Genomic DNA, 57,671 nt, shown 5'->3' with positions numbered 1-57,671 from the left:
TACTACTATTAAAACAAAAAAATTTGTTTGCAATGTTATGAATTTCTTTTCCTAGAGAGAGTTTATCGGCTTTTTGCTTAAAGATAGAATTGTAATCTTTAACTAGCATATCTGCTACTGTATCTTTTCCAGATCCAGCAAAACTCGCCATGATAATTGCTCCATTCATCTTCCACACCTCCTGAACAAAGCATAGTATATCAAATTATCGACCTCGTGTAAACAAAATACTCGGTTTAAATCAAAAAAATAAGGCTATTATTCATAACCTTATTCTTATCAATCATATTAAAATTTTTGTGTTTTTGTGTGCCTTTAATCTACTTAAAAATTTTAACAGCATTCTACTTGTTGATATTACACCAAAGCGATAACAGTTTTTAAGTTCAGAATGAATGAAGTTAGAGATATGTTCATTGGACATTAGAGAGGTCAGTTCTTTAATTTCACTAGCAGTTATTTGTAAAAATGGATTGGGAAACTGTTGAGTTCCAAAGCACCATTCAAAATCATGGATATTCTCTACAACCATGTTTTCGATATCATATAATTCACATTTAGATATACATTCTACAACTGCTTCTAGTTCACATTTTTTATAGCAATTTAGAATATAATACATTGTAATGATATCTCTTTCACTATTCATTAGAATATCATTTTCACTAATATCTACCGCAATATTATTATTTTTAAGATAATTCAATATTTCCAATGAAAATTCATCTTCTATCAAATTCTCTAATAAATCGTCCATTCTGTTTTGCATTCCCTAATCTCCCCCAAAAATTAACTGTTGTCTTTACTTTTATTATACGTCTTTCTGATCTTGTAGGCCATGTAATATTCACTCTCAGTCTTTTCTCTTTGAAGTATATCCACGTCAGATTTGATATCACCAAATCTTTCCAAACTGAGGTATGCTGCTTCCTCTAATGTATATCCAAGATCCACTAGTCCATCTATGAACCTATTTCTTCCAGCAGTCCTGATGGATGAATAAGTGAATATGCGCTCAACAATATAATCACTAAATTTACTTGCAATATTACTTATTCTTTTTTGAATCCCCACTTCAGTTAAATTAGCTGTTGTTTTATTTTCTCCATAGGGTCTTAGAACATAGCCAGTTCTTGGAATGGTACTAAGCCAATTTCGTTTTGTATCATAATACTCTTCTTCTATCGCATCCTGTACTATGGAAAATTCTCTGGGTGTTAATTTAATATCTCTAGGGAATTTACCATGAACATGAATCACCCCATCTTTAACATCTGACTCTTTAAGAAATCTAATTTCATCATTCTCGTCAATTCTAGACAGTCTTAAACCATTCAATAACAGAATTAACACGACTCCATTTTGTGCCACATCAGAACGTTCTGCCAGTCGAGCAATCTCATTTCCATCTAAAAATGGAGATGGTTTTTCACTATCTGGGATAATTTTTATTAATTTTTTGTAATTCCACTTAACTTCATATTCAATGCCAACACTCTTATATTCCTTAGCTATGAATTTTATAAAATTACTAAGTTCGAGCAATGTCGTTCTATATGTCATAAAATTAATAAATTTGTGTCTGAAAAAGTCTACAACTTTATTCATGTCCTCTAAATCGAAATTAATAATTGATTTATTATTTTCTACTTCGATCTCTTCAATATTTGTAAATATTTTATTGATATTCTTTAAAGAACTTAAACTTAAATATTCTTTCGAGTAATTAGATAAATATAAATACTTAACGTTATTATCATACAAAAATTGTTTGTTTGAAAAAAGCTCCCCTTTACCATCTTTTAATCTATATTTTACTAAACTATTAAAATTACTACTTTTTGCGTTCAACATAATCGTTGCTTTCTTCAATTTTGTGAAAGGCATTTTTGCAGAATTTATTTCTTTAGCATTGAATAATCTGTCAATAAATTTATTATCGAGTTTCGCTTGTAGAAGTTCATCCTTATAAGTATCTTTTAAGTCATGAAATTCATATGGTAAAGGTTCACTAATTATGTCTAACATAAAACTTACCTCCTAGTTAATATAAACAGTATAAACAATTGATGTCCGCAAATCAACATTTTGATATTTATGTTAATATTTAAAACTACTCCTTAATATAACCAAGCTGTATACCTTCTGTATAAATAATATTTTTTAATTCATCTCGTCTGCTAATAATCGAAAGCAATTGTTCATTTGATAATTCTTTCAGTTTAGAATAATCATTGTTACGACTTGCAATTACACTTCCTGATTCATTGGGATTCCCATTATCACGAATATACTTCATCGTTGTTTCAACGCTCTCGTGGTCAAGAAATCTTGATGTCTTCACGATATCCTTTGTAATAGAATAAACGTAAGTACCAGCACCTACTTTCAATGAATGAGGTGTAATCTTCTTGTCGAACTCTACACTAAACTGATCCATGTAATGAACTAAGTTATTTTTATTCAAATCTCCAAAAATATATTCATTATCATCGCCCTTATATAGAACATTGACCATCTTTTGATAGTATTGATATGGCAAGAATTTAACGTTTTTCTTAACACCCTTATCTACCACAATTAATTTTGCAAATTTAGAACCATTCCATTCTATTACTTGGAACTGATCCCACTTAATCTTAAATGTGGCTGTACTACGAATTGCAGTAACAAACATAAAATCTACCAACATAGCATACTTCTCACCAATTCTATTATTGTCAGATTTGTACTGCCTATCAGTCAACCACTTTTTAAGATTCTCTAAGTCTTTCTTGCTCATAGGATTAATATGTTCAATGTCGTCTATTAATACATTAGTGTTCAAATAGTCTTTTTTAATCTTAACAATGTTGACATCGGGATAAACGTTCTCTTTACCTAAATGATCAAAGAATGATGAAACAATATGAAGATTTGTCGCAATAGTCGAATCCTTGACTCCTTTTTCTCTTTCTGCTTTAATGAAGTCTTTAAACACCATACCATAGCTCATTGTGAGAATAAGTTCTTTTTTGATGTGCTTTGTATCTACTCCGAATAAGTCAATGAAGAACTTGTCAACACAGAATTTATATTTTTTCTTCGTGCTTGCCGTCCTTCGAGTTTCAATAAAGCTATCAAAAGCATTGGATATTTTGGACTCTTCCATTGTTTTTATCATTTCAATTCCTCCTGAGATTAATTTAACCCTCTATCACATAAATGTCAATATGTTTCTTTCAAGAACTCACGTTTTAGGTTCTAACGTGAACTTATATTATTACCATTCATCATTTCTTTGATGTCTTTTAGAGCAATTTTATGGTGATATAACGTAGCAATAGAAGGTAACTCACTCTGTTCTTGTAATATCTTGCCTAAGCTAAATTGATTGATTGATTCTGTATCATATTTCTCTTTTGTCAAAAAATATACTACTTGCTCTAACATTTTACTTCGTTTATCCTCTTCGCCAACTTTCAATATGTTTTCTTTGATATAACTCCAATTGTACCCATAATTGTAAATCTTACCAAATGAAGGCATATTCTTATCTTGTTTCAGCAGCTCTTTAAATTCCTTTTGAGTCTTAACGTTTCTGTTTACCTTAAAAAACTCTTCCAACTGTTGCCTAACAACATTTTTCTCAATGTCATATACCTTCTCTGGTCTTCCCATGTTGCTAGTATCTCTAACTTTGACCCTCTTGAAATCTTTTATACCTATCAGCTCTAAGATCTCTTTCCATGTCTTACCTGTTCTGTTCAACAAGGTAGTTGGAGATGGAGCTGCTCCTCTCGTATATTTTTCTTGATACAATGTTTTTGATGGTGTTTTTTCTAAGCCTAGCTTGTAAATTTCTTTTTAAATTCAATTAGTAATTCCAATGTGTCGCTTTTATCAGAACTCATGCTATATACCTCATTCCCCTTGATTTATTTTAATTATAATTCAATTTAGTATTTTAGTCAAGTATTAAATTGAATTATAATTAAAATAAAAAAGCCACTATAAAGTGGTTTAATATATTATTCTTTTGTACTTTCAACAATGAAGGTAACTAATTGTGCTAATGTCATTCCAGTTTTGATAAAATTGTCATTCTTATTGTCGTAAACATCATAGGAATATACGGCTTTACCATAGTTTGTTTCTACTTTCTTATTCTCATCTGCCATGTTTGGAATCTCACAGATTAACGCTGGTACATTATCAAAGTAATCACTAGGAATTTCTTTTAGAGATCGTAAGTCAACTCTCTCTTCAATGTTCTTTGTGACTTCTACTACCTCAAATCTTTCAGCAAAATCAATTGGACTCATATTTTACCCCCTAAAATTCTTTTATTCTTAGCATTCTCTTACAATCCTTTTCGTCTTCCCCATCAAAGAAATTAAGATATATACCGTTCCTACCTCTAACAAATACAGGACACCAATACCAACGTCCGTCATATTCATTTTTCATTCTAATCTGTAACGTTAGCAACTGTTCGATTGTTAAGGTTCTGTAACCATTTTCGTCACTCAATCTTATCCTTAGAGGGCAATACTCGTCACAATTGTCTTTCTCATCAAAGAATTGTGCGCAAACTCCATTACCAAATAACTTTGTAAAAACTGGGAACCAATCATCGGGTTCTCCTGTATCAAGAAGAATATTTATTGAAAGTAATTCTTTCTGTCCAAGTTTTCTATATTCACTCAAAGTTATCACTCCTTTATATTGTCTGCCAACCATATATACATTTCTTCGAGCGTATTAAATGAAGCCTGATAACAGTCCAAATAAGAGCCTTCATATGGATTCATTTCTGGCGATTCCACATAAGATGAGACTGTGTAATCGACACCTGTAATATCCTTAGTACCATTCTCTTTTTGATCAACTATCTCATAGGTTATATTCCAACCTTTCTCTATGAGCGAATCTATCTTTCGCATAGCTCTTATATAATTAATAAATCTTTTTATCCCCATACGTTCTCAACCTCCGATGAACCATGTTCCGATATCACATCTAGCGCTCCATTCTCCCAATTTTTAACTTTTTCACTAATAGTTCTTTCCCCATATTGGTTTGTAATAAGATTAAGATCATGCTTAAATTGTGTCTCTGCACTACTTAAAACATCATCAGCTTCTTCTCTTAAATTCTGCTTAATATATGGAATTGTGGAAGATAGAAAATTATCAAAGTCAGCATACAATGCTCCTAATTTTTCTCTATCTGCTTTTCCAATACTTTTTTTTTCAAGAATTTCTTCTATGACTTCTTGTTTTTCAGAAAAATCTTTTAATTTTTCATTTAAAACATGGTTAATAGTATGTTCACTTCGCTCTAATGAATTAGGTGTAACATATTTATTTTCAATCTTACGACCAGTAGCACTTCTAATTGTGCAAGTAGTACCACAGCCAACACCAAAAGAACTCACAAATTCTCCCCACTGTCTCGGAGAAAGCTCTAGCTCCACTATTCTATCCGACAAATTGTTAAAGATTTCATCACGACCTGTGATTCCGTCTTTAACAACGTTGCCACCATAAAGTGTAATAGATACAAAAGAATTAGCGTCAAATTCTTCTCCTACTAAACGCTCACGTCCTGTTACTCTATTTACAACTATCTTACCTACATTGTCATATCTCATACTTTTCCTCCTAAAAATTCTTTTTCATGTTGCTAATTTTTTGTAATACTATGTTCATTTTTTAGATGCTTAACATACTGCTCACTAGACCAAGAATATAAATTATCATGGTAAAATTCCTTATCACATAATTTACATACACAAGTGTGTTTGTCCCGTTTGAAATAGTCTTTATACCATTGATTACAATTTCTGCCTATCGGATTATTGTGAGTCGATAAGTGACGATCAAACACCGCATTTCCACTAGTGATATTGATTTCTTTACCACACAATTTGCACTTTGTGTAATACTTTTTCGTTATCATTTTATTCCTCCATGTCAATATTACTACTATAAGATATATTGATAATTACCTTGATCACTTTTACGCATTCTTCTTTCCTCATAAGAGAAGGTATATTCTACAGAATGATAAAAATTACTAAATTTTTTCCAATAATTATCTCCATATATTATATCTGATAACTTATCGCCCTCTTCACTAGATACCCCATAAAAGAATAATTCCATGTCGGGACTCGCATTCTTTTCTACTTTGATACCAACTTCCGAAGCACCGACACACTTCTTTGCTTCAATAATATTGTCAATAATTTTATTGAAATTATTAATATCTTCTGTACTACGGCCAAGAATTTCTTTTTTATCTTCCAGATAATGAAGTAACATATAGTCCTTGATAGTTGCGATATCGTATTTGAGATGGTTTGGTTCAAAAACGCCCTCAATAGTCAACAGGCTCTCATCATATCTTGTAAAATCTGCTGCATCAAGAGTGTCTAAATAGAGGCGATACGTGATATTGTCTTGTTCATCTCTTCCGACAAACAGACCAATCTTATACACGTCATTAAAATTTCTTGGCTTAATAGTACAAGAAATTTGCCTTATGTACATGTTGATCCTGAACAGTTTTTCATAATTATCGTAATCGTGTGGTCGCCAAACTGGATTATCAAAGTAGTGTGTGAGTACAATGTCTCCCAATTCATGTATAAACTTCAGATAATCATTTTTCTTTTCTACTGAATATTTTTTCTTTGCAATTCTTTTTTTCACTCGACTTCACTCCTAAATTTTATGTCAATATTACTACTATTACAATAAAAAAATAAGGTTTTTGGTAACCCTATTTTTAAATTACTAGCATAAAGGCTGGAAATTTTTTATTTTATCGTAATCCTCGCTATTGTCATTTTTTGCATTTCTTAGATCAATATCATTCTGTATATTTAAAAAATATTGATCAGACGTACCCAAAAATCTTCCTAATCTTACGGAAGTATCTACCGTAATCTTTCTACGGTCATGTACTATATCCTGAATCCTAGATACAGGAACATTTATATTTTTTGCTAAAGAATATGCGGTCAGATTTAATGGTTGCATAAATTCTTCTTTTAAAATTTCACTCATTTTTGGTGTTGGAATTTTCTCCATAATATATCTCTCCTTTAATGATAATCTACTATCTCTACATCATAGAAATCATTCATATCTTCAAGTGTAAAACAAATTCTATATTGATCATTAATTGCTATGCTGTATTGCCCCTCTCTATCTCCCACCAGTTTTTCTAAGTGGTTCGATGGTGGCACACGTAAATCATTAATGTTCATTGAGCTTTCGATCATCATAAGTTTGGTCAAAGCTCTTTTCTGAATATTTTGAGGCAGCTTTTTTGAAAAATTACCATTGTATATTTTCTCTGTTTCCTTGTCAGCAAAATTCTTTATCATAGTCTTACTTACCTTACCTTATCTTAATATGTATTATACACGGGACACGTGTATAGTCAAGTATTTAAAATATGTCCTATTGCCAATGATAAAATAGTTATTTTATCGCCCATATCGTACTAAGCAATCTGCAAAAATTCTTTTTTGCAGATATCATACACATACATAGCCTTGATTAGCTTTTCGATTTGAATGTTAATATTCATACTATTACTATAACCTAATTTGTTGCAAAGAACAATCATTCTGTTAAGTAATTCTTTCTTACTAGAATTATTAAACCCACGTACATTCTTTGTAGCAACATATTTAATGTTTCCTGACTTGAATAATTCATTCATTGTGTACATTGTTGGATCAATTTGCAAATAGAAATTATCTTCGCTAACCTCATAGTAGATAGCGCATGAATCATGTTTCTGCATTGCAGCAAAGATTTCTTCAATATTGTTTTTCATTATGTATCACTCCTCATTTTATTTTGTACTAATGCACAAGTAGGAATCGAACCCACAATAATTTCTTATGCCACCAGACTATGCAGAAATTCTTTTTACTCGATACTATACTAAAAAGTTATTTTCTATATACTGGATATTGTTGAACTTAGTGTCTGAATCTTCTGTTTCTTCAATTTCATCAATCAAAGACTTAAATGAATCTAGGTCTTTGTCTGAAATGAAGAATGTTCTTTCAACTCCCTGTGTGTTTGAATGAAATACTTTCTTAAATTCATTATCGTTAACCTGAATTAAATCATAATCCCCAAAATTTGCATTAATCATATTTATTATCCCCTTTATTTTTTTGATTATTTTTACTTAGTAACATTATACATTATACTTCTGCTTTAATTCCTTTAATGTATCAAAATATTCTTCTGACTTTGGTATATAGTGAATCTCTTCTTTCACTGGACTTTCTGTCTCCCACCAATTTCCTCTTTCATCAATAAACTCTATATCTCGCATATCATGAACTGTTAAAATTCCTTTTATTGGATCATTATTCATAATATATCTAATATGTGATACGTTGCCCGTCTTCTTTCCCATAGCTAAACCCTCCTCTATTTAAACCAAAATGTAGTTACAATAAATTCTTCGTGAGGTTCTACATCTCCCACTCTGTAACCTAATCTTGATAATTCGTCTTGAATAACATCCATTGGAGTTTCCATTCTTTTAGATACTATTCTGAACCAGTATTGCCCTTCTTCTGAACATGAAGTAATTATTTCATTAATTTTTTTCATGTCTTCTTCCTCAATCTTAGGAGCTTTATTAACTTTATCTGCTACATTTCTCGCAACAACGGGTGAAATTATTTTCATAATTAAGCTCTCCTTTTATCAAAATCTTCTTTTGTCTCGTAAAATTTAAAACTAACTACTTGATTAGCATCAATCTTATGTCGCTTACCATTTTCATCGGTCAGCCAATTCCCCTTAACTTTACCTTCAAAAATTTTTTGTACCAACAAACTCTGGTCGTTCATTTAAGCTGCTAATGTTTGACCAATCACCTAAAAATTGATTAACCTCTAAGCTGCCAAAACTAGTCCGATTTTTAATTTTTTTCTTTTTCTATCTGTTCAGTTTTTTCTTTTTCTCTGATATCTTTTAAAACATCGTCCCACTCTTCAGTAGTCAACAAGTCTTTAATATGTTCTCCAACTCGTGTATCGCTTGGGTTGTCGAGATCAACAAGAACGTGTATAGGCAGAAAATTTTCTTCATGTCTAAACAACACTTTTCTCGTATTTTTGATCTTATCAGGCAAGATTATTCTCAAATAATTTTCACGATATTCTTTCATAAAAATTACCACCCTATCTATAACTTAACTAAAAATTCTTTTTCATTAAACAGATACTATCTTTCAACAGGATAAAATCCTTGTTTGGGATCTCCGTAGCTAGGTTTATCCAAATCTTCGTAAGAACCTTTAAAGCCGACACTCACTAATTTTAATGGATATTTGAGTTTGTCGATCTGATTGTCATAACAACCAATATCAATACCTAAACCTCTGTTTCTGTCTGTGTATTCATCTACAGATTTTAGTTTAGGAAAATCTCCATTAAACCTTAATTCACCACCCATTGATAATTGGTCTTTATTCCAAAAGGCAAGTAATTCATACATATCATAATCTAAACCAGTTTTATGGTCTGTGATAATACCATAATCTTGGTAGTGGTCTCTGATAAAACCACCACCAAATTCCTTTGGTATTAATAACTTAAAGGGCGCACCATAATATACATTCTTGATACGTGTAAGACTATCTGCCTTGTTCCAACTAAAACTTCCCATAATTAATTCCTCCTAATTTTTACTGTAATTTCAATCCGTTGTCTATAAATTTCTCAATGTCCTGTACATTGCATACCACCAATGCTAATTCAGCAAAGAGGTATACGTTATATTCATTGACTTCAAGATTATTTCTCACCAAAAATTCTTTTACCTTTTCCATTAGTGATTGTTTATCCTCATATTCTGGTGTTCCCGTAAATTCTTCATAATCGTTTACACCTGAATATACTGGAGTATCATCAGACAAGTCTTTTAAATTGTGTCTGCTAAGATCAATTTTGTACATTGTCTGTCCGTCAGTACCGTTAGGTATTTTTTCTTTTTGAACGTACCAACAACCAACACTGTCAAGCTCAGCATAACTTCCGTTTACACCATGAATTGTTTTTTCAACTAACAAATACATATATTATTCCCCTCCTATTAAAACTATTTTTGCAATTGTCTTTACAAAATAAATGTAGTCTTTGCAATTTGCATTTATTTCATAACCATCCACAACATCCTTATCCAAATTCAATAATGCTTCTGCGGGATAATGATAATTTGCTTCCTCTAATTCATGGAAAAGATAGTCGTAAAATTTTCTTGAATTGTATAGTTTCTTATCAACGTCAGCCTCTTTCATTAATTCTTTTATTGCTAGACGGTCAAGTCTATGCGACAATTCTTGTCTAGTTTTCTTAACTAAATTAATAGAGTATTGTTCGGAGTTTGTGTCTTGAATAATATTTGTTAATTTTTTAATCAATTTTACTGATTCAAGTAATTTTTCTTTTTTCATAATATGTACCTCCTAATTTTTATGTAATAAAAACATATAGCGGAATCGAACCACTAACAAAAATTTCTTTTTGCACCAACCATGGTTATGCTAAAAATTCTTTATACTGTTAATCTTGACTCGTAAAAACTGTTAATCCTGCTCCGTCAAAAAAGTCAAAAGTTACGATTGAATATTCATCATTTCTTTTGATTAAAGCACTACACCAAATATACGGTGAATCTTCGGGGGAATCTTCGCCAGATATTGCTGTTTCCATAACTTCTTTTGGATCGTTATAACAACAATACAAGCCGTAATCGTCCAATGCCTCTTCATATCTTCTATCAGAAATTTTCTGTTCTGTAATATCTATAATTTCAATCTTTGTATCGTGTACTGTGATACTTTCTTTTACTACACCTTCAATTTTCATAAAGAACGACTTTTTAAATTTTGCAACAACTAAACCATTTTCCTTTTCATATCCCATTACTGCTTTTGTCATAATTAATTCCACCTTTTATTTTATTTTTTGACTAAAAATTCTTTTCTACCAACCAAAACCAGTTTCAACGACCGAACCATTTTCAGATAGAAAGTGGCTGCTAATATCCCAACGTTCACTTAAATCTCTACCCAATGATTTTGTATCAATATAATCCATCAAATCGGGCGCTCCATTGTAATCTCTATCTAGATTATTATTTTCATACCAACCGTCAGTCAGTTCATATTCAGCAAATTCAGAAAGACTATCGTGAACATACAATTGATCTTGTTGCCAATCTCCTTCTCCAAAATTTTCCAGTAATTCTTGTGCCAAACTCTTGTTACTTTCTTCTAACTCCTTAAAATTCTCAAATATTCTCATGATATTTACCTCCATTTATTTTTGACTAAAAATTCTTTATTTTACGACTTCTGCTACACAGTCAAACCAAAAATTCTTTTCTAATTCAAAATGCTTATCTGCCATATCTAACAAATCGTCATCACTATCTTCTAAGTGGTTTATCCAATCTTCACCGTAAACTGATTGAACCAAATCTTCATTATCTTGGAAAAATACTTCTTTGACTTGATCCTCCTTTTTGAAACGTACCATATAACAACCGTGTTCTAAGTCTTCTTTTATACCTAGATATTTTACTTTTGTTACTTCCTCCTCTACTAAAGCAATATCGGTAGGTTGTGTTTCAATGCCTTCATTTTCATCAACATACTCAAAGTTAAATTCTACATGTAATTCCATGCCCCACACTTTAACTACGCCCGTCTCTGAATCGCCAACATTACCCTCACTAGGATATTCACTTGCGACTTGGTCTATAAAGGCTTGGTAGAATGCTACATTAAAATCATTGTAATTTTCAGGTGTAACTTTACCCTCGCTTGCCTTGTAAATTTCTTCTTCCCACGTCATAATATGCAACCTCCATTTATTTTTTTTATGTACTTTGAATGAAAAAATCCTTCAAAAATTGACTAAACCATTTTGAAAAACCCTTCACGTTTACGTTGTCCGTAATATCTCATAATTTGGTCTGCTTGTTGTCCAATTGATTTTGTCGTATCAATGTCCACCTCTTCATCATCACAACCGTCAACTTCTGCAACAACTGCAATAGACAAACCAACCTCAGACAACTTTTTATCTGAAAGTGGTAAATTCTCTTCAATTGAATCTCCCATTGAGGTATCATATCTAATCGAACAATTCTCTGGTATTAATACAAGTCGCAAACTTGCGTCAACTTCTGGAATCTCAATGTTCTCCGTAATTACTTGCCCCTCTTTGTCTTCAAATTCTACTGCTGAATTATTCAGCTTTCTCATCTTTCCTACTAAAATCATTAATGAATTATAAACATCTTTCCTAATTGCAATTGATTTTGTTGTTGGCATAATTAATTCCTCCAAAAATTTATTTTTTGTTTACATTGTCCATGTAACAAGAACGTGTATGAGAATCGAACTCATATTTTGCACCATGCCACGTTGCCAATTGACTAAAAATTCTTTTTCTTGCTAACATATAATGTTGATATTACTACTATTAATCAATATTTATTTTTGACCAAAAATTCTTTTTAGTTTTCAATTATTCTTAGTCCGTAACTACCGACCCAATCTTCGACAAGGTCAAAAATTCTTTCTACTTCTGCTTTTTCATAAAACACGGTCGGTTTTCTCATGGACTCTAATCTGATTTTAGATTTCACTTTTCTTAACACAACATTCTGATTACCTACGATTGAATAAGTAGGTACTTTGATTTTTTCTTTACCCACCATAATGTTATACGCTTTTTCATTACGAACTACATAATGCCATACAAGTCCATATTTATCTTTGCGACTTTCAATCAGATTTTCTTGTTGTAACATACGAACACGTTTAACAAAAGTAGATGAATTGGAAAATCTAAGTGTGCCATCAAAATATCCATCAACAAAACCTAGCAAACTATCTTTGAAATCTTGTAAATCCTTATATTTTTTCTCAAATTTGTCAGTTACTCTCCGTCCATATGCGTCAGTCACGTTACTTGATGAATAAGTACCTCTAATTATTAATTCTTTTTCTTTTGCTGAAAAACTTTTTACTGTTTCATAACTCATAATTATGTACCACCCTTATTTTATTTTATGTAACAATAGCGTGTTAGTGAATCGGACACCAACATAGCAACCATGCCACGCTTTTAATCATGTAAAAATTCTTTTTTAGCTAACTACATTTTTTCATTGCTAACGTATTGATCAAAAGCTCTTCTATATTTTTCATAACAGAATCTTTGAACTCTTTGTTAGTAGGGTTGTCGTTGTTATCTAAATAGTAGTCGTCAATATATGTTGAATTAGTGAACCAACTAAATTGAACATTTCTATATTCTTTGATTGTAAGAATTTTGATACCGACTATCCATTGAATACCTTCCATATCATTAAAACCATTCTTGTTTAAACTAGTGCATTTAACACCAGTTATTATTTCTCCATTTCCCTCAATGAAATTTAAAATTCTTTCTAGCTTAGTTGTTTCTCTACTCATATAATTTTTCCTCCTAAAAATTCTTTTTTATTTTACTTATTATTTTTTAACATATCGTACATTTCACTCCAATTATCAGTTAGATAATCATTACTCTCATCACTAAATGTATCTTCATCAACATTTGTCTCTTTTCTAGCAATTTCAGCAACTTTCTTATTGGCTTCCAAAAATATTTCAATATTATCAAAAATATCTTCAACAGTACCAATACCATAGTTGATAGGTTGATTATCCCCACATAAGTCCCACGCCATATCCGCAATTAAACATCTTTCATATTCATTACCTCTGCTATCTGCAATTTCATACAATTTGTCAAACATATGTTGTTTAACAGCATCTTCCTCAATAGCAATATTATTTTTCTTTGCATACTTAGTGCAATGATTGTAATAGTATTCTGCTTCATAGAAATCTTTCGTCCATTCGACAAAACTCTCTCTAAAATCTTTTGCCACCTTTAATTTTTCTGCTAATTGTTCGTAAGTCATTGTCATAATTAATTCCTCCTAAAAATTCTTTTCTTATTACACTAATCGTTGATAACTACTTCATAATCTTCATTAATTCTTGCATTAGGATAGCTACCAAAAAGTGTTTCCCAATATTCCTCTTCTTCTAATCCAGTCAATTGACAACCTAATTGTGAAATATACCCTCGACTTAATTCGCTAATACAATCCTTTAAATTCTTACCTACCTCATAAATTTCTTCGATTGACTCACAATACACAGCATCGTTATCAAAGATAGCCATACCATTATCAGCCAAAAATGTTTCCATCATTGAATCCATTGGACGACTATTTAATTCCTTGCCACTGATTAAACAACCCTCTTCACAAGTTGTTGCTAATCTTTTTTCCAACGTTGTTACCTCAACAAGTTTATTTTCAAATTCCATATTGGAAACAAGTGTAACTGTTTGATTGTTAAGCGTTTCGATTAACTTTTCTACGTTCATAATATGTACCTACCCTTGTTTTATTTTTGAATCAACAACACAAGTGAGAATCGAACTCACTAGCAAAAATTTTTTGCCACAACCATATTATGCTAACCAAAATTTCTTTTTTACGCTACTGGATATGGTAACTTACTTAAATTATTTCTTGTAATATTAATACTATCATCAAGGCTCATATCATTCTCTTCAATAATTCTTTGCAGCATTTCTATATCTTCATTTTGCATAGTGTATTTCCATTCATATGTTGCATTGCCCTCATTATCAAAATTGATTACGCCAATTGTTGCGGTTAAAATATCAATCGCAAAACGTATATCAAAAGTATCATATGCAAAACCTAATATATAATTCCCTTTTTTGTCCTTGTATAACTTATCGCACAATCCGTCAAAAGTAGATAACTCATTGTTGACTACCCACAATTCATTTTCATTTTCAACTTGTACGCCCTCAATTTCTTCACTGTAAATATAGGCATAACCGATACCCTCGTTCATTAATGTTTCTGCGTTATCCTTATCAATTCCGTATGAATCAAGAATTTTTTCTAACTCACGTTCTGTATTAAATTTTCCGCCTAATTCAAAACATAAACCGTGACCCCACGACTTGTCCGCAATTCTCTCCAATATATCTTTGCTTTTTTCCATAATAATACAACCCCTAAAATTTATTTTATGTATCAACAACACGTGTAAGAATCGAACTTACATTAAATAACCATATCGTGTTTATTTTTGACTAAAAATTCTTTTTCTCGCTAACTCAATTTAATGTAGAAAAACATCTTCTAAATAGAACAGCGCACTTTCTGCTGTTTCAGGATTGTCTCCATTGATTTGTTCATCAAGATATTTGATTGTCTCAATATCTGAGTCATCAAAATAATATTTTTTAGTCTTGCCTTGGCAATTCTGATGGAACACTTTTTTGAACTCGTTTTCTGATACCTGAATTAAATCATAATCCCCAAAATTAAATTTTAATAACATGATATTATCTCCTCTGTTTTATAAAAAATTCTTTTTTCTGCCTACATTATGCAATTTTCTCTTTATAAATTACACGGTCAACTATTGCCTCTTTCCAGTCACTCGGTTTACCACAATTGGTTAATTCTGCAACTGTTTCCAGTAAGCCCGATCTTACTGCCTCGTCCAAATCTGTGTCTTGACACAAACCATAAAACCCACTGCAACTATCGACTAATTCGCCTTTACTGTCGGTAACTGTAAAACCATAAACATCTCCATTACACCATTGTGTATAGGTTTCCAGTTCGCCCTCAAAACGTTGTTTAACTAATTTACGGACTTTAGTAGTGACTTTTTTAACGCCATATTCTGCACAAACTGTTTCTTTTGCCACAAAAGCTACGCCAACCGTACCACAATCCCACCCGTTTGCCGTACCTAATGAATAAACTACATTGCTATGCTCGAACTTACTAATCGGAAACATGATATAACCTAACTTATTCGCACGTTCAAAAACGTCATTCAAAAAATCTTCTGTATTATTATTTCTTACATGTAATTTTTCAACTAATTCGTCACCGATAATGCTGCCCAAAAATTCCATAGCGTCACTGTAATTGTGTTCGCTAGGTGAGTATGCCCTACCTTCAAAAGTATAGTAAGTACCTAACATATCCCAATCACGTACGGGATTTTCTGAGCAGTCGTCTGGCTCGATAGATAAAACTTGTCCTTTTTTATTTATGTACTTTGTCATATTAATACGCCCCTTTTTATTTTTTTATGTATCAACAACATAGGTGGAAATCGAATCCACCAAAATGCAACCATGCCATGTTTTTTATTGACAAAAAATTCTTTTTTACCCTACATTAAAAATGTTAATATTACTACTATTTATCAACAATAGTAGTTAAACCAGTATCAAGGTATGATACACTATCTAATTCAAGACCCTTTGCCCCTTCGCCTTGTTGACCTAATAAACGTGAGTTTTTATCTGTTGGCACAATTACGGCACTCCACTTTTTACCGTTAGCAACGTATTGAATTTCAAATTTATCTGTCTTAATAGTTTGACCATTTTCGAGTTTTAATGCACGTTTACCAGTTGCAAATTCATAGTTTTTCTGTTTCATTGTTGCAACGCTTTGGTTAGCTGAATTGATATCGCCCGCTTGCTTAGAAATGATAAATTGTTGACCACCAAACACGCCTAACGCTACAGCTACAGTTGCTACTAAACTTGTCTTTTTCATAATAAAATTCCACCTTTTTGTTTTTGATTTTTGTCTAATACAATAAGTCAATTCTTGATACATAATACCCTGCTTGTTGCAATTCGTTGATTGCTTCAAAAGTCGAACTAATCAAACTAAACGGGCAAACACTTTTAGCAAGCTCAATAAGTCTGTTCTTACTTAACTGCTCTGGATAACCACCAAAGTTATCGTACACTTGATACATGATAACTACCTCCATTTTTTGAATAATATATGTAACAATAGCGTGTTAGTGAATCGAACACTAACATAGCAACCATGCCACGCTTTTAACCAACTTTCATAGCAGTACATAACCTTATTCTAGTTGTCCCACACATGAAATACGGGTTATTAGTAAGATACAATTTAACAACGTGCGTTTTACCATTGTTGATACGATATATTACTTTTTCGTTGTCTGTATCAATATCAAGTATATTAATACTATGATTATTAGTTAAACCAATTACAGCGACTACTTTACCCATTATTAAAACCACCTTTATATATTGCAAGATTACTACTATTAAAGTGCGATTACTGTATAGCCTTGCATATCCAATTGAATATCAATACCACGTTGTTCGTCACGATTACTTAGGTAGTAAGTTGTATTGCCTTTGGTTGCCTTAGTTACGGAACTACTATTTTTGATTGTTGTCATTTTAATACACCCCTTATTATTGGTATGCTTATTTAAAGCATTCTATAAAATAGACTAACCATTAAAACGTTGCTAGTCTATTTGAACACTGCTTTAAAACTTTAAAACTTTGACATATTTTTATACTTGGTGCTGCCTAAGTCGTCAATCAAGTACGCTCTGATATAATCGCTTATATCGTTGTTGCGTTGACCTATTTTATTCAATCGTAAGATTAAAGGCAAGTAGTTTTTCGCCCGTTGTATATTGTATGCTTTATTTATCTCCATACTGTTTAAGCAAGTGCCTTGTTGTATTCAAGTGCTTAAAAATATACTTGTTTGATTATTAAGACTCGCAATCTTAACTTAACAATTCATTAGGTATTCAAGTGTTATGATAGCTTGCTATGCTATCAAGGTTATTCATTTTTCAAAGGACTAGATACATTTATTTAACTAACTGTCGTATAGAATACTATTAAAGTCGATATACATTGTAGTCAAGTCCGTGTATCTGATTGGTAAGGCGTTGTCCCGCCGTTTCCTTAACTCTATGATACCAATTATAAACTTGATATCTTTTTTGTCAAGAACTTTTTTAAACTTTTTTGAAACTGGCAATCTATAAAACCTTGTTACCTGATTGCCATGTTGCAAGTATATCAGGTTCATTATAACTTGTCAACTACTTTTTTAAACTCTTTTTACTCTTTATTGATAGGCTTGTACGTTTAACTGATAATACCGCACTTAGTCGGTTATCTATCAAGTAATCACGTTCTTACTTATCAACAACACAAGTATAATCGTTTGTTATTAAGTTGTCAAGTATTAAATTAAATTGATATTAGATTGTTGATATTGATTGTTATCGTTCTTGCTTATTGATATCAATCAACAAACACAAGTATAGTCGAATAATGTTAAACTGTCAAGTGTTAAATTAAATTGAATTAATAATATGAATATCGCAAGTTATGTTTAACGTTGCTTTAATAGAAGGAAAAATCAAAAATGAAAAATAAAAAGTGAGTGCGGTCGTTGATATGAATAGTATTAAGCTATGTTTTTGCGTGTGTATATATTGTATGTTTTTGTGTGTGTGATTGATTGTGTCGTATGATTGAATGCTGATATATTGATTGTGTGTGTCGTGTGTGAATGTGTTAGTGTGATTGATTGTGTGATTGATTGTGTGATTGAGTGATTGAATGCTGATTGAGTATGATAGTGTGATAGTTAATTAAGTTGTGAAGTGTGATAGTGTGCATAAGTAATTATATCATTGTGATATTGTTGTGATATGTTTATGATATCGTGTTTAATTGTGTGATTTTTTGATATGAAAGTATAGTGATAAATTTATGTAAGCTGATAGAGATAAACACTATTGAAATTTTTCAAAACGATTTTAAATTTTTGAAATGGAATATCAAGAAAAAAATTGTGTGACATGATTGAGTAAAATTTTTACACTAACCGCCCCTATTAAAATAAAAATAAATAATTTTAAATATATGCTATGCGATTATTAAGAACTATTATTCTTTATAACAAGTCGGGGGCTATTTTACTCGAATGAATGGAAATTTTTTGAACGTTTTGAAATCAGTAGCTACACCCACACACCATTTTTCGACCCAACTTACCCTCATTTCACTCTTAATCTTCCCCAAATTTACCCTCAATATTCCTAACCTACACTCAAATATTCACCAATATATGCAAATATTCGTTCCATATGCCCCCTGTTTTACTCAAAGCTGCCCCATAATTTATCTTCACTATCTCCATAATTTATTCAGCCTAATCAAATCTGCTGCCAAATATTCTATAATCACCTTCCATTCCACTCTCAATCTTCCTCAAACTCTCCCTCAAATTTCATTCCAGCATTACTCAATAGATCAATTCAGCACAACAAAAAAATCATAACAATTGCGTTATGATTTCCTTTAATCTAATTTATGTAAATGTAAATGTCGATTTTCAACAATATTAATAACAGTTAAAACTATATAACAATTTTGCTGCCAATTAATCTAGCTGCCAAAGTGATCCAATTTATTCTTTATTCACATTTTACAAATATTTTATTGTAATTTTATTTGCCCTCAATTTATGCTCATTTCTACCCTTAATCTATCAAACTCCTCAAATTAAACAATATTGGTTAAACAAGGTCAAATCGAGCTATTTTACCGTGCATACTTTTTGACCCTTAAATCAAGCATATCAACTCGCTTACATTATCCATTTTCACACTCGCCATTTACAGCAACTCCGTTGCCTTATTCAACAATAGCACTATAATAGCAATCTAATCGCCTTAATTCATTATATAAACCATTGCATTTACCCAATTGTTTATCATTAGCTAATTCATTATATAGTACATTATATAATTTATTTTAATACTCATTATAAATACATAATACAAGTACATTACATAATACATTAACATTATCATTATAACGTGTGCATACTATTTAATTACATAATTATAATGAATTACATAATGAATTAACATTACAAAATATAATTTATAACAGATTAGCATTACAAAATACATTACCTAATCAACTTACATTATGTATTTATAATACATTTTGATTTTATAACATATTTAGTAATACATTATAATTAAGTAGTTTAAATAGATTATGTAATTATAATACATTAAGTAAAACACTCGTCACATGATCTTTCAGAAGAGACTAGGATAAAGTAAAATCAGCGTGCATACTTATGTTAAAATATATTATATAATTATAATACACTTTATATTCAAAATGAATTACTAAATATATTAACATTTCATAATCATAATGTATTATATAATGAATTAAAATTTAGAGCAAAAAGAAAAAGACCATCTTATTCAGATAGTCTCAAATTTTTATCATTTATTCATATGGTTCTAATTCATGCATCATATCTTCCTTGCTAATCTTACCCATACTGTACAACTCTTTTATGATCGCATTGTTCAATATCGATGCTTTAACCCCTCGTGCATAGCTCCCAGAGCCGTCAGGTTTTAGTGAAACTTCATCTAAAATTTTTGCTATATCTTCTCTAATACTAATCGTACGTGGTAATTTCTTGACTTTATGATAGATCGTATTCTGTTTCAATACATATTTACCATCAGAAGACTTTAGCAGACCGTTACTAGAATTGACTACTGTACTACTAGTTTTCTTTGGTAGATCACTGAATATATCAGCAGCCTTCTCTTCAGTAGGCTTTTCTACAACAGGAGCTTTTTCCTCTTTAACTTCTTCATTAGTAGGGGCGGGACTAGTAGTGGGGGTAGTTTCCTCTTTATCGGGTTCAAATACACTAGCAAGAGGGGAGTTCTTAAAGTCCTTAGATTTCTTTCTACGTCTATTGCTATTAGTCAACTCGTTCATAAGTCATGCCTCCTATAACGTAATTACTTTCTTATCTAACATTTCGTCTAATAATTGGTAGTAAGTATCAATCAGACTATTACTCTTACTTGATAGTGTTGCTGGTAAACCACGATATGCAGTAGAAGATGCAAACCTAATTGTATTCGGGATCTTAGTAGAAAAGAAGGGAATATTATTAGTGTTCGCATATTCAGTAATCGAAAGAGTCACATCAGCATGTAGCTTAGTAGACTTCTTGTACTTGGTAGCTAACAAACCACCAATCTTTAAATCTGGATTATATTGCTCCTTAATTACTCGTACTCTTTCTAGAATGTTTTTCACACCATCAATTGAGTACATATCTGGTTCATAAGGAATAATGACAGTGTCAGTAGTAGCAATAATAGAACTAGTTACAGCTTTCAATTCAGGTGGCGTATCAAATAGGATATAATCATATTGTTTATCAAGATTATCTAGTTTGCCATCTAACATATTGAAATAATCTTTAGTAGGGGAAGCAATCGTATTGATCACTCTCAATAGCTGCTCATCAGTAGTTTGTTCTATATTAATGTCACGTTTGTTTAATTCACGAATAGCTCTAATATTATTAGATCCAAAATCGTCTTCAAACTGTTTCATCTTATCAAACTCAATAAAGTTCATGTCGCTATTAGCTGGAATTATATCAATGTTCTTATAAGCATCTTTATAGATAGCTTCTTCAGCATCAGCATAGTCCATAAATAAATCGTATATGGTAGTTTCAATCTTCTTACTATTTGGATCTATTCCGAAACTGCGTGTAGCATTACCTTGACCATCACCTTCGATAATCAGAATCTTACATTCAGGTTGCCTAGTGTGAATACACCCAGCAATATTAACACAAGTTGTAGTCTTAGCACTTCCACCCTTATTATTGATGAATGCTATTTTTTGAGCCATAAACTAATCCTCCCATTTGTCAAGCAAAAAATATTTACAATGATAAACATATGATATAAACCTAATGGTTTACTATTAACATTATATAATATTAAAACATTGCATAAACACAATGTACTAATCTATAAAAAGATTATAGTATTACTTGGTGTGTTTTTCAACCCAAAGATATCGAAATAACTAAAAAACTGTTAAAATAAGCGATTCAAAAATAAATATGCTATGCTAAAAGCCTAAAAGAGTATAACCATTAACATTATATAATGTATTTCATAATGTTAATTATAATGTAAGTATATATTTTAATTCTAATGTATTATGTAATATATAGATATTAACTATTATGTATGGATATATGAGTGTTGTCTCTATAATTTAATATTTGCATTAAAAAACGATGTATGTTTTAATTTAGATTGTAAATATTTGTGTGAAAACCACACTAGAAAGTTGTGATATTTATGATTGATACGAGACGTTACGATAAAAAACTACGCAATATATATTTAGGTTATTTAGTGAGACTCTTACACAAGAAGTATTTCGTAGCAATGTCGCCACTAGCTAAGAAACTAGGGTTGAATGCTAACTACTTCAGAGACTTTACGAAAGGGGATAAAAGAATCTCGGAAGAGAGACTTGACCTTCTAGAGGAATTATTAAACGATTTATATGGTTCGTTACTAGTGGACGAAGTGCCACAAAACAGAATAGAGTTCAACGACTTCATCAACACATTATCAGATTCTCTTATATATAAAGAGATTATTAGATAACAAAAAAGATTGGACGGGAATCCAATCTAGTTAATACGTTTCTGTATAATATCATGTACCATAGACAAGTACATAATAGCATATGGAGCGTAAAAAGTAAATAATGGAGGTTTATTTATTATGCTCAAAAACGAAATAAACGAAAAGAACCTACCCCAAACTGCTTATTTGCAAGTCAACTCCGATTTAATCAACAACGATAAGTATAAAAAACTTGACATGACGACAATAATGTTGTATGCAGTCTACTCCAATCGCACGATGTGCAGCATATATAATTCAAAAGACGGTTCATGGAAAGATGGACAGCGTATTTATATTCTGTTCTCAAATGAAGAGGCTGCCAAAATATTAAGGGTATCTCCACGAAAAATATCTGATTCAAGAAATAAACTAATAAAACATAAATTAATCGAAATAAAAAAGGTTGGTCTAAAGCAAAACAGAATATTTGTAGCTAACCCAGAACATACTGAGGCAGACAATCTTGTTATGCCTTACAAGAACAGCAAGATCAACTATACAATTACTTTAAAACCCGATGTAGCAAAAAATGCGTCTTCGACTTCGCAAAAAAGTAATACAAGTACACCTTACGAGGAGTTACCGTCTACAAGTGGTACAAGTGTAACTACGAAATCAGGCAGTGACGACTTCTTGATTGACGCTTTAGCTGTCAGATACAAAGATACGCTCACAGATCGAGTAATGTTACGTCTAAAACAAGCTGCTAATCACAGCTATACTAAGACAAAAGCCATGATTGATATAATATTCAAGGCAAGTTATTCTGCAAGAAACAAGTTCATCAAGAGCGGAATACCAGTAGAATACAGCGAGTTTATGACTTTTGACGGCAATAAATACTTCAAAGACAGGCTAGAAGGGGCTATTTTAGTCGTTTCAGAGTTAGCTTATCGCTACAAGAAGATTAGTAACCCAGCAGCGTTCATGTTCTCGTTCCTACGTGGTTTCTTTATCGAGCAAACTAAACAATTCATTTCGGATCATTACGAAATAGACAATGTTCTAGCAGCAGTCTTAAATTCTGTGAACAATAAAAAAACCAAAGGGCTACCTCTGGCTTAAACTTCGACAACATCTGTGCCTTGATATAACAATTTTTGTTTCTTTTTCAAATCTGGATAGATACAATTCAAGAATCGTGAGGGCTTACGATAAGCGCCTTTACCATTAGTCTTGTTGGCCGAATAAGAGAGATCAAGATTATACTTCGCACGAGTTATCGCAACATAGAGCAATCTAGCTTCCTCTTCATAGTTGCCATTACACATATCGTGTGGATAATAGTCGTCACTAACCGCTGGAATAAAGACGTGGTCAAACTCCAAACCTTTTGAAGAGTGTACTGTCATTAAATTTACGGCTTCTTTTTGAGATTTCTTATTATTATCCTTGATCATGTCGATATGTTTCAGAAATTTCTCAACATTCTCAAAATTTGACGAAATACCTATCAAACTAGAGATTGATTCCATCTTTGCTTGTCTTTCTACTTCTGTTCTAGCTGTACTCATGATGTGTTGGCTGTATTTCGTACTATTAAGCACATACTGCAAAACGTCTTTTGCTGGAGTAATGTCCAACGAGTCTTCAAAATGAGACAGGATTTCTGATAAATATTGTATCGGTTTTCTGTCAGAAAGTGCAGAAAATGACCTCATACCCTCAAAAATAGATATTTTTTGAGCAAAAGCATATTTATCAAGAGCAGCCTGTACATTATTACTGATGAATCTGTTTGGAACGTTGATAATTCTTGCCATTGATTGATTATCTGAATGATCTAGCATGACTTTTAAGTAACTTAGCAAGACATCAATTTCAGACCTCTCAAAGAATGAATGACCGCCAGATATGTTGACTGGTATTTCTTCTTCAGCAAAAAGTGACTCATAAACACTCATTTGAGAGTTGGTTCTAAGCAAAATAGCAAAATCTTGATAATCATTGTAATCTTCTGATACAAGTTCTTTGATTTTACTTACAATAGCGTCTGCTTCGTCTTCGTCAGTCTGGAATATTTTGAACTGAATATCATTTCCCTCTATTCCAATTGCTGATTTTGCATTATCAAACTGTTTGTACTTCTCAATATTACGCCCATCAATCAATTCGTTTGACAAGTCAACGATTTTTTCTGTTGATCTAAAGTTCTCACGCAACTCAACTACATGAGCGTCTTTGAAATTATCCTTAAATTCAAGAATATTGTTGATATCTGCATTTATGAATGAGTAGATACTTTGTCTAAAATCACCGACTACAAAAAGGTTGTCTTTCACAATCATTTTGAGAATTTCAAAGTTAATCTTAGATGTATCTTGGAACTCATCGACCATGATATAGTCGTATTTGTCTGCGACTTCCATTCTAAATTCAGGACTAGAATACAACCTATAATATAAATGCAATAATAAGTCGTCATATTCTATTAAACGAGCATTTTTCTGCCGTTCAAGGAACATTTCATAGGCTTTTTGCAATGATTCTCTCAAATCCTCACTTACATATCCAGTCTTTTCGTCAATTACGACTGGCATACCCTTTAAGATCATGTTCGATTTTTGATAAGACACAAACATACTCAATTCTGGCGCTGTAACTGGAATATTTAAGCCGTCAGGGTTCATGTTTGTTGGTCTCCCCACAATTCCAGATAATGTCTTTAATTTCCACCAACTCTTCATCATTTGTATGTGATTATAGTATTTCGGAAAATTACTATGCAAAAGTTTGTAAGCAAATGAATGAAAAGTGGATAATTCAACGTCATTTCCGACATTTCCAATGTATTTTATTACTCGTTTTCTCATATTGTTAGCTCCATCTTTGGAGAATGTTAAACCGAGTATTCTTTTTGGATTTACTTTTTCATTTTCTATCAAATTTACTATTCTTGCTGCAAACACACTAGTTTTACCAGACCCAGCAGAGGCATTAACCAATATCTTACTGCTGTCTGAATAAATTGCTTCTTTTTGAGATTCTGTTAATTCCACATTCATTCCTCCTTTTATAACTACATTTTAGCATTTATAAAATATTATTGCAATATGTATACTATTAAAATATGTTATTTGCCAATATTTGTCAATATTTGAGTATTATATTTACAAATATTATTGTGATATGTATACTATTACTATGTTCAATTCAAAGGAGATAACATAAACGAGAGGAATGGTAACAATGGAGAAGGAAAAGATCAATAGGCTAGATACGAAGTTTATTGATGTACTCAACAAAACACATTTGAGCAAAGAAGAGAAACGTGAGCAGTATAAGATATTGCATCGTGCTAAAAAACAAGAAGGAATAAAATTCTCAGGAAAATTTGGCAAAGTTCCCACCAGTATGTTCGATGACAAAAGTATAAGGAGTCAATCATTGGCACTTTATACCTATTTATCCGCCAACGCTCATGGTTGGAAATATCTTGATTTTAATTCAAAAATCATTGCTGGTAGATTTGGACTAAGTAAATTTATGAAGAAGGAAATTGATGGGTACTTTCAAGAACTAATAGACAATGGATATATAAAAATTGTCAAAAAATGGATGAGCGGTAAAAGTGAATTTTATGATCTTTCTTTTGAAGATTATTCAAAAGACTTTTCAAAAGTATATACAGAAGATATATACAAAATAACAGGAGACTTAAATTCTCCAAAAGTATTTTCTGTTATATCAGCATATGCAGCAATTAAATCAACATTGTACGAAGACAAGAGTAATCTAAATGAAGACTCTGGAATAGTTTATGCAAGTGCCTCTTTATTGGAAGATAGAAGTAAACTTAGCACTGGTACATTCTTTACAGCTAGAAGATGGCTCACAGATAATTGCATAATCTCGACTATAAAAGCCAATTTGAGTCATAGACAAGGTGTTAAGAAAAATTATTACAGTTTATATAGCGAAGCATATGGATTAGAACGATTTATGATTAGAGCATGGATAGATAATCGAATTAATTATGTTTCAGAGGGAGTGGTAGTCGATAACCCAGAGAAAATTAATCAGGAAATATTAAAAATGCTGGTATAATATAAAAATATTTACTTTTTTTATGTAAATAATAAGAAAAGCAACATTCAAATATCTGCCAAAAAAGTAAACAAACATATGGTATAACATTCAAATATCTGCCAAAAAAGTAAACAAATCTATTCAGAACACTCAAATAGTTACCAAAAAAGTGAAAAATATGGGCAATACTAAGAAGAGTTAGTATATATAAGAGTTTTAGTAATAGAAGATATATTGACGTTTCTCATCGAAACGAAAATATTCTCTCTCTTTTGTTCTAACTTTTTAACTTTTTCAATCTCACGACAGATATTCAAAATTACGAAATTTTAAAATGGGGGAATCAATTAAAATATGGCTGAAATTTTTAACAAGAATAAAAAGACGATTATTGAACGAGGTAAACATATCAAGAATACGATTGATCAAATCGAGATAAACAAGAATGTTAGAAAAATGATTGATAATGGGAATAGTTTAGAAGGTACTCCGCTAGGGGAACACTTAGACAACATTACAAATTACTTTCTCGAAAGCCAAGATATCAAAAGTGGACGGAGAATAGAGGAAACCTATTACAGAAGTGAACGTGATTACAGAAATAACTTTGCAATAGGTCGAAACGCAGTAAATATGACTAACAATGAATTAGAAACTATTGAGAGTAATTCTAAATTTGATAGTAGTAATATTGACATTAATTACATTAAGCGTTTATTCAATCCTGAGAAGCTATCAGAGGACGATATTAGACGTTTTATTGTCTCTGGGTGTAATTATACTCGAACGGTGTCAGACGACATCAGAGGTGGAATTTCTTGGCTCTGGGGAGAGATTATGAGCAACTGTACGGATAGAGAAAAGGAAATAGTCAAAATGTTCGATGGAAAGACGAGTGCAAAAGAAGTTGCTATCAAATCTCAGACTTCATTTCAAAATGTGTATAAAATTTTGAAAAATGTTTGTAAAAAGTCGATAAAATGGTTGAATAATCAAAAGTAACACTGCATAACAAGTGAAGGGGTATTAACCTCGTACATAGTTTTCGGGCTATGAGATTTAAAAATAAATAACTTTGCGTTACACCTGTTGTTCGATATGATGAATATCGAACTTATGTGGATAAGAAAGGGACATCTCTTTTATTTTTTCGCACCAATAGTAGTAATATTAACATTTTAGAAAGTGAGAGTGAGTGAGAAATGGCAAAAGAAAGAGCAACAAAGAAAGATTTAGTCGATATCATCGCAGAACAGAATGGTATCACAAAGGTTGAGGCAGAAAAACAATTAGATCATGTTGTTGAAGGTATCACAACGGTTCTGTCAGAACATAAAGACCTAAGTATTCGTAACTTTGCTACATTCGGAGTTAAGTTCAAGAAAGCACACAAACGAGTAAGTAACCTTACAGGTGAAACAGTTGATGTGCCAGATAAATACACAGTTAAAGCAAAATTCAGCAAATTATTAGTCTAATAAGACGCGTTACTAGGGTCGCATAACCCATTATTCTATTAATTTAGACAACGGAGTTTATGACTCCACAAACTAGCTTAATGTCCATTGATTAATTTCAAGAAAAATCCCCGTATACATTGGATTGGTTTAAGGGTATACGTCTAATTGCATGTGTTTTTAACGAAGTTTAATGCAATTAGAACAGCAGTCAATCAAAATAGACCACATTCGTTTATGTAGACAATCGCCTCCTTTAAATAAACAAAGATTGTCAATACATTATTTTTATTATTTAAAGATTGACTGTTGTTTTAATTGTATTAAACGAACAAAGTAGGTGAGAGAGTGAGAATTTCAGATAGAATTTACAATCAAATTGTGTTTGTCGAGGGGCAAATTGAGAAAATTACAGAAAATGGGAAAGCTCAGAAAAACAAACTTGACATTCACGATATGGCGGATCTAGAGAGATATTCAAGCTCTCTAAGAAACCTAGCAAATGCTTTAGAAAGAATTGAATCACTCGAAAGAAGTGGGGTGGTACAAAGTGGCTAAAACATTGCAATGTGTTATATGTGGGAAAATTAAAAGAGTACGACAAATCGTCAAGCATAAGAATCTTTTGTTAAATGATGATGCTGTAATCTGTACAGATTGTGCAAACGACATAGGAAAGCCAGAGCATAAAGATGAATTAATTTCTCTTTGTCAACTGATGAATATTCCCTATGTCGATTCTATGGTTAAAGAAGTATTTGACGATGGAAAACTGTTTACAGATTATCTTAAAAAGATTGCCCCTTCCAAAAAATACGTTACGTTCCTTGATTCAGAATTTGAAGTAGTAAATCAGGTCGATAAACAAAACGACTTTCAGGTTACGGATGAAATAGAACAAAAGTGGGGCGCTGGATATCAACAAGATGAGTATTATAATTTTGAATTGTCATTAAAGAGATTGACTAATATCAAGACTCCTAATACACAGTTTGAGTTAATGAGATATATCCAAAATGTCAAATTACAAACTGCATTAGACCAAAGTCTTAAACTAGGTGATTCTAATGCAATTCAAAAATTAAGAAAATCATATTCTGAAGACTTGAAAGATTTAGGTCTTGATTCTGTCTTAAATGCAGCAGATGACGGAATGAAAACTCTTGGTCAGAGAATTAAGGATTGGGAAAATAACGAACCAATTCCAGAAAAGAAGAGCTTGGAAGACGTAGACAATATTAAGGAATATATATCAAAATGGTTTGTTATACCAATGAAACGAGTATTCGGACTTGCCGATGAAAGTGAGGTAAATGAATTATATGACGATGGAGCTTAATAAGAAAAAGAACGAAACCAAGCAAGATGGGTATTTTCGTGTAAGAGAAGCAAATCTCATGAAATGGGTTGGTTATTGGCGTAAGAACCCACACAAATTCGCAGAGAATTATTTAGGACTGAAACTATTCTTCTTCCAGAAAGTTTTATTATTCATGATGGAGAGAGTAGACAATTTTATGTATATTGCGAGTCGTGGTCAGGGTAAATCATTCATTATTGCAATATATTGCATTATCAGATGTATTTTATACCCCGGCACAAGAATTGTTCTAGCTTCTGGAACAAGAGGGCAAGCAAAGAAAATTATAACTGAAAAAATACAGACTCTTTATAACGACCATCCAGAAATAAGATTTGAGATTGGTGATCCTAGAAACATTAAATCTTCATTGAATGTTACGGAAGTAACGTTCTTGAATGGTTCAAGAATATCTGCTGAAACAAGTACAGATAATTCTCGTGGATTGCGTTGTAATATCCTAATCGTTGATGAGTTCAGAATGGTTAAAAAAGACATAATAGACAAGGTTTTAAAGCCTATGTTACAGGTTAATAGACAGCCAGCTTATATGTCTCTTCCAGAATATAAAGACTCTAAAGCAGAGGAAAATAAAGAAATTTATATCTCTTCTGCATGGTATAAATCTCATTGGATATGGGACAGTTTTAATAATTCATTGAAGAAAATGTTAAAAGGGCAGAGCTTTTTCGTAGTAGATTTACCTTATCAATTGTCAACACACCATAAAATCAATTCAAAAGAAAGAATTATGCAAATTAGAACTGATGACAATATGGATCAGACAGGTTTCAACATGGAATATGAAGCTATGTTTGTAGGTGAAAATGATAAAGCGTACTACAAACTCACACCTTTAAACAACATAAGAACGATCAACAAAACATTTATTCCTCCTACTGATACGGAATATTTGGAAAATAAGCAAAAATCTAACCCAAAGCATTTAGGAAATATTAAAAGAGCTGATAAGTCAGAATTAAGATTAATTTCCCTAGATATAGCTTTAATGGGTGGTAACAAAAATGTTAAGAATGATACCTCTGCTTTTACATTAATAAGATTAATTAAAGACGGAGATAGTTACAGACGTGATGTTGTCTATCTTGAAAGCATTCAGAAATCAATTGCTACGGAAGAGTTAGCAATTAGAATGAAACAGTTATATTACGATTTTGAAGCAGACTATGTAGTAATGGATGCAAATGGTAATGGACTTGGTGTTTTCGATGCTTGTTGTCGTGTTTTATATGATAGTAAGCGTGATGTGGAATATCCAGCTTGGTCATGTATAAATGATGAAGCCACTAACGAAAGAAACAAGGCTGACGGAATTAAAATTGTATATACCGTCAAGGCTAATGCACAGTTTAACCATAAAATAGCAGTTCAATTAAAGTCTAACATTGAAAATGGGAAACTAAGATTACCCATGAATGATATTGAGAAACGAAGTGAGTTCGTTTCAGAGGGTGGTTTTGTTAAGAAATCGCCAGAAGAACAACAGAAGTTGTTATATGCCTATCAACAGGCAACTGCATTGGTTAATGAATTAGTCAACTTAGAGTATGAAGTTAGAGATGGTGGACTTATTAAAATTCATGAAGTTGGAACGACCACAAAAGATAGATACAGTTCGATAGCATATGGAAATTATTATGCAGACGAACTAGAAAAGAAACTTAAAGACGACTACTCCGATCAGGAGTTGTTGAAATACTTTATGATGGGGTGAGGTGAGAAAGATTGAACAGAAAGGCTCAAAATAATTACAGGAATACAAAAAGACAAAGACTTAATGTCAGAGACGTAAGAAAGTCTAATCTACAATTTGCTGATGCTTTAGCAGATCCTAGGGCAAGAATTTCGTCCACTACATCTGCTACCACTAGCAAAACAAATATTCTAACTTATTTAAAGAATCCTAAGAATAACGTAGATGCTATCGCAGCTACAATGCGTAATGCCTACAATGCCAATGGGTTAATTACTAGAATTATAGACTATTATTTGTCGATTCCAACATGTAATTATTCACTTTATCCTGTCTTGGGTAATAAGCAATATGATCTAGATGATACTTTGTCAAATGACTATGTCGATGTTGGATATAGTTTTTCACAATTTAATTTAAAATATTTCGTTCCGTATTTCTTAAAGGAAATGTTTATAAACGGCGTTAGTTATTTCTATTTAATACAAGATACAAACGGCGTTGAATATATGGAGTTTCCATCAGAATGGTGTGAGATATACGGTCAAAGCAATGGCGTATTTAAATTCATGTTAGATATGAGTAAGTTTACGGAAGATACAATTGTGGGTATGCCTAGTGAAATATCTACTGCATACAACTCATATGTTTCGAGTAATACGTCAGAACCAGACAGTTGGTATAATGGTAAGTTTTACAAACTATCAGACAATGGAGTAGCTTTTACAATCGACCTTGGGGCACTTAACAATGGTGGTAAAGCGATATCTCCTTTCTCTGGCTTGTTACTTGATAGTGTTTCAATGGATCAAGCAAAAAGTAATGTGGAAGTACAAGATACCATTGATAATATCCGTATTATACATTCAAAGATACCTTTGAATAGTGATGGAAAACCAACAATGGATGTTAAAACGGCAAAAATCTATGACGCACAAATAAGAAATAGATTGCCTTCAGGTGTTGTTGCTGTAACATCTCCAAATAACCTAACAAATGTATCAATGGTTGGTGGTGGTGTTACAAGCGCATATGACACGTTGAACAAGAGTTCAAAGCAAATATTCTACGATACTGGCGTGTCAGAAGGAATGTTTGGTGGGTCTACAACATCTGCAAATATTGTTAAAGAATCTGAAAGAAAAGACGCTAATTGGCTTTATAGCACAGTATTCCCCATGTTAGAAAACTATTATAACATGCTTTTACAAACTATTAAAGTTAAATCTAAAGTCTCTTGGAGATTTAAGTTAATAAGACAATCTAACGCAACGCTTAAAGACGACTTATCCTTCCTAAAGGATCAATTAACTCTAGGCGGTTCAAGATTGGAATATTTAGCAGCTTGCGGATTAGAACCTATTGAAATTATATCTAAACTACAGTTTGAACAAAATGTTCTTGATATTGATGATCTTATGGTTGTCAAACCTACTTCAAATACGTTATCGGGTAGCCAACAAAATAATACAAATACCAAGGGTAGACCTGAGACTGATGAACCTACGGATGATACTGATAGATTAGATTAAAAAATTCGTAAGGTGGTGATAACAAAACATGAATGTTAAGCGTGTTAAATTACCAATTCACTTTGAGCAAATCGAAGATGAAATGGACAAAGATTCAAGATTCAAGAAAGTAAAGATTTATATAGCCCACACAGGTGAAAACTTAAATAATTCGATATTTTCAAAGGAAACATTGCTAGAAATGGCAAAAACATTACCATATGTTCCAATTATAGGATATATCAACAAGGATAATTCTGATGAAAGTGATTTTGGCGGACATGAAAAAAATTACAAACTAGAAGAAGATGGCAACATCGAAGTTACTTTCAAAACACAGGCGTATGGTTTTGTCGGAGAAGACAATGATTATTGCATCGAAACTACTGGTGGGAAAGAATGGTTGACCTGTTATGGATATCTTTGGACTAGATTCTCGGACGCAATTGATATTTTCAATGAGTCAGGAGATATGAAGGGACAATCAATGGAGATAAGCGATGCTCGTGGAAGTGTCAATGAGAACGGTGTAGTTGTTTACACATCTGCAACAATAACAGGTTTATGTATTCTCGGAGACAACAAAACTCCAGCTATGACAGGTTCGACAATCTCTACTGTATTTACCAAAAAGGAAATGAAAGAAACATTTAAAGAAATGTTCTATGAGTTTTCACAAGAGAAAGGAGTGAACGTATTGGAAAAGAAAAACGTTACAGGCGAAGAAGAAACTGTTGAGGAAAAACCGCTCAAACCAGCGGAAAACGAAGTAGCTGATTCAGCAGAAAATGAAGCAGAAACAGAGACGGAATCCGAAACTGAAACTGAAAATGAAGAAACAGAAGAAACCGATACAAACGATGGAGATGCTGACACAGAAGAAACATCAGAGCCAGCAGAACAAGATTTGGGGTCAGCAGAAAATGAAGCAGAAACAGCAGAAGAATCTGGTGAAACTGAAACTGAGACTAGGGAAAAGAGTCAATTTGAATTATCTCAGGAAGATATTCGTTCAAGAATTAATTCAGCATTGAATGATCTTGATACAGACGACTATTGGTCTTACATTGTTGAAACGTACAGTGACTACTTTATAACTCAAAGTTATGATAGCGAGTCAGACGGTTACATTTACATCAAATATAATTATTCAGTTGATGATAATGATCAAATTACAATTGACTTATCAAGTAAGACACAAGTATTTTCAATGTTCGTTGATGCAAATGAGAAAGCAAATATTGAACAGGCAAGAGACGAAATCTCTGATTTGAGACAACAGTTATCTGACTTAGAAACATTTAGATCAGATTATGAGGCAACAGAGAAAAACAAAATCTTGAATGAGCAATTTACAAAACTCAGTGATGAGCAAACTGAAAGTATTAAATCTCAATTTGAAAAATTGACGGCTAAAGAAGTTGAAAAAGAAGTTGCATATGCAATTTTCCAAAATGAGAACAAAAAATCTAATAGTAGTAATATTGCAATATATGCTCGCAACTTTGAAAAACCAAAGGATAAGACAAGTAGATATGGCGCTGTTGGTAAATATTTCAAAAACAAAGAATAAGAAAGGTTGTGTATTGAATGGGAAAAGTATTTTTAGACAAAATTCCAGCTACAGAACACATTGAACAAGTTGTGGCGGTAGGAACAGATTTAGCAAACGGACAATTTTTAACTCTTGGAGTTTTAAATGATGATGGAGAAAGTCGCATTGTAACTCCAGCAGCAACGGAAGCTGATGCAGATGTATTCTTGGCAGACGCACCAATTGATTATGGTTATCCAGATTGGGACTTAGCAAAATACAAACTAAAGGCTGGTAAGACAGGTCGTGCATTCCATCTTGGTAAAGGTGACGTTATTTCAGTAACGACAGATCTTGTACCAGATAATGTAGCGGCTGGCGACAAATTAACAATTAACCCAAATGGGGCTGGTTTTGTAGCAGCAGCAGACGGAGAACGTGGAATTGCACTTGTAATCGGTGTTGAAGATCATGGATTTGACGGCGATGTAGCAGTTCTTGCAATTAGATAAATAAACAGGAAAGAGGTAATATGATGGACATTAAAGGATTAACGAATTTAGCTCGTGATTTATATAACAACAAAAACCTTGAATTTGAAGGTGTGAGCGGAAACGATGCTTTAAGAAATCTTATCATGGATAAGGTTGGCGGGGAATGGAGTTACAACAACTTCCAAAAGAACAAATGGGATATCTTTGAAATTGTTTCAGTTTCAATTGATGCAATTGTTCCAGAGATTTTAACAAATCAATTTGATAGCTTGGCAGATGTTCGTAACGTAGCACTTGGTACTAAGCCAGTATTTACTGTTCAAGATCCACGTATTGTACGTGTAGGACGTGTGGCTTCTGGTTCACAAGATCTTCGTAGACAGACTATCACAGGCAAGAAATACACGGTTGAGACAGATTGGTATGGCGCAGCAGTATATGCTGAATTTGAACAATTCATGAACGGTGAAATTGACTGGAATAAGTTGGTTGACAATGTTGCTAAAGGCTTTGCATCACATATCGAAACATCTATCGGAACAGCTTTGCAAGATTCATACAGCATGTTAAATGCAGCAGATAGATTCGAGGGTACAATTGATCTTGATTCATTGGTTAGTTTAGCACAACGTATTCAGGTTAAGTCTGGTACACCAGTACAAATCTATGGTACGAAATTAGCTCTTGCTAGAGTTGCTAAAGCAGTTGATTTGTCAGACGCATTGAAAGATAAGATAAATGAACTTGGCTACCTTGGAACAGTCAGTGGTCTTCCATTATTTGAAATTCCACAGGCATTCAAGGTAAACAAAGATGAATTTGCCTTAGACGACAACAGTCTTCTGATCTTACCACAAAATGAAAAAATTGTTGGTGTTGTTATGGAAGGCGCATCTGTCATTAAAGAAGTTGACAACACAGACCGTAACGATATGCAATATGGTTTCTTGACAGAAAAGAAACTCGGTGTTTCAGTATTGCAAATGAAAGTTTACGGCATGATCAAAATGACGAAATAATAAATAACTAGAGTGTCTAGTTAAATAGAGAAAGGGAGAGTGTAAGTAATGTCAGAAAGAAAAAGGAAGAAAAGAATTAGTATCGATAAAGAAACAGAAATTTTTATCCAAAGCAATCTTGGAGGTAGCTTCTTCTGGGAAGACGTTCATAAGACAACTTTTATAAAGTTTGAGGAACGTGGAGATGAAGAGACAGTTACCTTTGGGGAATTAAGAACAATGTTGTCACAATTACGCCCTTACTTCACAGACATGAGATTAATCATATCAGACGTATTGGACGAAAACGTAAGTATCATGGACGTTGCTACAGCATTGCATATTGAAAAAACCTACGAAGACTATTTTGAATATATCGAAGATGTAGATTTAGATTCAGTTGATAACAGTACAACGGTTGCATCAAGTGATTTTGAGTATTTTATCAAAGAATCTGATATAGAAGATTACAAGAAAGCTCTTAAAAGCTCAATCAAGAATCCTATTATCGAAAATTCAGTTGACATCTATCGTAAGGATCGCTCTTTAGACGGAGAAAAAATGGACTTAATTAGTAGAATTATTGATGATAAGGAAGACCTCTTTTGGAATGACGTGAAAGCCTCTCAGGAGGGTTAGGGGGAATAAATAAATATGGCAACTAAATATTCAGAGGTTTATAAGGTTTTCTTAAATACCATTGATAGTTACGATTTCAGTGCTATTGATGATGACGAATTAGAGGAAGTGCTTTATGGATATCTCGATGCTGGTCGTGTCATGTTTATCAACTATCATAAAGATGTGTATGATACTGATGAAGAAGCTAAACAGTTCAATGTCACACTTAGTAGATTTGAAATTGCCTATTTGGCAAAAGCAATGAAACTTGAATGGGTAATGAGAACTAAAAACTCGGAAGAAATGACGAGAAAGGCTATCGGTGATAGAGATTATCAAGCCGTTCAAGGTTATCAATATTTAGATAAATTGAGTAAAATGGAGCGCCAATTAAGAACCGAAATTCAAGAAGGTCTAAATGATTATGAATATGCACAATCAGACCTTTATGGAGATATGGCATAATGAGTAGTTTTTCAGATAGTTTTAGAAATCATATGAAGAGAGTCGGCGCTACTCGATATGATAGAAACATGCACGATAAGACGAGAGAGTTTAATAAATACTTTGCTAATGCACTAGATAAAGAAGATTGCATTATAGATAATATTCCGACACAAGCTATATTTCAGGATCAATCACAAAGTAATAATAAAGATTTATCTGATGATAAATATATTATCTTACCCAATAGTGTTAATTGTGGAGTCGGTTCTTATGTAAACTGGCGTAGTGAACAATGGCTGATCTTCACTGGTGAATTTAAGACAATTCCTACACATCAGCAATTAAAGATTAAACACGTAAATCACTCGATTAAATGGATAGTAGACAAAGAGACTAAAAAAGTTTCAAACAATGGTAACGGTTGGGGCGCTTACGTCCAAAACCAGACATTGTATACATTAGGTGTTTCCTTTACGGGTAACAACCTATCTTTAATCAATGGTAAAATGATGCTATATGTTAAAAATAACTCCGAGACAAGTCAGATAACTATAGGAGACAGATTTTTCATAAGTAGCAAAGTTTACAAGGTTGAGTTTGCCGATTCTATTTCAAGAATTGGACTTATCAACTTGCTATTAGATGAAGATACATTAAACCCAGAATTAGACAATATTGAGCTAGGAATAGCAAACTATTGGGGTTTCAATGGTGAAAAAGAAGAGAACCCTTCTGATAGTAGTAATATTGCAATTCCTACTATTAATATAGTTGGTGAGCAAAAGGCTAGATTAGGAAGGTCTTACAGTTACTCGGTAGTTCAAGTGAATGAAGACGGAAGTAAGACCCCTCTCAAAGTGTCAGAATGGGACGTAGAGAGCGTTCAAACCTTGCCTATAAATATACTAGAACGTGATGAAGATATGTTCCAGTTTAGTGTTATAGACGACTCACGCTATATAGGAAACATGATGAACATTCTTGCTAAAGTTAATGATCAGTATCAAAGTTTATCTGTAAAGATAATAGCTAAATTTTAAATTAAGAAGGGTGGCGTATTTATCTGATAAAAATAACTAGAAGAAAATTACACTCTCCCAATAGTTCTGTAATGCAGATTACAACATGGAAGCAAAACATGATAGATACAATTTGTCATGATGACGATATAGCTAAAATGTTGAAATACCCTACTTCGGATGCTTTATCTCGTGAGGCTTTGACAGAAGATGAAAAATTAGCTCTCGTCAAGGATAAGATTCACGGAACTACTTATGTACCTAAAACTGTTGAGAGTCAAAGCAGTTATATAACAATGGGTATAAGTGGTTTTGTCCCACAAGAATCGTGGAGACAATTCTCTGAAAGATATGTAATGGGTTATCTGTATTTCAACATATTAGTCGATAGAAATATCATGGAAATGGACGAAGGATATAGACAAGATTTACTCTTGCAAAGAGTTTATGACTTGTTCCAAGATAATAATTTCTATGGAATGGGTAAGATTCAAGAAGGTAACTTAGTCGAGAATTGGCAACAAGATAATAGGTTTGGCGGATATACTATAATGTTCAGAGTTATAGATTACAAGTAGGAATATTGACATGAATATAAACTACACAAGCCTATTATTAAAAGGAATTATACCATTCAATGACAAAGTTAATATATATGCTCCGACAATTGATGAGATTGTAACGATGGGAGAAACAGAGCTTTCTCTTTATATAAAACCATTCTCCATAACGATAAGAGAGCTTTACTCAGGCATGGCAGAGATAGTGGATCAAATGGAAGAAGCATTCCCAACATTATGGGATATGTCCTTTGATAAAGAGGGTAATAAAGAAATCGGAAACATGATTTCACAATCAGACTCGACACTACACCAACTGTTTGCTAAAGGCTTTGCTTATTGGACTAAATTAAACGAAGATGATTTTCAGTTTTTAAGTAACAAAAAAGCAATATGTAAGAAATTAAATTGGGTAATTGATAAACAAGAGTTTTTAGATTTTAGTGAATGTGTCAAGGCTATCACAATGGCAAAACCCAATGAAGACTTGATTGCTCCTAAGAATATGTCTAAGGCGCAATTGAGAATTTGGAAAAATGTGTATAAAGGACGAGTAAGAAAGTTAAGCAAAGAACAAAAGGTTGAATTGGGCGATAAAATCCTTATTTTACAAGGCTCGTCTACCTCGTATATCTCATTCAAAGAGATAGGGGAAATGAACTACTATCAATTCAACAATTTAATAAAACTGTACATGGAAAAAGAATACTATGAACAGAACCTACAAATCTACACAGCCTATAAGTTTGATACATCAGACATGGAATTAAAGAATTGGCGAGAAAAGATATCGCTACAAAAAAATATATGAGGTGATTATAAATGGCAATTTTTGGTATGAAAGATGCCTCCAATATTACATTATTGGAAAAGGCTAGTAAGAAAGTTGCAATGTACATCGATTATGCTAACGCTACTACAAGTGAGTGGAGTTCAGATCGTGTATATGCAACAAAGAAAGGTGCAAATGCTATTGCATGGGATACAAACCGTGCTGGTAAGTTGACTCTTGAATCTGAATTGTTTGACTTGAAACTATTGGCTATGACAGTTGGTAGTGGATTAGATCAAGGTTCAGCAGATATCTTCCGACGTGAGACATTTACCTTGGATTCAAGCAAGGCATTCAAGCTAGAATCTGTTCCTAAGTCAGATTCAGTATCAGTATTCAAGTTAAAAGAAGATGGAGTTGAACATGATGGTTCGGAGATTCCACAGAAGATTACTGGTGATGCTGGTTCAGTGCCAGTAATGGTTACTGACGTAGCTGTTACTGCCAAAGATACTTCAGCAGATATCACATGGTCAGCTCCTAACGGAGCTAACTCGTATGTTGTATATCGTGATGGCGTACAAATCGGTCAACCAACTACTACTTCATTCAGTGATAGCGACTTGGTTGCAGAAACACAGTACAAGTATACTGTAACGGCTATCAATGGGAATGGTCAATCACCTGTTTCCGCAGAGGTTGTAATTACTACTGCTGCTGCTGGTACTTCAACTGCTGGGGCTGTTGTAAAGGCAACCGATGAAGCTGTCGCAATCGCAACTGCTGCTGCAAACGCTGCTGGTGAATCAGGTTTGAGCTTTACTGTTGGTGAAGGTGGAGCAATTCAACTTTCTGACGAAGCTATCGTTGGTGCAGATTATGTAGTTTACTACGTTGCATCTGTAACTGGTGTAACAACTGTTACTGTTGGTGCTGACACATTTGCTCCAGCATTCGAGATTTACGGTGATGCTTACATTCGTGATCAGCAAAGTGGTAAGGACTCGTTCATTCAGTTACATTACTTCAATGCACGTCCACAATCAAACTTTACTCTGACACAGAGTGCAAAAGAACCAACTTCATTGTCAATCGTCTTTGACTTGTTCCCTAACGATAAGAACGATTTGGCAACATACAAGATTATTGAGTAATAGTAATCTTGACATTTAAAGGGATAATATATCCCTTTTTATACATATAAAAAATTTAAAAAGATGGCGGTGGTTAAAAGTTAATGGCAAGAATTATTAAAAGTTTAGTTAATGGAGAATATTTATATCCTACTGTTAAAGACATAGGGAATCTTGATAACCTAAATACTACCGTCAAAACAGATATAGTTTCGGCTATCAATGACATAGTTCAAAATGGTGTAGCAATCAAAGACGGTGTAACAAGTTCAGAGGTTGATGACAAGATTGAAACTGCTACTAATAACTTGAAAGCTCAGACAGAAGCCGATTTAGCTGAGGCAAAGAGTCAGTTAAATACACGGATTACTGATGCTCAAACGAGTTTAAGTGGAGATATTGCAGATGCTCAAAAAGAATTGAAGGATCATAATGACAATATTCAAACATTAAACGATAAAGCTCAATCACTTAGTACAGATTTAGGTAACACAAAGACAAATTTGGATGATGTCAAATCTGATTTAGCCAATGTCAAAATTGGACAGAATGACATATCTCAAACATTAGATACTGTTAAGGGTCAAATCGAAACTAAAGCAGAAAAAGCTAATCTTGATGCTGCACAAGAACAGATTGAAAAGAATACGGCTGACATATTAATCAATGCCGAGGGCTTAGATAGTAAAGCCACAAAAGAAGATCTCACTTTAGCTAACCAAAATATAACAAAGGTTCAAAGTGATTTATCACAACAAGCTGATGAGATTTCAGGCAAAGTGTCAGAAGATAAGCTCACAAACAAGATGAACGATTTTCAAGTTAAGAAAGCAAACTTATTGCTGGGTACAAGAGATTGGTACAATTGGGTAATTAGTAATCCAGCCTACGTGAGTGTGACAGACAGTCTGTATAACGCATGTTATTGGGCTTCATTAACGAAGAGTACAGAGACAATCTCTATGAGCGTGAGCGGGCTAACAAGTGGCAACACGTACACTTTATCGGTGGTTGCTAAGACGATTAAGTCTGGCGATACGATAAACGTTCAAGAGAAAACTGCTGGAATATTAAAGACAAAAAATAACGATCAGAATGTAACAACTGACCCTCAAACATATTCAGTAACCTTTGTTGCTTCAAGCGACACGATCAATATAGCTTTTGGACTGACTGGTTCAGTAAGTAGTGGAAACGCACTCTTAATCAATGAGGCAAAACTTGAAACAGGTAGTGAAGTAACATATTGGGAAATGAATAGTGCTGATAACTTTGAGAGAATTGAACATTCAGAAGCACAGCAAAAAATTACCAGTGATCAAATCTCCAGTGTGACATTAAAACAAACACAACTAGGAGACGAACAAGAAGAACAAAGTGCTTCTATATCACAACTTGGCGATAAGATAGTTATTGCTCAGAATGATATCACTTCATTAAATGGTAGTGTTCAAGATGTGAACACAAAAATTGATAGTAAAGCTGGAGAATTACAAGCTACATTTTCGGAAGAGATTAATCAACAAATTGACAATATCAGTGATTCAAACAACAACGAAATTTTAAATAGTGGTTTCACATCAGGTTTAAATAGATGGCAAAGTGTAAGCGCAAAAGCTAATGTTGTTTCAGATTCAAATAACAAGAATTGGGTCGATTTTAAGCAGAGTGGATTAAGCGCAGACTCTCCAATATCTATTGAATCTAACTATTTTGAAGCCAAGGACAACGATGTAATTGTAGTAGCTTTTGATATGAACCAGCTAACAGATGTCACTCTTGACAACAATAATGTTTTGATACTTGAAGTATTCAACACTTCTAATAGTAGGATCGATTATAAAGAGTTACAAATATCTGATTGTGAAGTCATTGGTAGCAATCCAAAAAGATTGAAATATAAATATCAAATTTCTCATTCTGATGCTTCTAAGTTTGCGATTAGAGCAGAATTAAAGAGAAATGGTCATTTACAATTTTCTAACTTTTTAGCTGTCAAATCGACTATTAATAACGGTGCTTATACTACAAATGCACAAGATAACGTTGATGTAACAGTAAAACAACAAAATCAAATCACGGCTAACACAGAAGGCTTACAACTCAAAGCTGATAAGACATCTGTTGATACACTTAGTCAAACAGTTACAAATCAAACTGCACAAATATCTGTACTTAACGATGAGGTTGCAGAGAAGACGGCTAAGACAGATTTTGATAATTTAACTGGTAGAGTAACTAGTGCAGAACAAAAGGTTACAGCTAATGCAGATGGTTTAAATAGTACCGTAAGTAAGATGAGTACGTTACAAGATCAAGTTAATAATAGTGCAGTAGGTACTAACCTAATAAGCGGAAGCACATTAGAAAAAAATTGGTATGCCCAGTCTCCAGCTACTGCTAGTCTCGATGCTATAAATTTTGTAACATTTACTAAATCAACCACAAGTTCAGCACGCCAAGGCTACATGCACACCATACAATCGGGGTTTTTGCCATCACAATACTATACTTTATCCGCTGAAATATACATTGTTAATGTGTCAGGGTCTGGAACTGATAATGATATACACTTTAGATCTTATGGTTCAAATTCAGCTGCTACAGGAAATTATGTAGCACTCTTAGATACAAGTAAAGTTTCAGTATGGCAAAAATTAGTAGTTACTGGGAAAACTCCATCTGATGTGTCAGGAGGTCTTGATTTTGGATTATCAATATCTGGAGGTACAACTGGAGTATTTAAAATTCGGAATTTTAAATTAGAATTAGGTTCAGTTGCTACAGATTATTCTACTTGTCCTAGTGAGAATGCAACAGTCACATCTGTAACCAATGTATCTCAAAAGGCTGATCAAATAGCAGCAGACTTAGCTACATCAAATGGAGATATCACCCAATTGAAAGCTAGGGCAACAGGTTGGGATTCGAGTATTGCTAGTGCAAATGGAAAAATAAACACATTACAGGCAACTAGTGATGGTTATGCAACGAATATTAGCGCAATACAAAATCAAGTGAATAATAGTGCGGTTGGTACTAACCTACTATATGGAACAAGCATGTTTAGTCCATGGTATGGAACTACAAGTTTTAGTGGTTCTGGTGGAACGGCTGGATTGACTACTAAGATTGAGACGGACTCTGATGGCGATACAGCATGGCATTTATCTGGAACTGTTACTCAAAATTCAGTTCGAGGATTTTATAATAATCAATTATCCAAAAATTATCCAGCTCAGTATGCTTTATCCGTTTCTGTAAAGGGAACATTTGCAAATACAACTGTTAATGCTTTTACAGTAGAAGGAAATACAGGCTATGTTTCAAATGGATTGACATTATCAACTTCATATCAAAGATGGATAACGACAGGTAATATTTCTTCTGGCACTGGAGCGGCTTCAGTATTATACTTCAATGTTGTTGCAGGAGATACTGTAGATATATGGGTTAAGAAATGGAAACTTGAGAAAGGCTTAGTAGCCACGGATTATTCAACTAACCCAGAAGATAATGCTACAACTAATTATGTTAATAATCAGATAACTGCTACGGCAAGCACATTATCGGCTAATTTAACAAGCACAACTACAACCTTGAAAACTTATGCTGATAATTCAGCTAACAATGCAACGGCAGCAGCAATTGCAACGGCAGCAAGTGACGCAACTACCAAAGCTAATGCCGTTCAGAGCAACTTAGATAATCAGCAAATTGGTGGAACTAATTTAATTGATGGAACAGGTCAGCCATTTATTATGGGATATGGTATTCCGAATACTACTTGGAATGGTACGGAAGCGTATGTCAACCTTTCAAGTAGTAGACCCACTGCTAATGGTAATGAAATTCTACCACAAGCTGGTTCACCGTGGAATAATAATACAGGTATCGTACCTATAAAGGGTGCAACATATACTCAATCTATCTATATTGCTACAGATTGTACTATTTCAAGTTACACAGGTAACTTTATTACATGGTTTTCAAGTAAAGGACATGATTTACAACCCGTAACCCTAGTCAAAGTTGGTGATAATCTATACCGTATAACTAGCACAAAAACTTGGGCTTATGACAATGTAGGATTAAGAGTGTTCGATTTATATTTAAAAACTTTTGATTTGGTTAATTCAGGTACTTATATTGCTTTCTACCATCCTAAATTGGAAATGGGAAACACGGTAACTGATTGGAGTCCATCTATTGGAGATATACAAGCCGATGCCACAACTAAGGCTAATGCTGCGCAAAGTAATGCAATTACTCAATCAAAGACTTATGCTGATACACAGATTACTGCGACTGCTGGAACGTTTAGTGCTAATTTGTCAAGTACAACCACAACGTTAAAGACCTATGCAGATACTTCAGCAACGAATGCTAAGAATGCTGCTGTTTCTACTGCTGCAAGTGACGCTACGACAAAAGCAAACAACGCACAAAGTAATGCCGTTTCTACTGCCAGTTCAGATGCCACAACTAAAGCAAACAATGCACAAAGTAATGCCATAGCTAGTGCAAAGACGTATGCAGATACCCAAATTAGTGCTACTGCTGGAACATTTAACGTTAAAACGAGTGCAATACAAACTCAATTAGATAATAGTGCGGTTGGTACTAATTTGTTATTGGGTACAAGTAAATCTGCAAGTCTGACTGGTACAAATACAGCTAATCAAACGATGGCCAATTATTTATTAGCTAATGGATATAACGTTTCTAAACTTGCTACTGTCTATGGAACACAATTTACAGTCAGTTTTGATTGGTCGGTTTCAGGTAGCTCACCATCTGGAACTTATAGCATTCAATGGAATAATGTTCCATGGGGAATGGGTTTAAGTGGTACGGTTTCAAGCTCTAACACTTCAGGACATTTTTCTAAGACATTTAGTGTAGGAACTACTACTGCTAATATAGCTACTATGATTGGATTTAGATTAGATAACTTTGTGGGGACAATCACATTTTCTAACGTCAAATTAGAAAAGGGTTCAGTTGCGACTGATTGGAGTTTAGCCCCTAATGATACTGATTACACCAATATGTTTTCTATGGATAGCAATGGTATTACACTTGACGCTCATGGAGTAAATAATAGTAACAAGACTATTTTATTACGTGGTGATCATGTCAAAATTGATAGTAGCAATCCAGTAGTTATACCTACCATAAATGCCAATGTAATAACTGGTACAGCCGTTGCCAAGAATATGAATCTCGACTTTACAAACGGTAGTATATATGTCAATGCTTCTGGAAATCAAACATGGATAGACCAAAATGGTTTTCATAATACTAATGGCAGTGGGACTGATACTTACATTAAGAATGGTGTAATATCAACAAATGTAATTCAAGCAAATAGTAAGTTGCATATAGGTAATTTAAGTACAACTGATACTAGGTTAGTTTGGGGTACAGATGTAGATGTTAATGGAATGTCATTTACTGTTCCTGTCAAAGTAGGTTCAACCAATAATGCCAGTGATTATCAATCTGAAATTCAGGGATATATCAAAGGATTTGGATGGGATTATAAAACTGCTACCATGAAAGGTACGGGTGGTTCAGGTTTAGTTATGGGATTAGCTCAACAAACAGTATGGGGAGATCCTTATGGCGGTGACTACATTGGAATAGGTCAATTTGTCCCGACTGATAGTGCTAAAACAATGGCAAGTGCCGATTTTCAGCCAGCGATTGCTTATTGGGCTACTGGTGTTGGAGGAGCATACGGAGCAAATACTGTAAGTATCACTCCTCCACTCTATGTTGATTCGGGAATAAACGGTACAGCTGATCTGATAATGTCAAGTACAGGCGCTCATGATGCGGTTGTGGGAAGTAGTTCAGGACAGGGTAATATTGGTCTTAGAGGTTCAATATTCTATTGGGATTCTAAATCTGGCGGGACACGTATGATATATGCGGACAGCAATAAGTTTACAGTCAATACTATGTTCCAAGGTGGAGGAGTTATTCTAAATAATAACAACAACTTGAGAGCAACTAGTGGTGGCGACTTTTACATTGATGGTAATGGTGGTTCTGGTGGTAATGCAGTCTTACATGTTAAATCAGTTACACAGACCTCATTACTGAGTGCTAAGACCAATATTGTTAAATTGGATGCACAAGACGCAATAGATGCAATCAATTCTACTGATATATATAAATATTCATTTAAAGATGATGTAAAACAAGGGATCAATAAAAGATATGCTTCATACATTATTGATGACGTGAATGAAGTGTCTCAGTACACTGAGCCAGATGAATTTCTTGCTTCAGATAAAAAAGGACGTGATGATGGTACACAGTTATCTTATCTCACTGTTATGATTCAAGAGATGTACAAAAAAATGCAGTCGCAACAAGATCGTATTGAAAAGTTGGAAGCTCAATTAAATGAATAGTTTTGTACAAAAAAGAGAAGGAAGTGTTTTACGTGGAAATTAAAGTAAATAGTATATCTTATGTTATAAAAGATAGCGTTGCAAATTCTTGTTCTGTGGGTTTATATGGTTCTGATAGCAATGGTAATTTTGTAAATGTTACCATTAAAATTGAATTATCAGACTTGACTGATGGCAAGGTTTTTGAACAGACAAGTCAAAGTGATCTCGAAAATATAGCAAAAAATAAACTGGTAGAAATAGTGGCTGTAAAATAGGAGTGATAAATAAATGAATTTTATAATAGATAGTTATGAGGCAGAAATAGTTCAAGGCGAAATCAATGATTTTAAGATAGGCTTTTCAGCAAGTAATAGCGATGGAGAATCATTAACTTATTCTGCTAAGGTCTTCAAGAAAGATTTGTCAGAAGGTAAAGAATTGAAAGATACTATCATGAATGACGTAACTGTCATTGCAATGAATAAGTTAAAATCATATATCGCAGCAACAGAATAACATCAAGAATCTAGGGTTGGGTGGTTGGCGAGAAGAGGTATTATTATGAAAAATAAAAACATGTTAATTTCTGGTGAAGTATATGTGGTTAAGTAACTTAAAAGAAGGTATCGACTTAACATCACAAATCTTATCAGCTCCAATTGTTGTCACCTCTCTTGCTTTTTGTTGGAAGTGGTTCAAGCATAAGAGGGAAATGGACAAGGAGAAGTTGGAAAACCTACAGAATACAGATAGACTTTTGACGGAAGCAGTAAAGGCGTTATTGCACAACAAAATATATGACAATTGTACACATTATATTGAACGTGGATATATCACTACTGGTGAAAAAGATGATCTAGATTATCTATACGGTGGGTATAGTGGGATAGGCGGAAATTCGACAGGTGAATGGTTATACCTAAATGCAAGTAAACTCCCTATCCGAGAAAAATAACTGTCATTATTTTGGTTTTGATAGTAAACATATTGACATTATGTTATAATATGTTATATAAATTACAGGAGAGGGTGAGCGTAGTTGGTTGAACTTAAAAATTTAAGAACAGACCCAGTTGAACGTGAAATTAACACGGTTATTAAGTCAAAATATGGTGATATCACCATTTATGAACCTAGAAAGTCAGATGTTGAAGTGATAATGGGGTTACATGAATTTATTATCAGTTTGAATGTGAAAGATGAGAAAGAAAAAGATAAGTCAACATTGAAGATTTCAGATGCCACTATTCTAAAAGACGTTATTCCGCTTCTGACAGACATCAAAGTGGGTGACATGACGGAAGAGGAAATTCAGGACGTACTTGATAATCCAAGTACAGCTATGATGGAAGTTAATCAAGTATTAGTACACATTATTACGAGTGTTTATAAAATTGTACTTTTATCATACGCAAATGAACTGCTGGAACATGATGTGAGTTTGGAATCTATGAAGCTAAATCATTCTGCGGTTGGTACTTTCGTGAATCAAGCAAGTGAAACAGAAAAAGGTAAAGAATTATTGAAAGAGGTATTTGACGAAGCCGATAGGGTGAACGACATTCAAAAAGGAAAAGTTTCAAAGACTCTCCAAGAAGAAATGAAGAAAAAAGCCAAGGCTAACGAAGATGCTCCACAAGTTGACATTAGGGTCAAGAACGAGAATGTGAGTGAGGCAACTCACTTAACTCCCGCTCAGATTTATCAAGAAAAAGTCTTAAACGCTTATGGTGATGACTTAGATTAAAAGCAACAAAAACAGGTGAAATAATAAATATTAAACGCAAGGTTAGGATGGAAATTCAAAATATTTCTATCCTACTTTGCGTTTATTTTGATTGGGGGAATTTTATGGCACTCGAAGGAAAAATAACCTTTGATGGAATTTCGGCTGTAATTAGTCACATTGAAAAAGGTGTTGAAGAAGTTGTTTCAACATTAGTGAGACGTGCAGCAGAAGAGATTTTGAAAGAGATCTTGACACGAGACTTTCCAGCGGGTGCTGTATCTGAATACTACGTCCGAAGTGGAGAGATGGCAGATACAGTGAAAACCAGAATGACCTCTACTGGTAGAAGTGTTAGTTTTCTCGTCTATATAGATACTCATGAGTTGGGTATGTACCCTCCTTTACCTCACCAATGGGGTCATCACGTAGATGTTCATGGGAATGATTTTAGACAAGGATTGCCTATCGTTTTAGATCAAGGTGGACATTCTTCTATCTACGCACAGCCAGCAAGACATTTTATGGAACAGGGCTTTGGTCAAATGATTCCTAAATTAATCTTAGTTCTTGCTGAAGGTTTAAGAAGTAGAGGTTTTGAAACAGTAATTGAATAGAGAGGTGTAATTGATGGAACACAAAGAAGGATTAAAGTATCAAACAACAGGTAAACGTAAGATCAAAAAGTATACGACAAAAGAACGTATGGAGAAGATAAATCCAGATAACATAAAAATATATAACAAATATTTAAACAGTAAGAAAGCTCAAAATCGAGATGTTCGTGAAACTACGTATAAGGTATATCAATCATATATGAATATTTTCATGTGTTATATCGAAGAGAATTGGGATAATTTCTATCTACTTAATGAAGACATTCTTGAAGAAGATATGTTGGACATTATGGAAGCATACATGTTGTTTCTTGAAGATGAATGTGGGAATGGAAAGAAAGTTATAAATACAAAACTTAGTGCTGTGTCAAGTTTCTATGTTTGGGCTACGAAACGTAGATTGATACAATCACATCCTTTTAGTGGCAAGTTGGACAGAATAAAAAATGCTCAGGAAGAGAAGAAAATTGCAGTTTATTTCCTACATCAGCCAGAGATTGATTTGATAAAGAAAGAATTAAGCAAACCCAAGACGTCATTAAGTAAATATGATTACCAAGACGAAATTATTTGGAACATTGCTTTTGATAGTGCATGTCGAATAGGTGCATTACATCAGTTGAGCTTATCAAATCTAAATATGGATGAAATGATTTTTAAAGACGTTAGGGAAAAACGTGGAAAGATTGTTGATATTCCCTTTGAAGGTTCAACAAAGGTGAAAGTGCAAGAATATCTAGATTGGCGTAAAGAACAGGGTATTGACTGTGACGCATTGTTCTATGTTTGGAAAAACGGTGCATGGGGAAGAATGAGCAAACAATCACTTACTAATCGCATTAGAAAGATTGGGGAAATTGTTGGTGTTGGTGATTTCAGACCACATTGTATTCGTAAGAGTAGATTAAATCAGATAGGACAAACGGGTAACGTTCAACTTGCTAAGGAATTAGCTCATCACGAATCGTTAGATACAACTTCTAGATTCTATATGGAAGAGAAAAGTGAGTCGGAAACACTTAAAGACATAAGTAGATTGATGAATGGAAATAGTAATCCCAAAGACAAGAATAACTTAGGTGGTGAAAAGAATGAGTCAAACACTTGGTATCAAGGTAAAGGTAAATCTACCTTCTAAATCACAACTAGAAAGTGAGTTTAGAGAAAAATGGAAAAACTTTAAGGCAGATTTCACTGCTAAGATTAACGTTGAGGCAGATAAGAATAGTCTTAGAAAAATGGGGAAACAAATCAAGGATATCCTTGATGGAACTAATGTAACCATTAAACCTAAATTAGATACTTCCTCCGTTTCTAAGGAACTTTTACAGGTAACCAAAGAGTTTAGACATTTACGTGAGGAAATGGAGAAGAATATTGACTTAAAGGTCAATATGAAAGACGTTAAGAATAACGCCACCTCTAACGTTGCTGAAAACTTTAAGAAGCAATCTGAGGAGATTGAACAGACTGGTAAAAAGGTCGGAGAAAGAATTAAAGAGAATACTCTTAGAGAAGAACAAGCTCTGCAAGGTAGTCTCAATAAGTTAGTAACTGCTTCAAGACAAACTGCGAACGGTACAAGTAATAGTGTTACAAAGTCCGAAGATATCAATAGTTTCACTAGTCGAGTAACGAAGAGTACAGCAGACGGGTCTGACACAAAGTTAATTCTTGATCAGAAAAAGGCTTTGAACGAGTTGAAACAGACTATGAAAGAAATCGGCTCATTGGAAACAAAGGTTGCTGGTTCTAATGACCAAGGTAAGATTGCTGCTTGGTCTGGTCGTATTCAAGACTTAAATGTTAAATTGAAAGAATTACAAACAACATATCAACGTACTTTCAGTAAATTAAATGGTGGAAACAATAGCGCATTTAGTGGTATGAAGAGTGGTGTTGACAGTGTTAAGAAGATGAACATAGCCTTAGCTGAAACTCAACTAAAAGCTAAAGAATCTGCTAGTGCATTCAAGAAGTTATCTAGTGTTGAGAATGCAAAAAATAGTTTGCAGACTAGAGCTTTAACAGCTAATCGTGAAGAAAGCATAATAATTCAACGTCAATTGTCATTATTAGAGTCGAAGAAAAGATTAATAACAGAGTCTACTGGTGCTGAAAAACTTCTAAGTTCAACTCAGAAACAAGAGTTAGCCGTTCTACAAAGTGAGAATAAGTTAAAACTCATGTATGCAAAAGCACAAGCTAAAGCAGCCGCTCCAAGTCTAACAAAATCTTTGGCTACTCCTCTTAAATTAGACACGGGTTCTCTTGTTAATGGTGCAACAACCGCTGCATTGGCAGTTGGGGGACTAGGATCTGTATTGGTTGATGGCGCAAAAAAGGCATCGAGTTTACAAAATACCTATAAAGTTACAGGAAATTTGTTAAAAAGTGGTGGCGAGAAGGTTTCAGAAGTTACTAAGAACGTTGCACAAATGCAGAAAGATGGACAAGCGTATTCGGTTAAATATGGTAAATCTCAAGCTGATATCGCATTACAATATCAAGAATTAGTTAAGCGTGGTTATTCTTCCGCATCTGCATTGGGAGCTATGAAATCAGAATTACAAGGCTCTGTAGCATCTGGAGATGATTTTGCTGATGTTGTTAAGGTTTCATCTCAAACACTTGATGCCTTTAATCTAAGAACAAATAATACTGCCAAAATGACAAAGAATACTAAAAAAGTTGTTAATGAACTTGCTTATGCTGCCGATATGTCTGCGACTGCATTTGCTGGTATTGGTAAAGGTATGGAGTACGTTGGTGATACAGCACATAACTCTGGAATTAGTTTAGCAGAATCGTCAGCAGCATTGGGTGAACTTGCCAATCACGGACTTGAAGCAGATAAGGCTTTGGTAAAACTGGCCGCTTAAACAGAAATGTTTTTGAAAAAGAACTCCTTTAATTCAGTACAAGCCTAAATTATAAAAACATGGTAAGACTGAGCCAAGTCATATAGGAATATATGAAAGTGTGCAACGACTAGATAAAGTAGTCCAGAACGGACGAAATATCCACGAAGAGGGAGAACCTTAACAAGTAATGTTGAAGGTTGAGATATAGTCTGATCTGCATGGAAACATGTAGAAACGCAAGATAAAGAGCTTGCGTGATAACATAATGGGTACAGGTCTGCGTAAAGTAATCGTTTCATTAGGTAAAGATATTGCCAAAATTGGTACTAAAGGTGATGTATTAACACCACTCGGGATAAAAAAATCGGATCTCGTTGATGCAAAGGGCAACTTCAAATCGTTGGGAACAATGATGGATGTTATTAATCAAAAAACTAAAAACATGGGTAAAGCACAAAAAAGTAATGTCTTTAATGCTTTGTTCGGGACGACTGGACAACAGGCTGGTATTATTTTATCTCAATACAATAAGCAATTCCAAGATTTGGCTAAGAGTGTTCAGAAAGTTGGAGATAAAGGAAATTATATTCAAAAATTAGCTGATAGTAATAATCAGACTGCTCAACAATCAATGGCTAGATTTAAGGAAGCATGGAACAACTTAAAGATCATGTTTGGTTCTAAGTTATTACCTAGTTTCACTGATGCTGCTAATGATTTGTCAAAACTATTTAACAGTAAGAGTTTCGTTTCTGGTATCGAAAAAGATGCTGAAGGATTCGGGAAAATGGCAAAAGAGCTTTATGAACTTGGCAAATATGCAGCAGAGAACTCGGATAAGCTTGAAGCGTTGGGTAAAATTCTGTTAGACATATGGGCTGTCAACAAGTTGGTTCAATATGGAAAAGCGATGAAGTCGTTCTATAGTTTAATGTCACTCGGCAAGAGTAAAGCAGCAGAAGAAGCGTTAGCAGTTACTGCAGAGTCTAAAGCGTACGCTGATTTGGCTGCTAATAAAGAATTGGCAAGTGTAGCCGATCTAGGTGGCGGAGTGTCAAAAACTGCCAACACGGTAAAGGGAGTAAGTAAGGTTGAAAAAGTTGGCGCAGCAGCAGAGAATGCTGGTTTCTTTTCAAGTCTCGCAAGTGGTAGTGGAACAGTAGCAAAGGTTACTGGTAAATTTAGTGGTTTGCTCAATGTAGCTAAATTACTTGGTGGCGGACTTTTGAAATTAATCCCCATTGTTGGTACTGTTTTTGCAGCATTCCAGATAATGGATGCTTTGGGAATAAAACCATGGGAAATAAATATAAAGGGTGCAAATTTAACAAAAGATGCCGTAGATAACCTTAACAGTAGTCTGAAAGAGACTAAGAAATCATTTGAAGATACTGAAAAGAGTATTAACTCAAACTCTATCTTTAATGGTGGTGCTATTAGTAATACTAAGTCTTACAGTGATTTATCTTCAAGTTTTGCTAAAGGTACAAATAATAGCAAGAAGCAATTATCAGATGATGATTTCAACACTTTGAAAAATAGTTATAATGATTTAGCTAAGAAGAACAATCTTAAACTTAGGATTACGATTAACAACTATGACTCTATCAAAGAACAGTTAGATTCATTGAATGCTGAGTTGACAGAAATAGCTCAAAAGAACGTTTATAAAGGTAATAAAAAGATTGACAAAGAAGTTAAAGAAACAAGTACATTGGGTGGTTCGACAGCTTTTGAAGCAGTTAAGTCAACCGATAAGGGCTATGCTAAGCAAGTTAATGAACTCAAAACTGCTATTGATTCACAAAATAGAGCTATCAGTGAAGGTACAACTAGCTGGAATGCTGGACAGAAGAAAATTAAGGAGTATAAACAACAGCTTAAAGAATTAAATCAGTCATATACCGAAGGTAGTAATAATGCCAAGGTATGGAGTTCTAAGGCTGGTCAAGCGGTTGAAAATCAATGGGATAAGCAGACAAGTGCTATTCGTAAGCATATAAAAGAATTTGGTAATGCCTTAAACAACAACGTTTTTTCTTCAGATGATATTAAGATGATGAATAATTCTACTCTTAATAAAGCAAATGTTGCGCAAGGTTCTAGTCTTGAAAAACTGTCAAATCAAAAGAATATGATTGATTCGATTAATAAGAAATTGGCTACTGGTGGAGAGCTGAACCAAAAAGAAATTGAGTATTTATCTAAGCAAAACTCTTCATTGGGGACTAAGTCGAACAATGTTAGCAAGTGGAGTTCCACAGAGAAAAAGGCTGCACAAGAAGTCGTTGATGGGTATAACAAAGCGTATGATACCGAAAAGACAACACAAGAAAATAGAATGACTACTATTTTAGCTGCTAGTGGTAAATCACAAGATGCTATTAAGAAAACCATTGCTGCTTATGAGCAAGGTGGAGCAAGCTATATCAAGTTGATGTCTAAACAAGGTACTCTTGGAAAATCTATGTTGAACCTATCTGTTGAGTTTGCTTCACAATATGGTAAAAATTGGGGTAATGCTTATGCTAAGATTCAAACGCAAATAGACAAAGTACCTAAGACAACAATGACAGAATACAGCTTTGTTGACAAGACGACAGGTTTAGTTGATACGGATGTTATAGCTAAATTGAACGAGATTCCAGAGAAAAAAGGTACTAAGTATGGTTTAACCTATGATAATGCGGGTCATGTTGAGATTCCTTCAATTATTAAAGCATTGAACCAGATCCCTGAAATAAAAGGAACTAAATACGATGTTAATGGTACTGTAGATGCGAAAGCATTGATTACAGATTTAACCAGCAATATTAAAGCCGTTCCTCCTGTTATTGCTTGCAAGTTCTTAGCACAAACAACTGGTTTTAAGAGTGGCTTTAAAGGAATTATCAAGAATATGGCTGAGGCAGATGGGAAGAAAGCTACCGCTAAATTCTTAGCTGACAATCATTATTTTGGTTTATCTGCTGATGTGGTCAACGCCTATCTGAAGAAGATAGATGGTAGAACTGCTACTGCTAAGATTAAAGCTGATGTTCAGAATTATACCAAAGGCGTAGATAGCGTGAATAAAACAGCAGATAGTGTTTCCAAAAAACCTATTAAAGTTAAAGGTGACGCAAAAGATGCTTTGGACAAGATTGACTCTGCTCAGAAGAAATTAAGTAAAATCAAAGACAAAACGACGAACCTTAAAGGTAATCACAAAGAATTAGATTCTGCAATAACAAAAGCACAAAAGAACCTTAATAAGTTAAAAGGGAAAACTGTTAAGGCTGCTGCAAAAGTTGGCGGGACAAAGGATATTGAGAGTCTAGCTAAGGGCATAGGCAAGGTTAAAGGTAAGAATGTTAAAGTCAAAGGTGTTCCGTATGGCGCAAAAGATGTTAAATCTCTTGGTTCTGCGATTAATAAGATTAAGGGTAAGACATCAAAGGTAACAACAAAGGTAACTGGGAAAAAAGATGTTGATAAGTTAAACAATTCTGTTGACAAAACTCATAGTAAGAGTACGAAGACAAAGAACACAACTTTTGGAAAAAAAGATGTTGACAAGTTAATAAACTCAATAGCAAATGTCCATAGCAAGACATCTAAAGTTAAAGCTAATGTTACAGGTGGAAAAGATGTTGATAGTTTAAGCAAAAAAATCGCTAATTTGCCAACATCTAAAAGTGTAACAATCGCTGTTAATAAAACAGAGAAGACAACTAAAAAAGACGCTAAATCAAACTCTGTTGCGATTGCTTCTTCTGATGTAACCTCTGCTAGTCCTACTAAGTCGCTTTCAGCAGCGATAGGTAGTGACAACAATGCGATTACTGCAACTGCTGCTAAGAATATAGCGTCAAAAGATTACAGTGACAGTACAACGAGTGATTCTACTGTTAGTGAAGATGTATGGCGCTATTGGGGCAAACAGTTATATACAGGTGACGGTTTAAGCTCACAAGTTACTAAGTTAGAAAATGCTGTTACGCAAGCCGCAGATGATATAGATAAGTTAATAAGCCTAGCTAAGCAAAGGATTAATCTTGATAATCAACAGATTAATTATCAAAACAGTCTCAAAAGTTCATATCAAAGTCAAATGAACTCATTATTGTCTCAGTTAAAAGGGTATGGGTTCAAGTCAAGTGGTAACCAGATAACGAATTTGGATCACTCTCAGAGCTTTAAGGGTGATACCGCCGATAAGGTAAGTACACTTCTAGATTCTTATAAGACAGTTTATGAAAACATTGTTGATGTGTCTAACACAATAAGTAGTTTAAATCTTGATAAGTGGCAACAACAACAAAATATCATAGATTATAACACTACAAAGGAAACAAACAATGTTGCAACTTTGACGACTGCCGCAACTAACTTAACAACCTTGTTGAGTAATAATGCAAGTATTTTTTCAAGAGCATTAGAAGAGTTTGGAGATACTGATTACAATATGAAGGCTAAGTTGTCTTCGGAATCTATAAGTGATCAAGTTTCAAGTATGAAGCAATTGATTACTCAATTTAACAAGTTGAGTACCATGTCATTCATATCGAAAGATAATGCTTCAAGTGTTCAAAGCAGTCTTGAAAATATTAAAACTGCATTGTTAAGTGATGCAGATGCAATTATAACTTTGAGAAAGACACTCAATGATATTCAGATAAACCAGATAGCTAATGATTTGACGAATTTCACAACCTCGTTGAATACAAACATTACTGAACTGAAAAACAATGTAACTAATCTTCAAGATGGACTGTTGAGTGGTCAATCATTCGATGACTTAGGTAGTAGCTCATTAGATGTTGTTAGCTTTGATCAGACGACTGGATTGAGTTCAGAATTACAACAGAGATTACAACTTGAAAGTCAATTGGATCAGGCATTAGATGGTTTTGCTAAGAAGAACGTTGACCGTACTCAAAGTGTTGCAAATGCTCAGTTACAGATTGAACAGAATAAATACTCACAGTTAATCAGTTTAGCGAGTGCTTATAGCAATGGTAGCGTGGGACAAATATCGTTAAGTAGTAATGTTTCTGCTTCACTAGATTTAACTAGCACTGCTACGAATACGAACGCTGCTTTAGAGAAACAGTTTGCCACTATTTCTCAGAAATTTGCCGATAAGTTAAATCTTCTGAAATCTCAATATGCTAGTGCAATTAGTTCCTCATCTAGTCAAAGTGATAAAGATGCTGCCACACAGAAATTTATCGTACAACAGTTAGAGTTGCAAGAAGATATTTACCAAGAGATGATTACGTCTGACGAACAATCAATCGCTGCTCTGAAAGAGAAACTCAAACTTACAGGTTTGACAAGCGATCAGATTAGTACGATTAAGACAGATATTTCAAGTTATGAATCTGCAATTATTGATGCTCAAACTAATATAAAATCTGCTATTAAAGAGAGATTTGATTATGAGAACACATTGTTGCAAGCACAAATAACTAAATATCAAACGGTCACAGACACAATCACTAATATGGTAAATCTTGCAAAGACCTTGGGTCTTGATACTAATGCTCAGGGTGCTTTAATGGCACAGCAATATTCTTCAACGTTTGATCAGTACACGAACTACTTGAACCAATTGAGTGCTTTGAAAAAAGAGCAATCTAGTTATACCAATGGAAGTTATGAGTATAACACTCTTCAAACTGAAATTGATTCATTATTAACAGGGTTGCAAACTACTGTATCTTCGTTAGCTGATTTGAATAAGACTCAATTAACTAATTCTCTAAGTGGTATCACTAAGGAACTTGAAAAGAGTGTATACAATGGTCAATCGGCAGAACAATATACTCTCGATAATAGTATCTATTATAGTGGTGTTTCTAAGGAATTAGAACTTGAATCGTTGAGACTTAAA

Annotated in this window: 66 protein-coding genes (1 of these 66 running past the window's edge); 27 read left to right on the top strand and 39 right to left on the bottom strand. The window is 33.5% G+C overall.

The genetic code is table 11. From position 1 onward, the window contains the following. The 38 genes from GSM_RS11320 to GSM_RS14290 all read right to left on the bottom strand — a co-directional run. On the bottom strand, positions 1–169 hold the beginning of the coding sequence (locus tag GSM_RS11320; protein ID WP_010078258.1) for a nucleoside/nucleotide kinase family protein. 464 nt of this gene lie to the left of the window's left edge; the window shows 169 of its 633 coding nt (coding positions 1–169); it begins with the start codon at positions 167–169; its stop codon lies beyond the left edge, outside the window. Positions 170–283: 114 nt separating this feature from the next. Continuing rightward, positions 284–769: a hypothetical protein gene (locus tag GSM_RS11315; RefSeq protein WP_010078257.1), complete on the bottom strand. Its 486-nt coding sequence runs from the start codon at positions 767–769 to the stop codon at positions 284–286. A 20-nt stretch (positions 770–789) separates the two neighbouring features. Continuing rightward, on the bottom strand, positions 790–2,028 hold the full coding sequence (locus GSM_RS11310; RefSeq protein WP_010078256.1) for a hypothetical protein: 1,239 nt from the start codon (positions 2,026–2,028) through the stop codon (positions 790–792). An 85-nt stretch (positions 2,029–2,113) separates the two neighbouring features. Next, entirely contained in the window at positions 2,114–3,163 is a 1,050-nt protein-coding gene (locus GSM_RS11305) for a tyrosine-type recombinase/integrase (RefSeq protein WP_010078255.1), read from the bottom strand. A gap of 80 nt (positions 3,164–3,243) precedes the next feature. Beyond that, positions 3,244–3,801, bottom strand: a complete 558-nt coding sequence (locus GSM_RS11300; RefSeq protein ID WP_155820749.1) for a hypothetical protein — start codon at positions 3,799–3,801, stop codon at positions 3,244–3,246. A 209-nt stretch (positions 3,802–4,010) separates the two neighbouring features. Further along, the gene (locus GSM_RS11295; protein WP_010078253.1) at positions 4,011–4,304 is read right to left on the bottom strand and encodes a hypothetical protein; all 294 of its coding nucleotides are present in this window, start codon (positions 4,302–4,304) and stop codon (positions 4,011–4,013) included. A gap of 10 nt (positions 4,305–4,314) precedes the next feature. Further along, positions 4,315–4,689, bottom strand: a complete 375-nt coding sequence (locus tag GSM_RS11290; RefSeq protein WP_010078252.1) for a hypothetical protein — start codon at positions 4,687–4,689, stop codon at positions 4,315–4,317. 5 nt (positions 4,690–4,694) lie between these two features. Then, entirely contained in the window at positions 4,695–4,925 is a 231-nt protein-coding gene (locus GSM_RS11285) for a hypothetical protein (protein ID WP_155820747.1), read from the bottom strand. Between the two features lie 26 nt (positions 4,926–4,951). Continuing rightward, positions 4,952–5,635, bottom strand: a complete 684-nt coding sequence (locus tag GSM_RS11280) for a hypothetical protein (RefSeq protein ID WP_010078250.1) — start codon at positions 5,633–5,635, stop codon at positions 4,952–4,954. Positions 5,636–5,969: 334 nt separating this feature from the next. Further along, positions 5,970–6,698, bottom strand: a complete 729-nt coding sequence (locus GSM_RS11270) for a hypothetical protein (protein ID WP_010078248.1) — start codon at positions 6,696–6,698, stop codon at positions 5,970–5,972. 84 nt (positions 6,699–6,782) lie between these two features. After that, on the bottom strand, positions 6,783–7,079 hold the full coding sequence (locus tag GSM_RS11265; protein WP_010078247.1) for a HigA family addiction module antitoxin: 297 nt from the start codon (positions 7,077–7,079) through the stop codon (positions 6,783–6,785). A 14-nt stretch (positions 7,080–7,093) separates the two neighbouring features. Further along, positions 7,094–7,378: a type II toxin-antitoxin system RelE/ParE family toxin gene (locus GSM_RS11260; RefSeq protein ID WP_010078246.1), complete on the bottom strand. Its 285-nt coding sequence runs from the start codon at positions 7,376–7,378 to the stop codon at positions 7,094–7,096. A 119-nt stretch (positions 7,379–7,497) separates the two neighbouring features. Further along, positions 7,498–7,836: a hypothetical protein gene (locus GSM_RS11255; RefSeq protein ID WP_010078245.1), complete on the bottom strand. Its 339-nt coding sequence runs from the start codon at positions 7,834–7,836 to the stop codon at positions 7,498–7,500. 105 nt (positions 7,837–7,941) lie between these two features. Further along, positions 7,942–8,163 (bottom strand): hypothetical protein, encoded by a 222-nt coding sequence (locus GSM_RS11250; protein WP_010078244.1) that lies wholly within the window; start codon positions 8,161–8,163, stop codon positions 7,942–7,944. A gap of 45 nt (positions 8,164–8,208) precedes the next feature. Then, on the bottom strand, positions 8,209–8,433 hold the full coding sequence (locus GSM_RS11245; protein WP_010078243.1) for a P-loop NTPase family protein: 225 nt from the start codon (positions 8,431–8,433) through the stop codon (positions 8,209–8,211). A gap of 14 nt (positions 8,434–8,447) precedes the next feature. Further along, entirely contained in the window at positions 8,448–8,711 is a 264-nt protein-coding gene (locus tag GSM_RS11240; protein ID WP_010078242.1) for a hypothetical protein, read from the bottom strand. A 2-nt stretch (positions 8,712–8,713) separates the two neighbouring features. Continuing rightward, the gene (locus GSM_RS15095) at positions 8,714–8,875 is read right to left on the bottom strand and encodes a hypothetical protein (protein ID WP_155820745.1); all 162 of its coding nucleotides are present in this window, start codon (positions 8,873–8,875) and stop codon (positions 8,714–8,716) included. A 71-nt stretch (positions 8,876–8,946) separates the two neighbouring features. Continuing rightward, positions 8,947–9,195 (bottom strand): hypothetical protein, encoded by a 249-nt coding sequence (locus GSM_RS11230; RefSeq protein ID WP_010078241.1) that lies wholly within the window; start codon positions 9,193–9,195, stop codon positions 8,947–8,949. Positions 9,196–9,251: 56 nt separating this feature from the next. Beyond that, positions 9,252–9,695, bottom strand: a complete 444-nt coding sequence (locus GSM_RS11225) for a hypothetical protein (RefSeq protein WP_010078240.1) — start codon at positions 9,693–9,695, stop codon at positions 9,252–9,254. Between the two features lie 19 nt (positions 9,696–9,714). After that, positions 9,715–10,104, bottom strand: coding sequence for a hypothetical protein (locus tag GSM_RS11220; RefSeq protein WP_010078239.1), 390 nt, complete (start codon positions 10,102–10,104; stop codon positions 9,715–9,717). A gap of 3 nt (positions 10,105–10,107) precedes the next feature. Further along, a complete protein-coding gene (locus GSM_RS11215; protein WP_010078238.1) occupies positions 10,108–10,482 on the bottom strand; it encodes a hypothetical protein in 375 nt (124 codons plus the stop codon). Between the two features lie 109 nt (positions 10,483–10,591). Continuing rightward, the gene (locus tag GSM_RS11210) at positions 10,592–10,969 is read right to left on the bottom strand and encodes a hypothetical protein (RefSeq protein ID WP_010078237.1); all 378 of its coding nucleotides are present in this window, start codon (positions 10,967–10,969) and stop codon (positions 10,592–10,594) included. A 45-nt stretch (positions 10,970–11,014) separates the two neighbouring features. Beyond that, positions 11,015–11,335, bottom strand: a complete 321-nt coding sequence (locus GSM_RS11205) for a hypothetical protein (RefSeq protein WP_010078236.1) — start codon at positions 11,333–11,335, stop codon at positions 11,015–11,017. 36 nt (positions 11,336–11,371) lie between these two features. Further along, positions 11,372–11,887 (bottom strand): hypothetical protein, encoded by a 516-nt coding sequence (locus tag GSM_RS11200; RefSeq protein WP_010078235.1) that lies wholly within the window; start codon positions 11,885–11,887, stop codon positions 11,372–11,374. Positions 11,888–11,949: 62 nt separating this feature from the next. After that, complete coding sequence (locus GSM_RS11195; protein WP_010078234.1) at positions 11,950–12,369, bottom strand: hypothetical protein; 420 nt, start codon at positions 12,367–12,369, stop codon at positions 11,950–11,952. A gap of 185 nt (positions 12,370–12,554) precedes the next feature. Then, on the bottom strand, positions 12,555–13,085 hold the full coding sequence (locus GSM_RS11190; protein ID WP_010078233.1) for a hypothetical protein: 531 nt from the start codon (positions 13,083–13,085) through the stop codon (positions 12,555–12,557). Between the two features lie 109 nt (positions 13,086–13,194). Further along, positions 13,195–13,518 carry a hypothetical protein gene (locus tag GSM_RS11185; RefSeq protein WP_010078232.1) on the bottom strand — a complete coding sequence of 108 codons (324 nt, stop codon included), beginning with the start codon at positions 13,516–13,518 and terminating at the stop codon, positions 13,195–13,197. Between the two features lie 32 nt (positions 13,519–13,550). Next, positions 13,551–14,018 (bottom strand): hypothetical protein, encoded by a 468-nt coding sequence (locus GSM_RS11180; protein ID WP_010078231.1) that lies wholly within the window; start codon positions 14,016–14,018, stop codon positions 13,551–13,553. Between the two features lie 35 nt (positions 14,019–14,053). Further along, positions 14,054–14,485, bottom strand: a complete 432-nt coding sequence (locus tag GSM_RS11175; RefSeq protein WP_010078230.1) for a hypothetical protein — start codon at positions 14,483–14,485, stop codon at positions 14,054–14,056. Positions 14,486–14,595: 110 nt separating this feature from the next. Then, positions 14,596–15,141: a hypothetical protein gene (locus GSM_RS11170; protein WP_010078229.1), complete on the bottom strand. Its 546-nt coding sequence runs from the start codon at positions 15,139–15,141 to the stop codon at positions 14,596–14,598. A gap of 120 nt (positions 15,142–15,261) precedes the next feature. After that, complete coding sequence (locus GSM_RS11165; protein ID WP_010078228.1) at positions 15,262–15,483, bottom strand: hypothetical protein; 222 nt, start codon at positions 15,481–15,483, stop codon at positions 15,262–15,264. A 46-nt stretch (positions 15,484–15,529) separates the two neighbouring features. Then, positions 15,530–16,225, bottom strand: a complete 696-nt coding sequence (locus GSM_RS11160) for a hypothetical protein (protein WP_010078227.1) — start codon at positions 16,223–16,225, stop codon at positions 15,530–15,532. A gap of 136 nt (positions 16,226–16,361) precedes the next feature. Beyond that, a complete protein-coding gene (locus tag GSM_RS11155) occupies positions 16,362–16,727 on the bottom strand; it encodes a hypothetical protein (protein ID WP_010078226.1) in 366 nt (121 codons plus the stop codon). Positions 16,728–16,761: 34 nt separating this feature from the next. After that, the gene (locus GSM_RS15090; RefSeq protein ID WP_155820743.1) at positions 16,762–16,935 is read right to left on the bottom strand and encodes a hypothetical protein; all 174 of its coding nucleotides are present in this window, start codon (positions 16,933–16,935) and stop codon (positions 16,762–16,764) included. Between the two features lie 85 nt (positions 16,936–17,020). After that, positions 17,021–17,221 carry a hypothetical protein gene (locus GSM_RS11145; protein ID WP_010078225.1) on the bottom strand — a complete coding sequence of 67 codons (201 nt, stop codon included), beginning with the start codon at positions 17,219–17,221 and terminating at the stop codon, positions 17,021–17,023. A 38-nt stretch (positions 17,222–17,259) separates the two neighbouring features. After that, positions 17,260–17,397: a hypothetical protein gene (locus GSM_RS15085; RefSeq protein ID WP_155820741.1), complete on the bottom strand. Its 138-nt coding sequence runs from the start codon at positions 17,395–17,397 to the stop codon at positions 17,260–17,262. A gap of 2,887 nt (positions 17,398–20,284) precedes the next feature. Further along, a complete protein-coding gene (locus GSM_RS11130; protein WP_010078224.1) occupies positions 20,285–20,794 on the bottom strand; it encodes a hypothetical protein in 510 nt (169 codons plus the stop codon). Between the two features lie 12 nt (positions 20,795–20,806). Further along, the gene (locus GSM_RS14290; protein WP_010078223.1) at positions 20,807–21,730 is read right to left on the bottom strand and encodes a ParA family protein; all 924 of its coding nucleotides are present in this window, start codon (positions 21,728–21,730) and stop codon (positions 20,807–20,809) included. Between the two features lie 461 nt (positions 21,731–22,191). On the opposite strand from GSM_RS14290, the gene GSM_RS11120 reads away from it, so the two are divergent. Together GSM_RS11120 and GSM_RS14285 are read left to right on the top strand one after the other, a co-directional pair. Next, complete coding sequence (locus GSM_RS11120) at positions 22,192–22,506, top strand: hypothetical protein (protein WP_010078222.1); 315 nt, start codon at positions 22,192–22,194, stop codon at positions 22,504–22,506. 120 nt (positions 22,507–22,626) lie between these two features. Then, complete coding sequence (locus GSM_RS14285) at positions 22,627–23,595, top strand: replication initiator protein A (RefSeq protein WP_010078221.1); 969 nt, start codon at positions 22,627–22,629, stop codon at positions 23,593–23,595. Here the strand turns inward: GSM_RS14285 and GSM_RS11110 are convergent. Further along, positions 23,592–25,529: an ATP-dependent helicase gene (locus GSM_RS11110; protein WP_010078220.1), complete on the bottom strand. Its 1,938-nt coding sequence runs from the start codon at positions 25,527–25,529 to the stop codon at positions 23,592–23,594. The two genes, GSM_RS14285 and GSM_RS11110, sit on opposite strands and share 4 nt — an antisense overlap. Positions 25,530–25,719: 190 nt before the next feature. On the opposite strand from GSM_RS11110, the gene GSM_RS11105 reads away from it, so the two are divergent. The 25 genes from GSM_RS11105 to GSM_RS14270 all read left to right on the top strand — a co-directional run. Next, the gene (locus GSM_RS11105; RefSeq protein WP_010078219.1) at positions 25,720–26,577 is read left to right on the top strand and encodes a hypothetical protein; all 858 of its coding nucleotides are present in this window, start codon (positions 25,720–25,722) and stop codon (positions 26,575–26,577) included. 336 nt (positions 26,578–26,913) lie between these two features. After that, positions 26,914–27,561 (top strand): hypothetical protein, encoded by a 648-nt coding sequence (locus tag GSM_RS11100; protein ID WP_010078218.1) that lies wholly within the window; start codon positions 26,914–26,916, stop codon positions 27,559–27,561. A 200-nt stretch (positions 27,562–27,761) separates the two neighbouring features. Then, positions 27,762–28,037, top strand: a complete 276-nt coding sequence (locus GSM_RS14280; RefSeq protein WP_010078217.1) for an HU family DNA-binding protein — start codon at positions 27,762–27,764, stop codon at positions 28,035–28,037. Between the two features lie 327 nt (positions 28,038–28,364). After that, complete coding sequence (locus GSM_RS11090) at positions 28,365–28,574, top strand: hypothetical protein (RefSeq protein WP_010078216.1); 210 nt, start codon at positions 28,365–28,367, stop codon at positions 28,572–28,574. Beyond that, entirely contained in the window at positions 28,567–29,355 is a 789-nt protein-coding gene (locus GSM_RS11085; protein ID WP_010078215.1) for a YonG family phage-derived protein, read from the top strand. The genes GSM_RS11090 and GSM_RS11085 overlap by 8 nt, the downstream gene beginning before the upstream one ends. Next, on the top strand, positions 29,330–31,111 hold the full coding sequence (locus GSM_RS11080) for a terminase large subunit domain-containing protein (RefSeq protein WP_235720380.1): 1,782 nt from the start codon (positions 29,330–29,332) through the stop codon (positions 31,109–31,111). The genes GSM_RS11085 and GSM_RS11080 overlap by 26 nt, the downstream gene beginning before the upstream one ends. 11 nt (positions 31,112–31,122) lie before the next feature. Then, positions 31,123–32,622, top strand: coding sequence for a hypothetical protein (locus GSM_RS11075; protein WP_010078213.1), 1,500 nt, complete (start codon positions 31,123–31,125; stop codon positions 32,620–32,622). Between the two features lie 28 nt (positions 32,623–32,650). Further along, positions 32,651–34,174, top strand: coding sequence for a DUF8531 domain-containing protein (locus GSM_RS14570; RefSeq protein WP_010078212.1), 1,524 nt, complete (start codon positions 32,651–32,653; stop codon positions 34,172–34,174). 17 nt (positions 34,175–34,191) lie between these two features. Beyond that, a complete protein-coding gene (locus GSM_RS11065; protein WP_010078211.1) occupies positions 34,192–34,647 on the top strand; it encodes a hypothetical protein in 456 nt (151 codons plus the stop codon). Between the two features lie 20 nt (positions 34,648–34,667). Next, positions 34,668–35,648 (top strand): YonB family capsid-like protein, encoded by a 981-nt coding sequence (locus GSM_RS11060; RefSeq protein WP_235720379.1) that lies wholly within the window; start codon positions 34,668–34,670, stop codon positions 35,646–35,648. Between the two features lie 48 nt (positions 35,649–35,696). Then, complete coding sequence (locus GSM_RS11055) at positions 35,697–36,266, top strand: hypothetical protein (RefSeq protein ID WP_010078209.1); 570 nt, start codon at positions 35,697–35,699, stop codon at positions 36,264–36,266. 15 nt (positions 36,267–36,281) lie between these two features. Continuing rightward, a complete protein-coding gene (locus tag GSM_RS11050) occupies positions 36,282–36,713 on the top strand; it encodes a hypothetical protein (protein WP_010078208.1) in 432 nt (143 codons plus the stop codon). Then, a complete protein-coding gene (locus tag GSM_RS11045; RefSeq protein WP_010078207.1) occupies positions 36,713–37,735 on the top strand; it encodes a hypothetical protein in 1,023 nt (340 codons plus the stop codon). The genes GSM_RS11050 and GSM_RS11045 overlap by 1 nt, the downstream gene beginning before the upstream one ends. Before the next feature lie 98 nt (positions 37,736–37,833). Further along, positions 37,834–38,292, top strand: a complete 459-nt coding sequence (locus GSM_RS11040) for a YomW family phage-derived protein (RefSeq protein WP_003691055.1) — start codon at positions 37,834–37,836, stop codon at positions 38,290–38,292. A gap of 10 nt (positions 38,293–38,302) precedes the next feature. Further along, positions 38,303–39,085, top strand: a complete 783-nt coding sequence (locus tag GSM_RS11035) for a hypothetical protein (RefSeq protein WP_003691054.1) — start codon at positions 38,303–38,305, stop codon at positions 39,083–39,085. 11 nt (positions 39,086–39,096) lie between these two features. Further along, a complete protein-coding gene (locus tag GSM_RS11030) occupies positions 39,097–40,200 on the top strand; it encodes a fibronectin type III domain-containing protein (protein WP_003691052.1) in 1,104 nt (367 codons plus the stop codon). 83 nt (positions 40,201–40,283) lie between these two features. Beyond that, positions 40,284–46,604, top strand: coding sequence for a hypothetical protein (locus tag GSM_RS11025; protein ID WP_003691050.1), 6,321 nt, complete (start codon positions 40,284–40,286; stop codon positions 46,602–46,604). A gap of 32 nt (positions 46,605–46,636) precedes the next feature. After that, positions 46,637–46,861, top strand: a complete 225-nt coding sequence (locus tag GSM_RS11020; protein WP_003691049.1) for a hypothetical protein — start codon at positions 46,637–46,639, stop codon at positions 46,859–46,861. Between the two features lie 13 nt (positions 46,862–46,874). Further along, positions 46,875–47,102: a hypothetical protein gene (locus GSM_RS11015; RefSeq protein WP_003691047.1), complete on the top strand. Its 228-nt coding sequence runs from the start codon at positions 46,875–46,877 to the stop codon at positions 47,100–47,102. 82 nt (positions 47,103–47,184) lie between these two features. Further along, on the top strand, positions 47,185–47,541 hold the full coding sequence (locus GSM_RS11010) for a hypothetical protein (RefSeq protein ID WP_003691046.1): 357 nt from the start codon (positions 47,185–47,187) through the stop codon (positions 47,539–47,541). Positions 47,542–47,625: 84 nt separating this feature from the next. Further along, complete coding sequence (locus tag GSM_RS11005) at positions 47,626–48,333, top strand: hypothetical protein (RefSeq protein WP_003691045.1); 708 nt, start codon at positions 47,626–47,628, stop codon at positions 48,331–48,333. A 104-nt stretch (positions 48,334–48,437) separates the two neighbouring features. Beyond that, the gene (locus GSM_RS11000) at positions 48,438–48,929 is read left to right on the top strand and encodes a hypothetical protein (protein WP_003691043.1); all 492 of its coding nucleotides are present in this window, start codon (positions 48,438–48,440) and stop codon (positions 48,927–48,929) included. Between the two features lie 13 nt (positions 48,930–48,942). Beyond that, the gene (locus GSM_RS10995; RefSeq protein WP_003691041.1) at positions 48,943–50,067 is read left to right on the top strand and encodes a tyrosine-type recombinase/integrase; all 1,125 of its coding nucleotides are present in this window, start codon (positions 48,943–48,945) and stop codon (positions 50,065–50,067) included. Then, positions 50,021–51,811 carry a phage tail tape measure protein gene (locus GSM_RS10990; RefSeq protein WP_029327437.1) on the top strand — a complete coding sequence of 597 codons (1,791 nt, stop codon included), beginning with the start codon at positions 50,021–50,023 and terminating at the stop codon, positions 51,809–51,811. The genes GSM_RS10995 and GSM_RS10990 overlap by 47 nt, the downstream gene beginning before the upstream one ends. A 247-nt stretch (positions 51,812–52,058) precedes the next feature. Next, positions 52,059–57,671 (top strand): hypothetical protein (locus GSM_RS14270; protein WP_040538323.1); only part of this gene is annotated, 5,613 nt, incomplete at its 3' end.

Source organism: Liquorilactobacillus mali KCTC 3596 = DSM 20444, assembly GCF_000260415.1.
Lineage (GTDB): Bacteria > Bacillota > Bacilli > Lactobacillales > Lactobacillaceae > Liquorilactobacillus > Liquorilactobacillus mali.
Note: the sequence above shows the minus strand (reverse complement) of the source record. Positions and strands in the feature narration are given on the sequence as shown.

What these genes read in the sequence shown, in the direction of transcription:
- GSM_RS11285 (WP_155820747.1), bottom strand. Translation starts at nt 4,925, where the DNA reads ATGCGAAAGATAGATTCGCTCATAGAGAAAGGTTGGAATATAACCTAT.
- GSM_RS10990 (WP_029327437.1), top strand. Translation starts at nt 50,021, where the DNA reads ATGAGTCAAACACTTGGTATCAAGGTAAAGGTAAATCTACCTTCTAAA.
- GSM_RS11200 (WP_010078235.1), bottom strand. Translation starts at nt 11,887, where the DNA reads ATGACGTGGGAAGAAGAAATTTACAAGGCAAGCGAGGGTAAAGTTACA.
- GSM_RS11215 (WP_010078238.1), bottom strand. Translation starts at nt 10,482, where the DNA reads ATGAAAAAAGAAAAATTACTTGAATCAGTAAAATTGATTAAAAAATTA.
- GSM_RS11280 (WP_010078250.1), bottom strand. Translation starts at nt 5,635, where the DNA reads ATGAGATATGACAATGTAGGTAAGATAGTTGTAAATAGAGTAACAGGA.
- GSM_RS11315 (WP_010078257.1), bottom strand. Translation starts at nt 769, where the DNA reads ATGCAAAACAGAATGGACGATTTATTAGAGAATTTGATAGAAGATGAA.
- GSM_RS11145 (WP_010078225.1), bottom strand. Translation starts at nt 17,221, where the DNA reads ATGGGTAAAGTAGTCGCTGTAATTGGTTTAACTAATAATCATAGTATT.
- GSM_RS11190 (WP_010078233.1), bottom strand. Translation starts at nt 13,085, where the DNA reads ATGAGTTATGAAACAGTAAAAAGTTTTTCAGCAAAAGAAAAAGAATTA.
- GSM_RS11185 (WP_010078232.1), bottom strand. Translation starts at nt 13,518, where the DNA reads ATGAGTAGAGAAACAACTAAGCTAGAAAGAATTTTAAATTTCATTGAG.
- GSM_RS11015 (WP_003691047.1), top strand. Translation starts at nt 46,875, where the DNA reads ATGAATTTTATAATAGATAGTTATGAGGCAGAAATAGTTCAAGGCGAA.
- GSM_RS11010 (WP_003691046.1), top strand. Translation starts at nt 47,185, where the DNA reads ATGTGGTTAAGTAACTTAAAAGAAGGTATCGACTTAACATCACAAATC.
- GSM_RS11030 (WP_003691052.1), top strand. Translation starts at nt 39,097, where the DNA reads ATGGCAATTTTTGGTATGAAAGATGCCTCCAATATTACATTATTGGAA.
- GSM_RS11040 (WP_003691055.1), top strand. Translation starts at nt 37,834, where the DNA reads ATGATAGATACAATTTGTCATGATGACGATATAGCTAAAATGTTGAAA.
- GSM_RS11265 (WP_010078247.1), bottom strand. Translation starts at nt 7,079, where the DNA reads ATGGAGAAAATTCCAACACCAAAAATGAGTGAAATTTTAAAAGAAGAA.
- GSM_RS11260 (WP_010078246.1), bottom strand. Translation starts at nt 7,378, where the DNA reads ATGATAAAGAATTTTGCTGACAAGGAAACAGAGAAAATATACAATGGT.
- GSM_RS11045 (WP_010078207.1), top strand. Translation starts at nt 36,713, where the DNA reads ATGAGTAGTTTTTCAGATAGTTTTAGAAATCATATGAAGAGAGTCGGC.
- GSM_RS11120 (WP_010078222.1), top strand. Translation starts at nt 22,192, where the DNA reads ATGATTGATACGAGACGTTACGATAAAAAACTACGCAATATATATTTA.
- GSM_RS11065 (WP_010078211.1), top strand. Translation starts at nt 34,192, where the DNA reads ATGGGAAAAGTATTTTTAGACAAAATTCCAGCTACAGAACACATTGAA.
- GSM_RS14280 (WP_010078217.1), top strand. Translation starts at nt 27,762, where the DNA reads ATGGCAAAAGAAAGAGCAACAAAGAAAGATTTAGTCGATATCATCGCA.
- GSM_RS11000 (WP_003691043.1), top strand. Translation starts at nt 48,438, where the DNA reads ATGGCACTCGAAGGAAAAATAACCTTTGATGGAATTTCGGCTGTAATT.
- GSM_RS14570 (WP_010078212.1), top strand. Translation starts at nt 32,651, where the DNA reads ATGAATGTTAAGCGTGTTAAATTACCAATTCACTTTGAGCAAATCGAA.
- GSM_RS11205 (WP_010078236.1), bottom strand. Translation starts at nt 11,335, where the DNA reads ATGAGAATATTTGAGAATTTTAAGGAGTTAGAAGAAAGTAACAAGAGT.
- GSM_RS11165 (WP_010078228.1), bottom strand. Translation starts at nt 15,483, where the DNA reads ATGTTATTAAAATTTAATTTTGGGGATTATGATTTAATTCAGGTATCA.
- GSM_RS11310 (WP_010078256.1), bottom strand. Translation starts at nt 2,028, where the DNA reads ATGTTAGACATAATTAGTGAACCTTTACCATATGAATTTCATGACTTA.
- GSM_RS11170 (WP_010078229.1), bottom strand. Translation starts at nt 15,141, where the DNA reads ATGGAAAAAAGCAAAGATATATTGGAGAGAATTGCGGACAAGTCGTGG.
- GSM_RS11230 (WP_010078241.1), bottom strand. Translation starts at nt 9,195, where the DNA reads ATGAAAGAATATCGTGAAAATTATTTGAGAATAATCTTGCCTGATAAG.
- GSM_RS11240 (WP_010078242.1), bottom strand. Translation starts at nt 8,711, where the DNA reads ATGAAAATAATTTCACCCGTTGTTGCGAGAAATGTAGCAGATAAAGTT.
- GSM_RS11055 (WP_010078209.1), top strand. Translation starts at nt 35,697, where the DNA reads ATGTCAGAAAGAAAAAGGAAGAAAAGAATTAGTATCGATAAAGAAACA.
- GSM_RS11025 (WP_003691050.1), top strand. Translation starts at nt 40,284, where the DNA reads ATGGCAAGAATTATTAAAAGTTTAGTTAATGGAGAATATTTATATCCT.
- GSM_RS15095 (WP_155820745.1), bottom strand. Translation starts at nt 8,875, where the DNA reads ATGAACGACCAGAGTTTGTTGGTACAAAAAATTTTTGAAGGTAAAGTT.
- GSM_RS11180 (WP_010078231.1), bottom strand. Translation starts at nt 14,018, where the DNA reads ATGACAATGACTTACGAACAATTAGCAGAAAAATTAAAGGTGGCAAAA.
- GSM_RS11155 (WP_010078226.1), bottom strand. Translation starts at nt 16,727, where the DNA reads ATGAAAAAGACAAGTTTAGTAGCAACTGTAGCTGTAGCGTTAGGCGTG.
- GSM_RS11060 (WP_235720379.1), top strand. Translation starts at nt 34,668, where the DNA reads ATGATGGACATTAAAGGATTAACGAATTTAGCTCGTGATTTATATAAC.
- GSM_RS11100 (WP_010078218.1), top strand. Translation starts at nt 26,914, where the DNA reads ATGGCTGAAATTTTTAACAAGAATAAAAAGACGATTATTGAACGAGGT.
- GSM_RS11160 (WP_010078227.1), bottom strand. Translation starts at nt 16,225, where the DNA reads ATGACAAAGTACATAAATAAAAAAGGACAAGTTTTATCTATCGAGCCA.
- GSM_RS11080 (WP_235720380.1), top strand. Translation starts at nt 29,330, where the DNA reads ATGAATTATATGACGATGGAGCTTAATAAGAAAAAGAACGAAACCAAG.
- GSM_RS11295 (WP_010078253.1), bottom strand. Translation starts at nt 4,304, where the DNA reads ATGAGTCCAATTGATTTTGCTGAAAGATTTGAGGTAGTAGAAGTCACA.
- GSM_RS11035 (WP_003691054.1), top strand. Translation starts at nt 38,303, where the DNA reads ATGAATATAAACTACACAAGCCTATTATTAAAAGGAATTATACCATTC.
- GSM_RS11305 (WP_010078255.1), bottom strand. Translation starts at nt 3,163, where the DNA reads ATGATAAAAACAATGGAAGAGTCCAAAATATCCAATGCTTTTGATAGC.
- GSM_RS14285 (WP_010078221.1), top strand. Translation starts at nt 22,627, where the DNA reads ATGCTCAAAAACGAAATAAACGAAAAGAACCTACCCCAAACTGCTTAT.
- GSM_RS11245 (WP_010078243.1), bottom strand. Translation starts at nt 8,433, where the DNA reads ATGGGAAAGAAGACGGGCAACGTATCACATATTAGATATATTATGAAT.
- GSM_RS10995 (WP_003691041.1), top strand. Translation starts at nt 48,943, where the DNA reads ATGGAACACAAAGAAGGATTAAAGTATCAAACAACAGGTAAACGTAAG.
- GSM_RS11250 (WP_010078244.1), bottom strand. Translation starts at nt 8,163, where the DNA reads ATGATTAATGCAAATTTTGGGGATTATGATTTAATTCAGGTTAACGAT.
- GSM_RS11220 (WP_010078239.1), bottom strand. Translation starts at nt 10,104, where the DNA reads ATGTATTTGTTAGTTGAAAAAACAATTCATGGTGTAAACGGAAGTTAT.
- GSM_RS11195 (WP_010078234.1), bottom strand. Translation starts at nt 12,369, where the DNA reads ATGCCAACAACAAAATCAATTGCAATTAGGAAAGATGTTTATAATTCA.
- GSM_RS14290 (WP_010078223.1), bottom strand. Translation starts at nt 21,730, where the DNA reads ATGGCTCAAAAAATAGCATTCATCAATAATAAGGGTGGAAGTGCTAAG.
- GSM_RS11050 (WP_010078208.1), top strand. Translation starts at nt 36,282, where the DNA reads ATGGCAACTAAATATTCAGAGGTTTATAAGGTTTTCTTAAATACCATT.
- GSM_RS15085 (WP_155820741.1), bottom strand. Translation starts at nt 17,397, where the DNA reads ATGACAACAATCAAAAATAGTAGTTCCGTAACTAAGGCAACCAAAGGC.
- GSM_RS11105 (WP_010078219.1), top strand. Translation starts at nt 25,720, where the DNA reads ATGGAGAAGGAAAAGATCAATAGGCTAGATACGAAGTTTATTGATGTA.
- GSM_RS11225 (WP_010078240.1), bottom strand. Translation starts at nt 9,695, where the DNA reads ATGGGAAGTTTTAGTTGGAACAAGGCAGATAGTCTTACACGTATCAAG.
- GSM_RS11210 (WP_010078237.1), bottom strand. Translation starts at nt 10,969, where the DNA reads ATGACAAAAGCAGTAATGGGATATGAAAAGGAAAATGGTTTAGTTGTT.
- GSM_RS15090 (WP_155820743.1), bottom strand. Translation starts at nt 16,935, where the DNA reads ATGTATCAAGTGTACGATAACTTTGGTGGTTATCCAGAGCAGTTAAGT.
- GSM_RS11175 (WP_010078230.1), bottom strand. Translation starts at nt 14,485, where the DNA reads ATGAACGTAGAAAAGTTAATCGAAACGCTTAACAATCAAACAGTTACA.
- GSM_RS11255 (WP_010078245.1), bottom strand. Translation starts at nt 7,836, where the DNA reads ATGAAAAACAATATTGAAGAAATCTTTGCTGCAATGCAGAAACATGAT.
- GSM_RS11130 (WP_010078224.1), bottom strand. Translation starts at nt 20,794, where the DNA reads ATGAACGAGTTGACTAATAGCAATAGACGTAGAAAGAAATCTAAGGAC.